Origin of the sequence: Clavibacter quasicaliforniensis (assembly GCF_051201715.1) — a bacterium.
Classification (GTDB): domain Bacteria; phylum Actinomycetota; class Actinomycetes; order Actinomycetales; family Microbacteriaceae; genus Clavibacter; species Clavibacter seminis.
Genome location: NZ_CP139624.1, coordinates 1302815 through 1358423, shown reverse-complemented (window position 1 = coordinate 1358423; position 55609 = coordinate 1302815). Strand labels below are relative to the sequence as shown.

General features: G+C 74.0%; 56 protein-coding genes and 1 tRNA gene (2 of these 57 cut by a window edge). 31 read left to right on the top strand and 26 right to left on the bottom strand.

From position 1 onward, the window contains the following. Nucleotides 1-712: the 3' end of an alpha-mannosidase gene (locus tag NL142_RS06535; protein WP_435081405.1), read on the top strand. Its footprint begins 2315 nt before the window's first position; only the last 712 of its 3027 coding nucleotides appear in the window; its start codon lies off the left edge, out of view; the stop codon is at nucleotides 710-712. 31 nt (nucleotides 713-743) lie between these two features. Here NL142_RS06535 and NL142_RS06530 read toward each other — a convergent pair whose 3' ends face one another. Beyond that, nucleotides 744-1385, bottom strand: coding sequence for a DinB family protein (locus NL142_RS06530; RefSeq protein ID WP_194682855.1), 642 nt, complete (start codon nucleotides 1383-1385; stop codon nucleotides 744-746). Nucleotides 1386-1682: 297 nt separating this feature from the next. Here NL142_RS06530 and NL142_RS06525 point away from each other — a divergent pair, with 297 nt between their 5' ends. From NL142_RS06525 to NL142_RS06515, 3 genes are all read left to right on the top strand, one after another. After that, nucleotides 1683-2294 (top strand): hypothetical protein, encoded by a 612-nt coding sequence (locus NL142_RS06525; RefSeq protein WP_435081404.1) that lies wholly within the window; start codon nucleotides 1683-1685, stop codon nucleotides 2292-2294. Between the two features lie 49 nt (nucleotides 2295-2343). Further along, on the top strand, nucleotides 2344-3387 hold the full coding sequence (locus tag NL142_RS06520) for an NAD(P)-dependent alcohol dehydrogenase (protein ID WP_194682857.1): 1044 nt from the start codon (nucleotides 2344-2346) through the stop codon (nucleotides 3385-3387). Between the two features lie 317 nt (nucleotides 3388-3704). Next, nucleotides 3705-4808: a fatty acid desaturase family protein gene (locus tag NL142_RS06515; RefSeq protein WP_194682858.1), complete on the top strand. Its 1104-nt coding sequence runs from the start codon at nucleotides 3705-3707 to the stop codon at nucleotides 4806-4808. A gap of 113 nt (nucleotides 4809-4921) precedes the next feature. Here NL142_RS06515 and NL142_RS06510 read toward each other — a convergent pair whose 3' ends face one another. From NL142_RS06510 to NL142_RS06495, 4 genes are all read right to left on the bottom strand, one after another. After that, nucleotides 4922-6100 carry an AAA family ATPase gene (locus NL142_RS06510; RefSeq protein WP_043587473.1) on the bottom strand — a complete coding sequence of 393 codons (1179 nt, stop codon included), beginning with the start codon at nucleotides 6098-6100 and terminating at the stop codon, nucleotides 4922-4924. A gap of 55 nt (nucleotides 6101-6155) precedes the next feature. Next, on the bottom strand, nucleotides 6156-7172 hold the full coding sequence (locus NL142_RS06505; protein ID WP_194682859.1) for a diacylglycerol/lipid kinase family protein: 1017 nt from the start codon (nucleotides 7170-7172) through the stop codon (nucleotides 6156-6158). Nucleotides 7173-7298: 126 nt separating this feature from the next. Next, the gene (locus NL142_RS06500) at nucleotides 7299-9128 is read right to left on the bottom strand and encodes a BCCT family transporter (RefSeq protein WP_435081403.1); all 1830 of its coding nucleotides are present in this window, start codon (nucleotides 9126-9128) and stop codon (nucleotides 7299-7301) included. Nucleotides 9129-9264: 136 nt separating this feature from the next. Next, complete coding sequence (locus NL142_RS06495; RefSeq protein ID WP_435081402.1) at nucleotides 9265-10911, bottom strand: sensor histidine kinase; 1647 nt, start codon at nucleotides 10909-10911, stop codon at nucleotides 9265-9267. Nucleotides 10912-11268: 357 nt separating this feature from the next. Between NL142_RS06495 and NL142_RS06490 the strand changes: the two genes are divergently transcribed. The 4 genes from NL142_RS06490 to NL142_RS06475 all read left to right on the top strand — a co-directional run bounded on the left by NL142_RS06490 (nucleotide 11269) and on the right by NL142_RS06475 (nucleotide 14256). Next, nucleotides 11269-11814, top strand: a complete 546-nt coding sequence (locus NL142_RS06490; RefSeq protein WP_012037936.1) for an alternate-type signal peptide domain-containing protein — start codon at nucleotides 11269-11271, stop codon at nucleotides 11812-11814. Nucleotides 11815-11936: 122 nt separating this feature from the next. Beyond that, on the top strand, nucleotides 11937-12527 hold the full coding sequence (locus NL142_RS06485) for a TasA family protein (protein ID WP_194682862.1): 591 nt from the start codon (nucleotides 11937-11939) through the stop codon (nucleotides 12525-12527). Further along, on the top strand, nucleotides 12524-13426 hold the full coding sequence (locus NL142_RS06480) for a hypothetical protein (protein WP_435081401.1): 903 nt from the start codon (nucleotides 12524-12526) through the stop codon (nucleotides 13424-13426). The genes NL142_RS06485 and NL142_RS06480 overlap by 4 nt, the downstream gene beginning before the upstream one ends. 29 nt (nucleotides 13427-13455) lie before the next feature. Next, a complete protein-coding gene (locus NL142_RS06475) occupies nucleotides 13456-14256 on the top strand; it encodes a signal peptidase I (protein ID WP_435081400.1) in 801 nt (266 codons plus the stop codon). Between the two features lie 85 nt (nucleotides 14257-14341). On the opposite strand, the gene mmsB is transcribed toward NL142_RS06475, so the two are convergent. From mmsB to NL142_RS06460, 3 genes are all read right to left on the bottom strand, one after another. Next, nucleotides 14342-15550, bottom strand: a complete 1209-nt coding sequence (gene mmsB, locus NL142_RS06470; protein WP_043587491.1) for a multiple monosaccharide ABC transporter permease — start codon at nucleotides 15548-15550, stop codon at nucleotides 14342-14344. Then, nucleotides 15547-17091: a multiple monosaccharide ABC transporter ATP-binding protein gene (gene mmsA / locus NL142_RS06465; protein WP_194682865.1), complete on the bottom strand. Its 1545-nt coding sequence runs from the start codon at nucleotides 17089-17091 to the stop codon at nucleotides 15547-15549. The genes mmsB and mmsA overlap by 4 nt, the downstream gene beginning before the upstream one ends. 111 nt (nucleotides 17092-17202) lie before the next feature. Further along, a complete protein-coding gene (locus NL142_RS06460; RefSeq protein ID WP_194682866.1) occupies nucleotides 17203-18345 on the bottom strand; it encodes a substrate-binding domain-containing protein in 1143 nt (380 codons plus the stop codon). Between the two features lie 368 nt (nucleotides 18346-18713). On the opposite strand from NL142_RS06460, the gene NL142_RS06455 reads away from it, so the two are divergent. Continuing rightward, complete coding sequence (locus NL142_RS06455; RefSeq protein WP_435081399.1) at nucleotides 18714-19397, top strand: DUF4232 domain-containing protein; 684 nt, start codon at nucleotides 18714-18716, stop codon at nucleotides 19395-19397. Nucleotides 19398-19417: 20 nt separating this feature from the next. Here the strand turns inward: NL142_RS06455 and NL142_RS06450 are convergent, their stop codons facing one another. Genes NL142_RS06450 through NL142_RS06435 form a run of 4 tightly spaced genes read right to left on the bottom strand, consistent with a single transcriptional unit; the run spans nucleotide 19418 to nucleotide 23174 of the window. Further along, nucleotides 19418-20092 (bottom strand): response regulator transcription factor, encoded by a 675-nt coding sequence (locus tag NL142_RS06450; RefSeq protein ID WP_194682868.1) that lies wholly within the window; start codon nucleotides 20090-20092, stop codon nucleotides 19418-19420. After that, a complete protein-coding gene (locus tag NL142_RS06445; RefSeq protein WP_234424515.1) occupies nucleotides 20089-21357 on the bottom strand; it encodes a sensor histidine kinase in 1269 nt (422 codons plus the stop codon). Before NL142_RS06445 ends, NL142_RS06450 begins: the two co-directional genes overlap by 4 nt. Nucleotides 21358-21396: 39 nt before the next feature. Then, the gene (locus tag NL142_RS06440; protein ID WP_435081398.1) at nucleotides 21397-22260 is read right to left on the bottom strand and encodes an ABC transporter permease; all 864 of its coding nucleotides are present in this window, start codon (nucleotides 22258-22260) and stop codon (nucleotides 21397-21399) included. Continuing rightward, nucleotides 22257-23174, bottom strand: coding sequence for an ABC transporter ATP-binding protein (locus NL142_RS06435; protein WP_435081397.1), 918 nt, complete (start codon nucleotides 23172-23174; stop codon nucleotides 22257-22259). Before NL142_RS06435 ends, NL142_RS06440 begins: the two co-directional genes overlap by 4 nt. 129 nt (nucleotides 23175-23303) lie before the next feature. Between NL142_RS06435 and NL142_RS06430 the strand changes: the two genes are divergently transcribed. Continuing rightward, nucleotides 23304-24542 (top strand): DUF418 domain-containing protein, encoded by a 1239-nt coding sequence (locus tag NL142_RS06430; RefSeq protein ID WP_435081396.1) that lies wholly within the window; start codon nucleotides 23304-23306, stop codon nucleotides 24540-24542. Here NL142_RS06430 and NL142_RS06425 read toward each other — a convergent pair. Further along, entirely contained in the window at nucleotides 24529-25659 is a 1131-nt protein-coding gene (locus NL142_RS06425) for an SDR family oxidoreductase (RefSeq protein ID WP_435081395.1), read from the bottom strand. The two genes, NL142_RS06430 and NL142_RS06425, sit on opposite strands and share 14 nt — an antisense overlap. A 66-nt stretch (nucleotides 25660-25725) precedes the next feature. Then, nucleotides 25726-25995, bottom strand: a complete 270-nt coding sequence (locus NL142_RS06420) for a hypothetical protein (RefSeq protein ID WP_435081394.1) — start codon at nucleotides 25993-25995, stop codon at nucleotides 25726-25728. Nucleotides 25996-26100: 105 nt separating this feature from the next. On the opposite strand from NL142_RS06420, the gene NL142_RS06415 reads away from it, so the two are divergent. Further along, entirely contained in the window at nucleotides 26101-26541 is a 441-nt protein-coding gene (locus NL142_RS06415; protein WP_435081393.1) for an iron chaperone, read from the top strand. Between the two features lie 22 nt (nucleotides 26542-26563). On the opposite strand, the gene NL142_RS06410 is transcribed toward NL142_RS06415, so the two are convergent. After that, nucleotides 26564-26917: a VOC family protein gene (locus NL142_RS06410; RefSeq protein ID WP_435081392.1), complete on the bottom strand. Its 354-nt coding sequence runs from the start codon at nucleotides 26915-26917 to the stop codon at nucleotides 26564-26566. A gap of 138 nt (nucleotides 26918-27055) precedes the next feature. Between NL142_RS06410 and NL142_RS06405 the strand changes: the two genes are divergently transcribed. The 7 genes from NL142_RS06405 (at nucleotide 27056) to NL142_RS06375 (ending at nucleotide 32943) form a co-directional block, all read left to right on the top strand. Next, nucleotides 27056-27805, top strand: a complete 750-nt coding sequence (locus NL142_RS06405; RefSeq protein WP_435081391.1) for an alpha/beta fold hydrolase — start codon at nucleotides 27056-27058, stop codon at nucleotides 27803-27805. Then, complete coding sequence (locus tag NL142_RS06400) at nucleotides 27802-28272, top strand: MarR family winged helix-turn-helix transcriptional regulator (RefSeq protein WP_435081390.1); 471 nt, start codon at nucleotides 27802-27804, stop codon at nucleotides 28270-28272. Before NL142_RS06405 ends, NL142_RS06400 begins: the two co-directional genes overlap by 4 nt. A gap of 99 nt (nucleotides 28273-28371) precedes the next feature. After that, complete coding sequence (locus NL142_RS06395) at nucleotides 28372-29175, top strand: Ltp family lipoprotein (protein ID WP_435081389.1); 804 nt, start codon at nucleotides 28372-28374, stop codon at nucleotides 29173-29175. Nucleotides 29176-29302: 127 nt separating this feature from the next. Continuing rightward, nucleotides 29303-30298 (top strand): ring-cleaving dioxygenase, encoded by a 996-nt coding sequence (locus tag NL142_RS06390; RefSeq protein ID WP_435081388.1) that lies wholly within the window; start codon nucleotides 29303-29305, stop codon nucleotides 30296-30298. Further along, nucleotides 30295-30918, top strand: a complete 624-nt coding sequence (locus NL142_RS06385) for an alpha/beta hydrolase (protein WP_435081387.1) — start codon at nucleotides 30295-30297, stop codon at nucleotides 30916-30918. Before NL142_RS06390 ends, NL142_RS06385 begins: the two co-directional genes overlap by 4 nt. Before the next feature lie 158 nt (nucleotides 30919-31076). Beyond that, nucleotides 31077-31289 (top strand): hypothetical protein, encoded by a 213-nt coding sequence (locus NL142_RS06380; RefSeq protein WP_435081385.1) that lies wholly within the window; start codon nucleotides 31077-31079, stop codon nucleotides 31287-31289. 139 nt (nucleotides 31290-31428) lie between these two features. Next, nucleotides 31429-32943, top strand: a complete 1515-nt coding sequence (locus tag NL142_RS06375) for a PASTA domain-containing protein (protein ID WP_435081384.1) — start codon at nucleotides 31429-31431, stop codon at nucleotides 32941-32943. On the opposite strand, the gene NL142_RS06370 is transcribed toward NL142_RS06375, so the two are convergent. Continuing rightward, entirely contained in the window at nucleotides 32940-33569 is a 630-nt protein-coding gene (locus NL142_RS06370; protein WP_435081383.1) for a helix-turn-helix domain-containing protein, read from the bottom strand. The two genes, NL142_RS06375 and NL142_RS06370, sit on opposite strands and share 4 nt — an antisense overlap. Nucleotides 33570-33616: 47 nt before the next feature. Here NL142_RS06370 and NL142_RS06365 point away from each other — a divergent pair, with 47 nt between their 5' ends. Together NL142_RS06365 and NL142_RS06360 are read left to right on the top strand one after the other, a co-directional pair. Then, complete coding sequence (locus NL142_RS06365) at nucleotides 33617-34486, top strand: class I SAM-dependent methyltransferase (protein ID WP_435081382.1); 870 nt, start codon at nucleotides 33617-33619, stop codon at nucleotides 34484-34486. 60 nt (nucleotides 34487-34546) lie between these two features. Next, on the top strand, nucleotides 34547-36307 hold the full coding sequence (locus NL142_RS06360) for a DEAD/DEAH box helicase (protein ID WP_435081381.1): 1761 nt from the start codon (nucleotides 34547-34549) through the stop codon (nucleotides 36305-36307). A gap of 350 nt (nucleotides 36308-36657) precedes the next feature. Here NL142_RS06360 and NL142_RS06355 read toward each other — a convergent pair whose 3' ends face one another. Continuing rightward, a complete protein-coding gene (locus tag NL142_RS06355; protein ID WP_435081379.1) occupies nucleotides 36658-37335 on the bottom strand; it encodes a hypothetical protein in 678 nt (225 codons plus the stop codon). A gap of 171 nt (nucleotides 37336-37506) precedes the next feature. Here NL142_RS06355 and NL142_RS06350 point away from each other — a divergent pair, with 171 nt between their 5' ends. Both NL142_RS06350 and NL142_RS06345 read left to right on the top strand, forming a co-directional pair. After that, the gene (locus tag NL142_RS06350; RefSeq protein WP_435081378.1) at nucleotides 37507-38073 is read left to right on the top strand and encodes a GNAT family N-acetyltransferase; all 567 of its coding nucleotides are present in this window, start codon (nucleotides 37507-37509) and stop codon (nucleotides 38071-38073) included. Beyond that, entirely contained in the window at nucleotides 38070-38921 is an 852-nt protein-coding gene (locus NL142_RS06345; RefSeq protein ID WP_435081377.1) for an alpha/beta fold hydrolase, read from the top strand. The genes NL142_RS06350 and NL142_RS06345 overlap by 4 nt, the downstream gene beginning before the upstream one ends. A 10-nt stretch (nucleotides 38922-38931) precedes the next feature. Here the strand turns inward: NL142_RS06345 and NL142_RS06340 are convergent, their stop codons facing one another. Then, entirely contained in the window at nucleotides 38932-40248 is a 1317-nt protein-coding gene (locus NL142_RS06340; protein ID WP_435081376.1) for a carboxylesterase family protein, read from the bottom strand. Nucleotides 40249-40325: 77 nt separating this feature from the next. On the opposite strand from NL142_RS06340, the gene NL142_RS06335 reads away from it, so the two are divergent. Beyond that, nucleotides 40326-40952: a TetR/AcrR family transcriptional regulator gene (locus NL142_RS06335; RefSeq protein WP_435081375.1), complete on the top strand. Its 627-nt coding sequence runs from the start codon at nucleotides 40326-40328 to the stop codon at nucleotides 40950-40952. A gap of 206 nt (nucleotides 40953-41158) precedes the next feature. On the opposite strand, the gene NL142_RS06330 is transcribed toward NL142_RS06335, so the two are convergent. After that, entirely contained in the window at nucleotides 41159-41596 is a 438-nt protein-coding gene (locus tag NL142_RS06330) for an arsenate-mycothiol transferase ArsC (protein ID WP_435081374.1), read from the bottom strand. 109 nt (nucleotides 41597-41705) lie between these two features. On the opposite strand from NL142_RS06330, the gene cmtR reads away from it, so the two are divergent. Both cmtR and NL142_RS06320 read left to right on the top strand, forming a co-directional pair. Then, nucleotides 41706-42059: a Cd(II)/Pb(II)-sensing metalloregulatory transcriptional regulator CmtR gene (gene cmtR, locus NL142_RS06325; RefSeq protein WP_435081373.1), complete on the top strand. Its 354-nt coding sequence runs from the start codon at nucleotides 41706-41708 to the stop codon at nucleotides 42057-42059. Beyond that, nucleotides 42056-42754, top strand: coding sequence for a cation efflux transmembrane domain-containing protein (locus NL142_RS06320; protein WP_435081372.1), 699 nt, complete (start codon nucleotides 42056-42058; stop codon nucleotides 42752-42754). Before cmtR ends, NL142_RS06320 begins: the two co-directional genes overlap by 4 nt. Nucleotides 42755-42811: 57 nt before the next feature. Here NL142_RS06320 and NL142_RS06315 read toward each other — a convergent pair whose 3' ends face one another. Continuing rightward, complete coding sequence (locus NL142_RS06315) at nucleotides 42812-46270, bottom strand: sialate O-acetylesterase (RefSeq protein WP_435081371.1); 3459 nt, start codon at nucleotides 46268-46270, stop codon at nucleotides 42812-42814. Nucleotides 46271-46584: 314 nt separating this feature from the next. On the opposite strand from NL142_RS06315, the gene NL142_RS06310 reads away from it, so the two are divergent. Continuing rightward, nucleotides 46585-47106 (top strand): DUF3817 domain-containing protein, encoded by a 522-nt coding sequence (locus NL142_RS06310; protein ID WP_435081370.1) that lies wholly within the window; start codon nucleotides 46585-46587, stop codon nucleotides 47104-47106. Between the two features lie 10 nt (nucleotides 47107-47116). On the opposite strand, the gene NL142_RS06305 is transcribed toward NL142_RS06310, so the two are convergent. The 4 genes from NL142_RS06305 to NL142_RS06290 form a co-directional block, all read right to left on the bottom strand. After that, on the bottom strand, nucleotides 47117-47779 hold the full coding sequence (locus NL142_RS06305) for a YitT family protein (protein ID WP_435081369.1): 663 nt from the start codon (nucleotides 47777-47779) through the stop codon (nucleotides 47117-47119). A 143-nt stretch (nucleotides 47780-47922) separates the two neighbouring features. After that, nucleotides 47923-48444: a hypothetical protein gene (locus NL142_RS06300; RefSeq protein ID WP_435081368.1), complete on the bottom strand. Its 522-nt coding sequence runs from the start codon at nucleotides 48442-48444 to the stop codon at nucleotides 47923-47925. Between the two features lie 55 nt (nucleotides 48445-48499). Next, nucleotides 48500-49087 carry a hypothetical protein gene (locus NL142_RS06295; RefSeq protein WP_435081367.1) on the bottom strand — a complete coding sequence of 196 codons (588 nt, stop codon included), beginning with the start codon at nucleotides 49085-49087 and terminating at the stop codon, nucleotides 48500-48502. 153 nt (nucleotides 49088-49240) lie between these two features. Then, nucleotides 49241-50140: a siderophore-interacting protein gene (locus NL142_RS06290; RefSeq protein WP_435081366.1), complete on the bottom strand. Its 900-nt coding sequence runs from the start codon at nucleotides 50138-50140 to the stop codon at nucleotides 49241-49243. Between the two features lie 103 nt (nucleotides 50141-50243). Between NL142_RS06290 and lipB the strand changes: the two genes are divergently transcribed. From lipB to NL142_RS06265, 5 genes are all read left to right on the top strand, one after another. Beyond that, nucleotides 50244-50945, top strand: a complete 702-nt coding sequence (gene lipB, locus NL142_RS06285) for a lipoyl(octanoyl) transferase LipB (RefSeq protein WP_194682901.1) — start codon at nucleotides 50244-50246, stop codon at nucleotides 50943-50945. Then, on the top strand, nucleotides 50942-51937 hold the full coding sequence (gene lipA, locus NL142_RS06280; RefSeq protein ID WP_435081365.1) for a lipoyl synthase: 996 nt from the start codon (nucleotides 50942-50944) through the stop codon (nucleotides 51935-51937). Before lipB ends, lipA begins: the two co-directional genes overlap by 4 nt. 128 nt (nucleotides 51938-52065) lie before the next feature. Continuing rightward, the gene (locus NL142_RS06275; RefSeq protein WP_435081364.1) at nucleotides 52066-52638 is read left to right on the top strand and encodes a PadR family transcriptional regulator; all 573 of its coding nucleotides are present in this window, start codon (nucleotides 52066-52068) and stop codon (nucleotides 52636-52638) included. Then, on the top strand, nucleotides 52635-54356 hold the full coding sequence (locus tag NL142_RS06270; protein ID WP_435081363.1) for an ABC1 kinase family protein: 1722 nt from the start codon (nucleotides 52635-52637) through the stop codon (nucleotides 54354-54356). Before NL142_RS06275 ends, NL142_RS06270 begins: the two co-directional genes overlap by 4 nt. Nucleotides 54357-54474: 118 nt before the next feature. Beyond that, entirely contained in the window at nucleotides 54475-55140 is a 666-nt protein-coding gene (locus NL142_RS06265; protein ID WP_435081362.1) for a peroxiredoxin-like family protein, read from the top strand. Nucleotides 55141-55217: 77 nt separating this feature from the next. Here NL142_RS06265 and NL142_RS06260 read toward each other — a convergent pair. Further along, nucleotides 55218-55291, bottom strand: a tRNA-Met gene (locus NL142_RS06260). A 157-nt stretch (nucleotides 55292-55448) separates the two neighbouring features. Next, nucleotides 55449-55609, bottom strand: partial view of a UPF0182 family membrane protein gene (locus tag NL142_RS06255; RefSeq protein WP_435081361.1) — the 3' end only. 2791 nt of this gene lie beyond the right edge of the window; the window shows 161 of its 2952 coding nt (coding positions 2792-2952); its start codon lies beyond the right edge, outside the window — the gene reads right to left on this strand; its stop codon occupies nucleotides 55449-55451.

The following is a 55609-nucleotide window of genomic DNA, read 5'->3' as shown; positions in this document are numbered from 1 at the left end:
CGACTGGCACGAGCGCCAGAAGCTCCTCAAGCTCGCGTTCCCGCTCGACGTGCACGCCGACCGCGCCGCGTCCGAGGTCCAGTTCGGCCACGTGCAGCGGGTGACGCACGCGAACACGTCGTGGGAGACCGCGCGCTTCGAGACGGTGGCGCACCGCTGGGTGCACGTGGGCGAGCCGGGCTTCGGTGTCGCCGTGGCGAACGACGCGACGTACGGGCACGACGTGACGCGGATCCCCCGCCCCGACGGCGGCAGCGCGACCCTCGTGCGCCAGTCGCTGCTCCGAGCGCCCGTGTTCCCCGACCCGCACGCCGACCAGGGCCGGCACGTGCTGCGCTCCGCGGTCCGGGTCGCGCCCGACGTGCTCGACGCCGCCGACGCGGGCTACCGGCTCAACCTGCCGGTGCGCGAGGTCGCCGGCGACCACGGCGTCGACCCGCTCGTCGCCTCATCGAACGCGGCCGTCGTGATCGAGGCCGTCAAGCTCGCCGAGGACCGCTCGGGCGACCTGGTCGTGCGGCTCTACGAGGCGCGCGGCGGTCGCGAGCGCGCGGTCGTGCGAGTGGACCCGGCGGCCGGCCTCGGCGACGCCGTCCGCACGGACCTGCTGGAGCGACCCCTCGAGGGTGCAGTCCCGGAGCCGTCCGCCGACGGCGTCGAGCTGACCCTGCGGCCGTTCGAGATCGCGACCCTGCGGTTCGCGCACCGCTAGACGCGATGCGCGCGCGGCGGGGCGCGACCGGTCAGTCGACCGGTGGCAGCCCCGCCGCGACGCGCGCGACCCGCGCGGTCTCGGCGTGCTCGGCCCGCCAGAACGCGGCGTCGCCCTCGGGCAGGTTGCCGCTGTCCGGGCGGAGTCCCGCGGCTCCGTCCACGAGCTCGCGGAGGACGTCGGCGTGCCCCGCGTGCCGGTTGAGCTCGGCGATGAGGTGCACGGCGATCCGCTGCACGGTCACGTGCCCTGCCTCCCCCGGCCACCAGGGCACGCGGCCGACGGCGTCGAGAGGCAGCGCCCGGAGCGTGGCCTCGGAGTGCGCGCCGACCCGCTCGGAGAGGCCAACGATGTCGGCCCGAGACTCCTCCGCGGTGGCGCGCATGTCGGCGTTCGGCGGCGCGTCCTCCTCCATCCACGGCAGCTGCTCGGGGAACGGCCGGCCGAAGACGAACCCGAGGTAGCCCGCCTCCACGCCCGCCGCGTGCTTCACGAGCCCGAGCAGGTTGGATCCCGTCGGCACGAGCGGCCGGCGCACGTCGTGCTCGCCGAGGCCGTCGAGCTTCCAGACGAGCGCCTCCCGTGCGAGCCGGAGGTGGCGGATGAGGTCGTCGCGCACGGCGTCGTCGCCGGGATCGGACGGGGTCGCGGAGGAGGGCTGCGCTGCGGTCATGCCGCGAGCATCCCAGCCACCTCCGACGCCCGTCCAGCGCCGAGGGTCGATCCCCCGCGTCGATCGCGCGCCCCGGACCGGGGGCGCGCGACGGTCCGGGCCTGGCCCGTCCTCCCGGGAGGATGGACGGGGGCGAGTCGACCGGCCCCGGACCGGGAGGCCCGCATGACCGCTGACGACACGAGCGCCGCAGACGCTGCCGCCATCGACGCCGACGGTCCCGCCGACCCGGGCCACGGCAGGCGCGCGCTGGCCCGCATCGGCTAAGGTGCCCTGGTCGCCTGGATCGCCGACGTCGTGACCCCGCGTCGCCGTCTCGTGGCGCTCGGCGTCGCGCTGGTCGCGGGCGTCGCCATGACGCTGCTGATCGAGCCCGTGCTCGCTCGCGCGGACGGCCCCGAGACCGCGCTCCCGGGAGCGATCGTCCTCGGAGCGGTGGTGGGCGCCGCCGCCGCCGCGATCCCGGTGTCGATCGGGCTCGCGCGCGCGATCCGCCGCCACCCGACGGTCGCCGGGACGCACCCGGCCTGGCGGGACGCGGCCCTCCTCGACGCGGCCGTGGACCCGCGCGGCCGGGTAGCCCTCGCCCCCGGGACAGCGGGTCGCGTGGCCACGGAGTCCCGCCGGGCGATCGCGCAGGCGGCCGCGCCCGTGCCCGGGGCGCTCGTCCTCAGCGTCATGGCGCTCGTCGGGCTCCCCGCCTACGCCCTCGCCGGAGATCCCGGCACCTTGCTGTGGTTCGCGCCGATCTACCTGCTCATGTCCGCGTCGACGCTCTCGACCCAGTCCCTCGCCGCCGGCCGCATGGCCCTCCTCCGCGACGCCGCCGACGCGGAGCTCGCCCTCCCCGAGCCCGAGCGCACCGTCGCGCCGCCCGTCGTGCCGCCGCACGGCAGCCGCCTGCCCTGACGAACTCCACGCCCAGGGGGTTCCCCCACCCGGGTAATACGGTGGACGCATGAAGGCGCTCCAGTACACCCGCATCGGTTCCCACCCCGAGGTCGTCGAGATCGACGTGCCCGTCCCCGGGCCCGGTCAGGTCCTCCTCCGCGTCACCGCCGCCGGCGTGTGCCACTCGGACGAGTACGTGATGGGCCTCTCGGAGGAGGAGTACCGCGCCGCCGGCTACCCGCTCCCCCTGACGCTCGGCCACGAGGGCGCGGGCGTCGTCGAGGAGCTGGGCGCGGGCGTCGAGCACCTCGCCGTCGGAGACGCCGTCGCGGTATACGGCCCCTGGGGCTGCGGCCGCTGCCACGCGTGCGCCGAGGGCCGGGAGAACTACTGCGAGAACGCGGCGGCCGAGGGGATCCAGCCTCCCGGGCTCGGCGCGCCCGGCGCCATGGCCGAGTACATGATCGTCGACGACCCGCGCCACCTCGTCCCCCTCGGCGACCTCGACCCCGTGGCCAACGTCTCGCTCACCGACGCCGGCCTCACCCCGTACCACGCGATCAAGACGTCGCTGCCGAAGCTCGGCGCGGGCACCTTCGCCGTCGTCATCGGCACGGGAGGGCTCGGCCACGTCGGGATCCAGATCCTCCGCGCCCTCAGCGGCGCCACCGTCATCGCCCTCGACGTCACCGAGGAGAAGCTCGAGCTCGCCCGCCACGTCGGCGCGCACCACACGGTGATCAGCGACCGGCACGCCGCCGACGGGATCCGCGCCATCACCGGCGGCCGCGGCGTGCAGGCCGTCTTCGACTTCGTCGGCGCGACCCCGACCATGGCGACGGCCCTCCAGGTGGTCGAGCCCGCCGGCGACGTGACGATCGTCGGCATCGGCGGCGGCACGGTCGAGGTCGGCTTCGGGACCATCGCGTTCGACGCGGCCGTGCGGATCCCCTACTGGGGCAGCCGCTCCGAGCTGATCGAGGTGCTCGACCTCGCGCGCTCCGGCCAGGTGACCGTCGAGACGCAGCGGTACGCGCTGGAGGACGGCCCGGACGCCTACGCCGCGCTCGCCGCGGGCACCGTCCGCGGGCGCGCGGTGATCGTGCCGTAGCCAGCCGGCGCATCGCCGGATCCGGGCCGTCGCCGGAGTCCATGCCGCGACGGGAATGCGTCCGTGGCGCTCCTCCAGCGGTCGGGGACCGAACCGCGGGACGGGCGGCGACGAACATTACACGCGACCGACGAGCCGCGACGCACCGACGGTTTCTCAGCCCACGGCGCCTGGCGACATGGCAGGGTAAGGACTCGGTCGCCCCTGATCCACGGCAGCCGGAGCGTCATGCGGATCACGGCGCTGCATCCCCTTGGTCCCGTGAGACGGACCGCTCCCCCTGGCCGCGAGGCCCCGACCTTCGAGTGAGCAGGCACATGACAGACACCGACACCTCCGCCCCTCCCCGCATCGTGCTGACCAAGCCCAAGCGCGGCGGTGGGTCCAATCCCACCACCGCGTACTCGGGTCTCCTCAACACCGTCCGCGAAGCCGGGCTGCTGGAGCGCCGCGTCGGGTTCTACGTGCTAATGTTCGCCGGCATCACCGCGGCGCTGGTCGGCCTCGGCATCGGCTTCTTCGCGCTGGGCGACAGCTGGTTCCAGCTCCTCATCGCCGCAGGCCTCGGCATCATCTTCACCCAGTTCGCCTTCCTCGCCCACGAGGCCTCGCACCGCCAGGTGTTCGAGTCCGGCAAGGCCAACGACATCGCGGGCCGCACGCTCGCCAACCTCTTCGTCGGCATCAGCTACTCCTGGTGGATGACCAAGCACTCGCGCCACCACGCCAACCCGAACGTCATGGGCAAGGACCCGGACATCGAGCGCGACGTCATCTCCTTCACGCAGGAGGATGCCGCCCGCGCGAAGGGCCTCTACGGCTGGTTCACGCGCCACCAGGGCTACGCGTTCTTCCCCATCCTCATGTTCGAGGGCCTCAACCTGCACGTGCACGGCTTCCGCACGGTCTTCGGACGCGGCAAGGTCGACAAGCGCTGGCTCGAGATCTCGATGCTCTCCACGCGCATCATCGCGTACCTCGCCGTCGTCTTCTTCTTCCTGCCCCTCGGCATGGCGTTCGCGTTCGTCGGCGTGCAGCTCGCCGTGTTCGGCGTCTACATGGGCGCCTCGTTCGCCCCGAACCACAAGGGAATGCCCGTGCTGCCGAAGGACTCGAAGGTCGACTTCCTCCGCCGACAGGTCCTCACCAGCCGCAACATCAAGAGCACCTGGCTCACCGACATCTACATGGGCGGCCTCAACTACCAGATCGAGCACCACCTCTTCCCGAACATGCCCCGGCCCGCGCTGAAGAAGGCCCAGGTCATCGCGAAGGAGTACTGCGCGACGCACAACATCCCGTACACCGAGACCACGCTGCTGGCCTCCTACGGCATCGTCATCGCCTACCTCAACCGCGTCGGCCTCTCCGCCGGCGGCGACCCGTTCGACTGCCCCGCATCGGCGGCCTTCGGACGCTGATCCCGGCCGCAGATCGCGGCACCTCGCACCACCCGACGCCTCCCGCTCGCACAGCCCACACGGGCCGCGACCGGGAGGCGTCGTCGTCCGAGCCGCTTCTGACGCGCAGCCCGCTAGCGCTTCCCCCAGTCCCAGGACGGCGTGCTGAGCAGCCCCTGTCCGCGGAGCACGGTCTGCCCCTGCACCTTCTCGAGCACCAGCTCGCCCACCTCGGCATGATCCGCGATGGCCGACGCCAGCCCCGCGGCGTGCGTCACCACCACGATCTGGATGTGGGCGGACGCGCGGGCGATGAGCTCGCCGAGCGCCGGGAGCAGGTCCGCGTGGAGGCTGGTCTCCGGCTCGTTGAGCACCATCAGCTCGGGCGTCTCCGTCGTGAGCAGCGCCGTCGCGAGCATGAGCAGCCGCAGGGTGCCGTCGGAGAGCTCCGCGGCGTCGAGCACGCGCAGCACCCCCGGCTGCTCGAGCCCGAGGGAGAACACCCCGTCCCGGGAGGTGATGACGATGCGGGAGCCCGGGAACGCCCGATCCACGATGGCGTCGAGGTCGTCGCCTCGCCCCCACTCGCGGATGGTCTCCACCGCGGCCGCCAGGTCGGCGCCGTCGCTCGCGAGGACCGGGGTGCGGGTGCCGACACGGGGTCGGCGAGCGGGCGCGTCGAGGTCCGTGCGGAGGTGGTCGTAGAAGCGCCAGCCGCGCATGCGCTGACGCAGGATCATCGCCTCGGGACTCGTGACGGCGTCCGCGACCTCGCTGAGGACGCTGCGGTGCTCCGGGATGAAGGCAGGCACGCGCTGCCACGCATCGGATCCATCGCGCACGCGGACGTCCTTCCACCTGCGCTCGAGGACGAGCGACCTGGGCCGCGCCATGGGCCCGGAGAAGATGAGCTCCCGCTTGATCTCGGGATCGCGTTCGAACTTCGACCGCGGCACCGCGTCCGGGTCGCGCTGCGGGATGCCGAGGTCCACCAGGTAGCCGAGCTCGTCGGACGCGAAGCCGAGGCGGAGCGCGATGGGCCCGCGCCGCATGGTGCCCTGCACCGGATGCTCTCCCTGCAGCACGGAGCGCGCGATGGTCTCGGGGCCCGCCCACAGGACGGCGTCGAGGCCGCCTTCGCGCGCCAGGGCCCCGACCGCGCCGCCCTCCGCCATGTCGGAGATGAGGCGCATGGCCCGGTAGAGGTTGGACTTGCCGCTGCCGTTCGCCCCCGTGACCACGTCGAGCCCCGTGAGCGGCAGGACGAGGTCGCGGACGGAGCGGTAGCCGGAGACGGCGAGGGTGCGGATCATGCGGCGACCCTCCCACGGACCGCCGACAGGCGCGTCCGCGTCCGGGCGACGCGGGTCAGGAGTCCTGCGGCACCCGCACGGTCAGCCCGCCGGGGAGCACCTGGATCTTGAAGCCGATCGCGCGCCCGAAGGGATCGCCGTCGAGCTCGATGTCCTCCTCCTTCTCGAGGCGCACCACGACCTCCTCGGCGGTGCGGTACTCGAGCGCCCGCACCTCCTTCTCGGGGCCCATGAGGCGGCGGCCCGCGGCGGTGCGGCGGACGACGCCGTTCTCCCACGCGACCTTGACCCAGATCTGGATCCAGCCGAACAGGCCCTCGGGGCGCATGAGCACGACGTCGAGGATGCCGTCGTCGACCGCGGCGTCCGGCAGGAGCAGGATGTTGGCGGGCAGCGACCCGCAGTTGCCGACGATGAGCGTGTGCGCGCGACGGCGGTGGACGCTGCGGCCGTCGAGGCGGTAGCGCAGGCGGAGCTGGTCCCTGTCGCGGAGCGCCTTGAAGATCGCGTCGACGTAGGCCAGCCAGCCGACCCGCTTCTTCAGCTCCGAGTCGGTGTTGGCGAGCATCTTCGCGTCGATGCCGACGCCCGCCATCACGACGAACACGTGCTTGTCGCGGGACTCGTCCTCGCGGAGGATCTCGATCGACGCGAGGTCGACCGTGCGGTCGTGCCCGGAGAAGGCGGCCTCGAGGGAGTGCTCGACGTCGTTGAGGGTGAGCTTGAGGTTGCGGGCCAGCAGGTTGCCGGTGCCGGAGGGCAGGAGGCCGAGCGAGACGCCGGATCCGGACATGCCCTCGGCGACCGCGCGGACCGTGCCGTCGCCGCCGGCCGCGATGACCATGTCGACGTCGTGCGACAGGGCCTCCTCCGCGGCGCCCCTGCCCGGGTCGTCCTCGCTGGTCTCGAACCAGAGGGTCTCCTGCCAGCCGGCGGTGCCCGCCGCCTGCGCGACCTTCCTCTTGAGGGACGCGAGATCGACCTTGATGGGGTTGTAGACGACGGCGGCACGGCGGAGCGATCCGCCGGTGGACGCGGGAGAGGGTGCGGAGGCGGGGGTGGAGGTCGTCATCGTTGCCACCCTACCGACGCGCGCGGCCCGCGAGGGGTGCGGGCGCCCCCGCGTGCGCCGGGCGGACGGGACGAAGAAGCCGACCCGCGCACAGGGCGCGGATCGGCTTCGTCGTGGTGGCCGGCGTCAGGAGCGCCGGGCCTCGTCCTCGTCGCCGAGGGGCTCGCGGACCTCCGCGTCGTCCGGGTCGACGGGGTCGACCGAGAGCTGGAAGTGGTCGCCGTGCTGCTCGACGCCGTTGACCACGGCGTCGCGCATCATCTCGACCGCGACCTGGCGGCGCACGATGAGCGGATCCGTGCGCAGCTCCTTCCAGAGCGCGTAGCAGGCCACGAGCATCACGATCACGAACGGCAGCGAGGCCACGACCGTGAGGTTCTGCAGACCGGTGAGGGCCTCCGTGCCTCCCCCGCCGATGGCGAGCATGATCGCGGCGACCGCGCCCATGACGACGCCCCAGAAGATGACGACCTTGCGGCTCGGGTGGAGCGCGCCGCGCTGGGACAGCGTGCCCATCACGATCGACGCCGAGTCGGCTCCCGACACGAAGAAGATGGCGACGAGCACCATCACGAGGACGGTGCTGACGCTGGCCAGCGGGTAGTGGTTGAGCAGCTGGAACAGCGTGTTGTCGCTGACCACGGCGCCGTCGACGGTCATGTCGCCGTCGGTCTGCTGCGCGTGGATGGCGGATCCGCCGAAGATCGAGAACCAGATGAGGGCCACGATGCTGGGCGCGAGGAGCACGCCGACGACGAACTCGCGGATGGTGCGACCGCGGCTGATGCGCGCGATGAACATGCCGACGAACGGCGTCCACGAGATCCACCAGGCCCAGTAGAAGACGGTCCAGCTGGACAGCCAGGCGCTCATCTCGTCGCCGCCGGTCGCCGCGGTGCGCGACGCCATCTCGGTCATGTCGCCGAGGTAGGCGCCGAGCGTGGCGGGGATGAGGTTCAGGATGAGGAGCGTCGGGCCGACGACGAACACGAACACGGCCAGCACGACGGCCAGCACCATGTTGATGTTCGACAGCCACTGGATGCCCCGGGCGATGCCCGAGACGGCCGAGAAGATGAAGGCGATCGTGAGCACGACGATGATGCCGATGAGCAGCGGGGCCGTGGCCTCGTCCACCCAGCCGTTGAACTCCAGGCCCGCGCCGATCTGCGTCGCGCCGATGCCGAGCGAGGCCGCCGAGCCGAAGAGCGTGGCGAAGATCGCGAGCATGTCGATCACGCGACCCGCCCAGCCCTCGGTGCGCTTGGTGCCGAGCAGCGGCTGGAAGATGGAGGAGAAGAGCTGCTTGCGCCCCTTGCGGAACGTGCCGTATCCGATCGCGATGCCGGCGACCGCGTAGATCGCCCACGGGTGCAGGCCCCAGTGGAACATCGCGGTGGCCATGGCGGTGCGGATCGCCGCCTCCGACTCCGGCTGCGTGGTGCCGGGCGGCGGGGTGACGAAGAAGCTGAGCGGCTCGGCCGCGCCGAAGAACATCAGGCCGATGCCCATGCCCGCGCTGAACATCATGGCGATCCACGACACCGTCTTGAACTGCGGCTTCTCGTCGTCGGCGCCCAGCTTGATGCGCCCGTAGCGGCTCGCGGCCAGCCAGATCACGAAGATCACGAAGAAGCTCGCGGCCAGCACGAACAGCCAGCCGGTCTGGTTGATGACCCAGCTCTGCGCGGTGCCGGAGATCGTCGCGAGGCCGTCGGTGCTCACGATGCCCCAGACGACGAAGCCGACCGCGAGGACGGCCGTGACGCCGAAGACGAGGCGGTCGATCTTCGGGTGCTCGGGCTCGTAGAGGTCGACGGACCCGGTGAACCTGGCCTCGAGGAGGCGGTGGTCGGAGTGGTCGCGGCGGGGTGGCCGGGACCCGTCGGGGCCCGATCTGCGCTTCGGGACGAGACGGTCGAGCAGGCGTTCTGCGGACGTGCGCGTGGAGGTCATGGAGGGGATGGGCTCCTGTGGGCTCGAGTGCATGGGCATCGCCCGCAGGGGTCCCGCGAGCGACCGGCCGAGTCTAGGCGGCGGTCGCGGGATCTGCCGATTCGCCCGTCGGCCTTGCCATCGGCTATGAGGAGGGCTAAGCGCCCGTCGCGTCGTCGCCCCGCGGGAGGGTCACGACCACGCGGGTTCCGTGGCCGAGGCGGCTCGCGATGCGCACGCGTCCGCCGTGCGCCGTGACGGTCCTCTCGGCGATGGAGAGACCCAGGCCGATCCCGGGGACGGCACCGTCCCGGGCCGACTGCGCGCGGAAGAAGCGGTCGAACACGTGCTGCTGGTCCTCCTCGCTGAGCCCGACGCCCGTGTCGACCACCGAGATCACGGCGTCGTCCCCCTCGGTGACGACGGCCACGTCGATCCGGCCGGACGGGGTGAAGAGGAGCGCGTTCGAGACGAGCGCCTCGACGACCTGCGTCAGCCGATCCGCGTCGCCGTCCAGCGCGATCCCGGGCTCGAGCCTGGCCTCGAGCACCAGGCCGCGCTCGGCGGCCCGCGCGGCGGCCGGCCGCACGGCGGCGTCGACGAGCGCCGTCAGGTCGACCGGTCCGCGACGCAGGGCGGGCGCGTGGTCGGCGCCCTCGAGCAGCGAGCCGATGATGCTCGACAGCTGCGCCACGTTCCGCTGGATGACGGCGAGCTCCTCCTGGATGCCCAGCTCGGCGGGGTCGTGCAGCTCGTCTAGGAGGTCGAGGTAGCCGACGATGCTGGTGAGCGGCGTCCGCAGCTCGTGCGACACGGTCGCCAGGAACTCGTCGCGCACCTGGACGGCCTGGGCGAGGTCGGTGACGTCGTAGGCGCCGAGCACGGTGCCCGCCAGCTGGCCGGGCCGGCGGCCGATCGGCCGCACGGAGAGCACGAGGGCGCGCTGGTTGCCGGGCTCCCCCACCCAGTAGACGGGCCCGTGCACCTTGTCGGCGTACACCGCCTCCATCAGGACCCTGCCCTCGCGCGCGACGGGCGTGACGCGGTCGGAACCGTAGACGGACGTCGCCATGCCGGTCTCGTGGTCGTAGCCCGCGATGTCGAGGAGCGTGCGGACCGCCGCGTTGCGGATCACGGGCCGGTCGTCGGCGTCGAAGAAGACGATGCCCACGTCGACGGCGTCCGCGACGTCGCGGATGGTCGCCGTCTGCTCGCGCGACTCCGCGAGGAGCCGGGCCTGGGCCGCCGTCGCCTCGGCGAGCTCGCGCTGGTCCCGGCGCTGCGTGGCCGCGGCCTGCGCCGCCGCGCCGACCAGCAGGGCGGTGAGGAGGAGGCCGCCGACGAGGTCGGCCCACCCGGAGCTCGTCTCGGGGAACCCGCCCTCGCGGAGCACGGGGAACACGGTGATGGCGAGCGCGCCCGCGACGGCGACGGGGACGCCGCCCGAGGGGAAGCCGAACACGAGCCAGAGGAGCGGGAAGATCACGAGCAGCGCCGCGGCGGGGAGGGTGGCGATCGTCGCATCGCGGATGAAGGCCACCGCGAGCAGGTCGAGCGCCGGCACCGCGATGAGAACGGCGGACGGGATCCGGGTGTTCGCGACCACGACGGCGAGCACCGAGCCGACCAGCACCATGGCGACGGCGACGGCGAACCAGGCGTCGAGCTCGATGACCGGCTCGACCACGGCGACGATGACCGCGACGACCGCGCAGCTGAGGAGGAACGGGATCTGAGCGCGCGTGGACCCGCGCCGGCGCCGCGCGTCCGCGGACGACCGGGCCGCGAGGACGGGAGAGGTCATGCGCGTCCCTCCTCGGTCCGCCGTCTGTGGACGCCGTGGCCCGAGCCTAGACCGAGGGACCCGCGCAGCCCGCGACCGCGCCGCCGTGCGGATCCGGCCGGACCGTCCGCGGACAGCCCGCGCGGCCTTGAGCCGAAGCCGGGGCGGGCTTGCGGGAAAGCTCGGGGGGACTTGCGGATTGCCAGCGGGTGGCTTGAGACCGCTCCGTCAGAGTGATGCATGTCGAAGGAACACCGGTACGACATCGCAGGGGCGCCGCCGAGGCGCCGACGCAGGACCGGAGACGACCGGCGGGACACCCACCCGCCGCCTCCCCATGAGCATGCGCGGCACACCGCGCGAAGAACAGGAAACCCCATGAACAAGATCGTCTCCGGTGCCGTCGCAGGTGCCGCCGGTATCGTCCTCCTCCTCGGCGGCGCCGGCAGCTTCGCGCTGTGGAACGCCAACGCCACGGTCGCCGCCTCCAGCGTCTCCTCCGGCAACCTCGCCCTCGCCGCCGACACCGCGGGCGTCTGGACCGACATCACCAACGGCGGCAGCAAGGTCATCGACCCCGCCACCTACCGCATCGTCCCGGGCAACGTCCTCCAGTACACGAGCGCCCTGACCGTCACGGCGACCGGCGACTCGCTCGCCGCCGACCTCACCTACAACCCCGTCTCCATCACGGGCGACGCGGCGCTCAAGGCCGCCATCACCACCAAGCTCGACGTCACCTCGACCGACGCCAGCATCACCCCCGCCAGCGCCGCGAACACCTTCACGGTCAAGCCCTCCACGTCCGCCTCCAAGGTGAACGTCGTCCTCACGGTGACCTTCCCCTCCGCCGCGACGACCGGCCAGAACGGCACGCTCTCCTTCGACAAGCTCGCCTTCACGCTCACCCAGCGCGCGATCTAGTCGCCCTGTCTCCCCTCCCCGCGGTGACGTCGCCCGCGGGGAGGGGGCCACACCCGTCTTCCCGACGGGCCGCACCGAAGAACCACCACCACCCGCATCACCCGCACAGGACGAAGGACGACATGGCCACGGAGAAGCGCCCCGCACGCGGCCGCCGCTCCGCACGTCCCGCCCGCCGCAGCCCCCTCCGCGCCGCCTGGCTCACCACCGGCCTCCTCACCGCGGTGGTCGTCGCCTCCCTCGCTGCGACGGGCGGCAGCTACGCCCTCTGGAACGGCGCCGCCAGCACGAAGCCCGCGAGCGTCACCAGCGGGACGAGCGGTCTCGTCGTCACCCAGCAGTCCGCCCTCGACTCGTCGAAGCTCCTCCCGGGGCAGAGCGCACTCGGCACCTTCACCGCGAAGAACACCGGGACGATAGCCTTGGACGTGGCCATCTCGACCCGAGGCACCTCCTCGAACAGCGCCTTCCCGGGCGAGCTCTCGCTGCGCCTCGGCTCCGTCGCGACGGCGGCCGACTGCGTCCACGGCGCCACGACGTACTCCGGCCGTCCGGGCCAGGTGCACACCCCCGACGGCTTCGTCCGCATCCAGCCCGGCGCCTCGGCGGTCGTCTGCACCGAGGTCCTGCTCGACACGGACGCGCCGCAGAGCGTGCAGGGATCCACCGCGCAACTCGCCTTCGCCCTCGTCGGCACGCAGGTGCAGCCGTGAGCCGCACCCGGCGACCCTGGGGCCGAGCGCACGCCGCGCTCCTGGTGGGCGCCACCGTCCTCCTCGTCGGGATCGGCGCCACCGCCGGCCACGCGCTCTGGGCGTCGTCGACGTCCACCAGCGCGAACGTCCAGAGCGCCACCGTCGCCGTGACGGAGGGCGGCTTCGACCGCCTCGCGGGCGAGCTCACCTCGCAGAGCCCCAGCCGCACCGCGACGGTCCTCGTCACGAACACGGGATCCACCCGCGACTCGTGGACCGGCACGATGACGGCGCCCACCTCCTCGACGAACGACCAGTACTTCGCCCGCAACGTGCGCGTCGTCGCGTGGGCGGCGAGCGGCTCGAGCTGCACGGCCAGCACCCCCGTCGGCTCGGGTGCCGCCACCGCCAACTGGGTGGTCCCGCCCACGCTGTCCGGGACGCTGTCCCCGGGCGCCTCGGCCACCTGGTGCGTGCGCACCACCGCGACCGCGTTCCCCCAGGGCGCGGCCTCCGTCACGGCCACGCTCACGACGGTGCTGGGATCCGGCAGCTGGACCGGTCGCGACACCGCGACCGCGAAGCAGACCACTCCGGCGCCCGCCGTCACGGGCGGCTTCAGCTGCCAGAACACCGACGGCAACTGGTACGTCTTCGTCGCCTGGGACACCTCGGTCGCGTCCTCCGACTCGAACTACGGCGTCATGGTCAACGGCACGCGCATCGCCACGTCGCAGGGCTCCTACGGCAAGGCCGCCATCACGCGTGACCAGGTGCCGTCGACGCTCGCGGCCGACGGCACGGTGCCCGTCTCCGTCGACCTCCTCGACGGCAACGGCGCGAAGGTCCGTCAGGTCGCCAACGGCACCGTCGTCGCCTTCCAGCAGAGCGGCGCGCGCGCCTTCCGCTGCTCTTGACCCCGATCACCCGACCCGGACTCCAGACCATGCCCCGCCTGCTCCCCCGCCTCCGCGCACGGCAAGCCGACGCCCTCGGGCGCCCCGCGGACGACCTCGCCCCCGTCGAGCTCGAGGCAGGCACCCGGCCCCGCGGCGGCGTCCGGCAGCTCGCCCGCTCCGCGGCCGTGGGCCTCAGCGTCGGGATCCTGCTGCTCGTCATCGCGCTCGCGGCCGTGCTGCTCGTGGTGCCGAAGGTCTCGGGATCCGTGCCGCTGACGATCCTCACGCAGTCGATGGAGCCGACGCTCCCGCCCGGCACGCTCATCGTGGTGCGACCCGTGGATCCCGACGACCTGCAGATCGGCGACGTCGCGACCTACCAGATCCGCTCGGGCGACCCCGCGGTCATCACGCACCGGATCACCGCCATCGCGTCCGCCTCGGACGGCACACGCTCCTTCACCTTCAAGGGCGACAACAACGCCTCCCCCGACTCGCTGCCCGTGACGCCGGGACAGATCCAGGGCGAGGTCTGGTACTCGGTGCCGCTCGTCGGCTGGGCGAACCAGGCCGTCAACGGGCAGGCGCGCAGCTGGATCATCCCCGCCGCCGCGGTCGCGCTCCTCGCCTACGCGGCCGTCACGATCATCACGGGCGCCGTGCAGACCCGTCGGCGGCGCACCGCATCGGCCGCCGCGGACGTCGTGGCGGAGGGCGACCACGTGCACTCCGACGCGATGGCTGCGGGCGTCGCCGAGGCGGCCCGCGTGGATCCGTCGCACCCGGGCGTCGGCGCGGCCGAGACGACACCGGCGGCCGTCCGACCCAGGGGACGCCACCGCGGCTGATCGCCGGAGCCGCGCTCCACGACGGACGGCCCGGCCGCTCCCCGCGTGAGGGAGCGGCCGGGCCGTCGTCGTGCCGCGTCGCGGGTCAGCGCCCGGAGCGGCGCTTGCTGTAGACGTCGAAGGCGACCGCGAGGAGCAGCACCAGGCCCTTGATGACCTGCTGCCACGCCGCGTCCACCGACAGGATCGACAGGCCCTGGTTGAGCACGCCCATCACGAGGCCGCCGATGACCGCGCCGACCACCGTGCCGACACCGCCCTGCACGGCAGCGCCGCCGATGAACACCGCGGCGATGGCATCGAGCTCGAAGCTCTGGCCGGCCGAGGCCACCGCGGATCCGGCGCGCGCCGTGCTGACGACGCCCGCGAGCCCCGCGAGCAGGCCCATGTTCACGAAGATGAAGAAGTTGACCCAGCGGGTCTTGACGCCCGACATCATCGCGGCGAACAGGTTGCCGCCCATCGCGTACACGTGCCGGCCGAACACCGTGCGCGTGAGGAGGAACGAGTAGAGCAGCACGAGCGTCGCCAGGATGATCAGGATGATCGGCGTCCCGCGGTTGTACGCCAGCAGGTAGCAGAGGTACATGATCGCGAAGACGGCGATGGCGGTGCGGATCCAGAACGAGACGCCCCGCTCGCGCGGCAGCTCGAGCTTCCGGAGCGTCGCGCGGGTGCGCAGCTGCTGCACCACGAGCGCGACCGACACGAGCGCGCCGATCCCGAGCGTGAGGAGGTCGGGGGCGCCGGTGGTCGGCAGGTTGCCGGATCCGATGGAGTTGAACTCGGCCGGGAGCCCGGAGATCGTGCCGCCCGTGAGGAGCACGAGCGCGACGCCGCGGAACACGAGCATGCCCGCGAGCGTGACGATGAACGCCGGTATGCCGACGAACGCCACCCAGAAGCCCTGCCACGCGCCGATGAGCGCGCCGACCACGAGCGACAGCACGACCGCGGTCCCCCACGGCAGCCCCCACTCGTTCATGCTGAGCGCGGCCACGGCGCCGACCGTCGCGACGACCGAGCCGACCGACAGGTCGATGTGCCCCGCGATGATCACGATCACCATGCCCATCGCGAGGATCAGCACGTAGGCGTTCTGCTGGATGAGGTTGGCGACGTTGCCCGGGTAGAGCAGGCGCCCCTCGGTGAGGATCTGGAACAGCAGGATGATGACGGCCAACGCCGCGAGGATCCCGTACTGGCGGAGGTCGATGCGGCGGCGCTTGCGCGTCTTCACGCCGTCGGGCGCGGGCGCGTTCGGCGATGTGGCCTGCTCGGCGGTGACGGTCACTGGTCGACTCCTGACTTCCGGCTGGCGGTCATGTGCCGCATCAGCTCCTCCTGTGTCGCGTCGGCCCGGGAGACCTCCGCGGTGAGCCGCCCCTCGGCGATCGTGTAGATCCGGTCCGAGAGGCCGATGAGCTCGGGCAGCTCGGAGGAGATGACGATGACCGCCTTCCCCTCGGCCGCGAGCTGGTTGATGATGCTGTAGATCTCGTACTTCGCCCCCACGTCGATGCCGCGGGTGGGCTCGTCGAGGATGAGGACGTCGGGACCCGAGTAGATCCACTTGCTGAGCACGACCTTCTGCTGGTTGCCGCCGGACAGCTTGCCGACGACCCCCGAGACGTCGGGCGTCTTGATGTTCATCCTCTTGCGATAGTCGTCGGCGACCGCGTACTCGCGGTGCCGGTCGATCACGCCGAGCCGGACGAGCTTCGAGAGCGCGGCGGCCGAGACGTTCACCGTGATGCTGCCGATGAGGTTGAGCCCGTAGCGCTTCCGGTCCTCCGTCGCGTAGGCGATGCCGTTCTTGATGGCCTCGCTCACGGTGCGGGTGCGGATCTCCTTGCCGTCCTTGAAGATCCGGCCGGTGATGCCGGTGCCGTACGAGCGCCCGAAGATGCTCATCGCGAGCTCGGTACGGCCCGCTCCCATGAGGCCGGCGAACCCGACGACCTCGCCCGCGCGGACGGTGAAGGACGCATCGTCGACGACCACGCGGTCGACGTCGACGGGGTGGTGCACGGTCCAGCCCTCGACGCGGAGCTTCTCCTCGCCGATGTGCGGATCCCGCGGCGGGAACTGCGCGTCGAGCGGTCGGCCGACCATCGCGCGGATGATGCGCGTCTCGATCTCGTCGGAGTCGGTGACGGGGAACGTCTCGATCGTCTTCCCGTCGCGGATGACGGTGACGTCGTCCGCGATGGCCCGGATCTCGTTGAGCTTGTGGCTGATGATGATGCTCGTGATGCCGTCGTCGCGCAGCAGGCGGATGAGGCCCAGCAGGTGCGCGGAGTCGTCGTCGTTGAGCGCGGCGGTCGGCTCGTCGAGGATCAGGAGCTTCACCTCCTTGGAGAGCGCCTTCGCGATCTCCACGAGCTGCTGCTTGCCGACGCCGAGCTCGAGCACGCGCGTCGCCGGGTTCTCGTCGAGCCCGACGCGCCTCAGCAGCTTGACGGCCTCGAGGTTCGTCCTGTTCCAGTCGATGACGCCGCCGCGCGACATCTCGTTGCCGAGGAAGATGTTCTCCGCGATGGAGAGGTAGGGGCTGAGCGCGAGCTCCTGGTGGATGATGACCACCCCGTCGCGCTCGCTGTCGTTGATGGATCCGTAGCGGACCTCGCGGCCGTCGATGGTGATCGTGCCCTCGTAGGAGCCGTGCGGGTACACGCCGCTGAGCACCTTCATCAGCGTCGACTTGCCCGCGCCGTTCTCGCCGCAGATGGCGTGCACCTCGCCGCGGCGGACGGTGACGTCCACGCCGTCGAGGGCGCGCACGCCCGTGAACTCCTTGACGATGCCGGTCATCTGCAGGATGACGTCGTCCATTGCTGCTCCTGGTTCCCGTTCGGGTCGGTGGCGCGCGCCGGGTCGGCGCGCGCCGGGGGGGGGGGCGGGGGGGGGGGGGGGGCCCCCCCCCCCCCCCCCCCCCGGGTCGGGCTACAGGCCGACGTCGGACGCCTTGAGGAAGCCGGAGTCGATGAGCACGGACTGCACGTCGTCCTTGACGACCACCTGCGGGTCGAGGAGGAAGGACGGGACGACCTTCTTGCCGTTGTCGTACGACTTGGTGTCGTTGACGGTGACCTCGTCGCCCGCGACGATCTCGCCGATCATCTTCTGGACCTGGTCGCCGAGCGCCCGGGTGTCCTTCCAGACGGTCATGGACTGCTTGTCCGCGAGGATCGCCTGCACGTTCGCCTTGTCGGCGTCCTGGCCGGTGATGACGGGCCAGTCGGCGCCGGGCGCGTAGCCGGCGCTCGCGAGCGACGCCTCGATGCCAAGCGCGAGGCTGTCGTTGGGCGAGAGGACGACCTGGACCTTCTGGCCGCCCGTGTAGAACGACTGCAGGCGGTTGTCCATCTCGGCCTGCGCGTCGTCGGATCCCCAGCCGAGGATGCCGATGGCCTGCCAGTCGGCGCTCGTTGCCGGCGACTTGCCCGAGGGCACGGTCAGCTTGCCGCTCTCGACGTAGGGCTGGAGGACGTCCCACGCGCCGCCGAAGAAGAAGCCGGCGTTGTTGTCGTCGGGGCTGCCGGCGAAGGGCTCCATCGTGATGGGGCCGGTCGCGGTGTCCAGCTTCAGCTGGTCCTTGATGAACTCGCCCTGGAGCTGGCCGACCTTGTAGTTGTCGAAGGTGGCGTAGTAGTCGACGGCCTCGGTGCCGTTGATGAGGCGGTCGTAGGCGATGACCGTGACGCCCTGGCTCTTCGCGTCCTCGAGGGCCGGGCCGAGCGTCTTGCCGTCGACGGCCGCGACCACGAGGATCTTGGCGCCGCCGGCGACCTGGTTCTGGATCTGGCTGATCTGCGCGTCGGTCTTGTTGTCGGCGTACTGGAGGTCGACGGTGCAGTCGTCGCCCTCGAGCTTGGTCTTGAGGCCCTCGCCGTCGTTGATCCAGCGCTCGAGGCTGCGGGTCGGCATCGAGATGCCGACGTTGCACTCGGTGCCCGCCGCGGCGTCGCCGCCGTCGCCGGAGCCGGTGTTCGTGGCGCCCTGCGGCGCGCACGCGGTCATGCCGACGGCGACGCCGGCGAGGAGGAGGAGGGAGCTGATCTTTCGTGCGTTACGTCCGGATGCCATGGCGGCGGGTCCTCTCGGGTGGCCCGTCCGGGTCGTGCGGGCATCCGGCGGTCGCGTCGTCGCGATGGCCGAGTGCTCCGACGCGTCCTCGGGTCGGGTGCTGGTGCGGTGAGTGCTGGTGGTGGTGCGGGTTCCGTGCGGGGCGACCCCCGGCGGAGCGGCCGGGTCACGGCGATCCGTGCGTTTGTCGTCGGTCAGAACTTATCCATTTCCTCGGCCGCCGATACGGCTTCCGGGAGACGTTATCCAAGCGTTACCGCGGGTCGCCCTCGGACGGGGGCGGCCAGGCGGAGGGCGGCAGGCGCGCGTCCGGCTCGCGGAGCGGACAGCCGCTCGCGTCCCGGCAGGACGTGGCGTAGACCGGGGTGATGACGACGTCCCGCCTCCCCACCCGGCTCCCCCTCCTGCTCGCCCCGCTGACCCTCGCCGCCGCCCTCGCGCTGGCCAGCTGCACCGGGTCGCCTGGTGGATCCCCGTCCACGCCGCCGCCCGCCGACCTGCCCGCCAGCGTCGCCCCCACGGCCACCACCGCGACGCCGTCGGCCTCCCCCACGGCCGCCGCGTCCGACGGCGCGACCGGCGACCCGGCCGCCTCCGGGGACACCGCGCGCTGCGCGGTCGACGCGCTCACCGGATCGATCGCCCCGGCGTCCGGCCCCGGCGGCGACCCGGGCGAGGGCGAGGGCATGAACCAGCAGCGCGTGACCATCGTGCTCACGAACGCCTCCGCCTCGCCATGCACGCTGCAGGGCTGGCCGGGCGTCTCCTTCGTCGGCGACGGGAACGGGACCCAGCTCGGGCTCCCCGCGACGCTGGACCGGGGCACGGATCACCCCACCGTCACGCTGCAGCCGGGAGCCTCGGCTCAGGCGCCGCTGCACTACACGGACGGGCAGGTCTACCCCGACGCCGAGTGCGGCCTGACCCCCGCGGACGGGCTGCGCGTCTACGCGCCCGGATCCACCGCGTCGCTCTTCGTCGCGTGGCCGGAGCCCGCCTGCTCGACGACGGACCACGCGCTGCTCGAGGTCGGCGGGTTCGTGCCGTCCTGATCCCTCGGGTTCCGCAGGCGTCAGCGCAGGGTCGTGCGCGCGGCCGGCGGCAGCAGGCCGAGCTCCATGGCGAGGGTGACCGCGCGGGTCCGGTCGCCGACGCCGAGCTTCTCGAACACGTGCAGCAGGTGGGTCTTCACGGTCGCGGGGGTCACGTGCAGCTCCAGGGCGATGCGCGCGTTGGTGCGGCCGGCGGCCACCAGCGCGAGCACCTCGGTCTCGCGCGGGCTGAGGGTCGGCGTCGGGCCGGCGGCCTCGACGGCGGGGCGCGCCACCTGTCGGACCAGCGCGGCGGCGATCGCGGGTGCGAGGGCGACCTCGCCGCGGGCCACCGCGCGCACGCCGGCGAGGATCTCCTCCTCGGGCGCCGCCTTCAGGAGGTAGCCGCTCGCGCCCGCCTCGATGGCGGTGAGGATGCTCGCGTCGGTCTCGTAGGTCGTGAGGACGAGGACGCGGACGTCGGGCGCCTCCTCGCGGATCCGCGCGGTCGCGCCGACGCCGTCGAGCCCGGGCATGCGGAGGTCCATGAGGACGACGTCGGGGCGCTCGGCGAGGGCCAGCGCGACCGCCGCCTCGCCGTCGGCCGCCTGGCCGACCACGTCGATGTCATCGGCGGAGGCGAGGAGCGCGGCGAGCCCGCCGCGGACGACGGGGTGGTCGTCGACGACGGCGACGCGGATGGGCGCGGGCGTCATGCGCGGGCCCGCGCGGTGGTCGGAACAGGCGCAGATTCGGGCGTCGGGTCGGGGTCGCGCGGATCGACACGGGCCGCAGCGGGTGCCGCGTGCGCGGGGATGCGCGCCGTGAGCCGCGTGCCGTCGGGGCCGCTGGTCAGTTCGAGACTCCCGCCGGCCGCGTCGAGCCGGCGGCGCATGCCGTCGAGGCCGTACCCGCCGGATGCGCGGGCCGGGTCGAACCCGCGGCCGTCGTCGCGGATCGCGAGCACGACGTCGGCGCCGTCGCGGTACAGGACCAGCTCGACCGCCGCGGCGGCCGCGTGACGGCGGACGTTCGCGAGGCCCTCCTGCGCGCAGCGGAGGAGGACGACCTCGGCGTCGCGGTCGACGGATCCGACGCCCGCGTCCGCGCGCACCTCGACCGGGATGCCGGCCTCGCGTGCCAGGCGCGCGCCCAGCCGCGCGAGCGCGGCGCCCAGGCCGTCCGTGAGCTCCATGGGCGCCGTGGCCGCGACGATCGCGCGGGTCTGCGTCAGCGCATCCCGCGCGCCCTCCTCGAGCTCGGCGAGGGTGGTCCCCGTCGCGTCCGTCTCGCCGCCGCGGAGCTCCCGCCGGCCGCGCTGGGCGAGCATCACGAGGCCCGTGAGGTCCTGCGCGACGGTGTCGTGGATGTCCGCCGACAGCCGCTCCCGCTCGCGGGCGGCTCCCGCCTCGCGGCCGAGCTCCTCGACCTGCGCCTGGGCCGCGCGGAGCCCCTCCAGCAGGTGCAGGCGTTCGTGGCTGAGGTCGGCGATGCGCGTGATCCAGAGCCCGAGCGCGATGCTCCCGCCGAGGCTCAGCCCCTGCGACACCGCCATGGTCGGGATCGCGCCGGGCAGGTCGCCGAAGCTGATCACGAACCCCACGGCGACGGATCCGGTGAGCGCGAGGGTCCCGATCACCGCATCGCGCACGCGGTCCAGCAGCAGCCAGACGAGCGGGCACAGCACGCACTGCACGATCGCGAACGACGAAAGGCTCGCGACGCCCCAGGTGGCCGCCGGGATGACGAGCGCGAGGAAGACGAGCGCGGACGGCAGCGGTGGCACGGGCTCGGCCTTGGCCGCCGTCGCCGCCGCGGAGGCCTCGAGCGCGCGGCGGCCTACCAGCAGGTAGAGGGCGGACATCGCCGCGATCGCCGCCCACGCGCCCCAGCCCGCGTCGCGCCCGGCGCCGATCGTCAGCGCGACCAGCAGCACCATGGTCACCGCGTAGCCGGCGTGGACGGTGCGGGTCGGGATCATCCCCTGAGCCTGCCATCCCGCTCCGAGGTCGCGCACCGCTCAGGAGTCCCGACGGATCCAGCGGAAGGTGGCGGCCGCGGCGATCGTGCCGCCGACCAGCCAGATCGCGAGGACGACCGCGACGCCCGCGAGATCCCACGTGCCGCCGCGCTCGACGGCCGCGAGCGCGTCCGGCAGGAACACGGCGCGCATGCCCTGAGCCATCCACTTGAGCGGCAGGAAAGCCGCGACGTCCTGCAGCCAGGTGGGCAGCATCGTGAACGTCAGGTACACGCCGCTGATGAACTGCAGCACGAGCACGATCGGCGTGATGACCGCCGTGGCCGAGGCGCCGGAGCGCGGGATGCGGCTGAGCGCGATCCCGAGCACGGCCGACGACGTGATACCGAGCGCGTACACCCACGCGAACGTGGCCCAGCGGCCGGCGTCGGTCGGCAGCTCCACGCCGAACGCGAACCGCGCGACGAGCAGCAGCACGACCATCTGGAGCAGCGAGGTCACGATCACCTGCCCGCCCTTGCCGATGAAGTACGAGAGCACGGGCAGCGGGGATCCGGCGAGCCGCTTGAGCGTGCCGTCGCTGCGCTCCATCGCGATGTCGACCGCGAGGTTCTGCACGCCCGAGAGGAGGATGCCCGCCGCGATCATGCCCGGCAGGTAGTAGGCCGCGGCGCTGACACCGCCGGATCCGTCGGGCGCGGTGCCGAGGTTGCCGGACGACCCGAAGGCCACCGAGAAGATCGACAGCATGATGACCGGGAAGAGGAACGTGAAGATGATCGTGTCGGTCTGCCGGAAGTAGCGGCGCACCTCGTAGCGGACGCGGTGGATCCCGAGCGGCAGGACGCCGGGCAGGGCGAGGGGACGGTCGGCGACGGAGCGCGCCGGGCTGACGGCGGTCATGCCGTCACCTCCTCGGTGGTCGCCGGGACGGCGGAGGGGGTCGGGGCGCCGTGTGCCCCCGCCTCCGCGAGCAGCCCGAGGTACACGTCCTCGAGGCTCGGCCGGACGATGCGGAGGTCGCGCGGCTCGCCGCCGGGCGTCGCCTGCGACAGGCGCGACACGAACGCGCCGGGCGTGCGGGTGCGCTCGTCGTGGGATCCGTCGTCGTCGCGCCAGAGCACCCGCGGGATCCGCGCCTCCTCTCCCCCGATCTCGTCGAGCCGGCCGATCGCGACCAGGCGCCCGCCCGCGATCACCGCGGCCCGGTCGCCGAGCTGCGCCGCCTCGTCGAGGTAGTGCGTGGTGAGGAGGATGGTCGTGCCCTCCGCCTTGAGCTCGCGGATGAGGTCCCAGAACCGGTGCCGGGCCTCGGGGTCGAAGCCCGTGGTCGGCTCGTCGAGGAAGAGCAGCTCGGGGCGTCCGATGATCCCGAGGGCCACGTCGACGCGGCGGCGCTGGCCGCCGGAGAGAGCGCGCAGCAGCGTGCCCGCCTTCTCGGTCAGGCCCACGGCCTCGATGGTGGCGTCGACGTCGCGCGGCCGGGGGTACATCGCGGCGAAGTGCGCGACCTGCTCGCGGACCGTCATCGCGCCGCTCTCGGAGCTCGACTGGAGCACCATGCCGATGCGGGCGCGCCAGGCGCGGTCGCCGGTCGCGGGGTCGACGCCGAGCACGGACGCGGATCCGCCCGTGCGGAGCCGGTACCCCTCGAGGATCTCGATGGTCGTCGACTTGCCCGCGCCGTTGGGCCCGAGGAGGGCGAACGTCTCGCCGCGGTGGATGTCGAAGGAGACGCCCCGGAGGGCGGTGGTCGTGCCGTAGGTCTTCTCGAGGTCCCGCACGCTGACGTGCTCCTCGACGGCTGCTGTGGTCATGGGTCCAGCCTCGCGCGCGCCGGGCGGGAGCGGAACGGCCGAGCGGTCGATCCGCGGCATCGGCCGATCGGTGGATGCACGCGTCGGCGCGCGGTGGCGTGCCGATCACCGCACGGGCAGGCTGGACGGGTGACCCCGCTCCCCGGATCCCCCGCGCCCGTCGCCCACGCCGGCCCGACGCCCGCGGCGGAGCGCAGCCTCGCGCCCGACCTGCTCCGCGGGATCGCCCTCCTCGGCATCGCGCTCGCCAACTCCATCTACTTCATCGCCGGCCGCCCGACGGGCCCGCTCGGCCGCCCGACGGACGGCACGCCGCTCGACCACGTCGCCGACGTGCTCGTGGGCACGCTCGTCGACAACCGCGCGTTCCCGCTGTTCACGATGCTCTTCGCCTACGGCTTCGCGGTGATCCTGCGCCGCCAGGCGGCAGCGGGCGTCGACGGGCCGCGCGCCCGCGGGCTGCTCCTCCGCCGGAGCCTGTGGCTCATGGTGTTCGGCGCCCTGCACGTGGTGCTGCTGTTCGAGGGCGACATCCTGCTGTCGTACGGGATCCTCGGACTCGCACTGGCGGCGATGTACCGGGCGAGCGACCGCGTCTTCCGCGTGCTCGTGTGGGCGCCCGCGATCGTGTTCCTCGTCGTCGCCGGGGCGGACGGCCTGGCGGGGGACGACGGATCCGGCTCCCTGTTCGGCGGCGACGGCACCTTCATCGACGACCTCGCCAGCCGCGCGGTCACGCTCGCGGCGTTGCTCGTCGCGACGCCCGTGACGGTCGGGGCGCTCGTGCCGCTGGCCGCGATCGGGATGCTGCTCGGCCGTCGCCGCGTGCTGGAGGACCCGGCCGCGCACGTCCCGCGGCTGCGCGGGCTGGCACTCGTCGGCCTGCCCCTCAGCGTGCTCGGCGCGCTGCCGCTCGTGCTCGCGACGGTGGGCGCGATCGACGCGGATCCCGTGGCGCTGTACCTGCTCGGCGTGCTGCACGGCGCGACCGGGGTGGGCGGCGCGCTCGGGCTGCTCGGCCTCGTGGGCTGGGCTGTCGCGGCGCGAGCTCGGCGCGTGGATCCCGCGCCCGGACCGGTGCTGCGCGCGCTCGTCGCCGTGGGCCGCCGCTCGATGACGTGCTACCTGCTCCAGTCGGTGCTGTTCGCGATCCTGCTGGAGCCGTGGTCGCTCGGACTCGGCGTCGGCGCGGGGACCGCCCGCATCGCGCTGATCGCGATCGGCGTGTGGCTCGTCACGGTCGCGGTGGCCGTGGCGCTGGAGCGCGCCGACCGGGCGGGTCCCGCGGAGTGGGCGATCCGCCGCCTCGCGTACGGGCGCCCGGCCTCGGGACCGGGCGCGCCCGCGCAGCCCGTCAGCGCGGGATGAGCCCCTCGGCGCGGTAACGCTCGAACAGCCCGAGGAAGCTGTCCAGCGTGCGGTGGTGCGTGTGGAACCCGGCGAGCCGGCTCTTGCTGATGTCGGTGACGACCTCGATGTCGCGGCCGAGGTCGGCGTCGGTGTGCCACCACGACGCGATGCGGTTCACATCCGACTCCGCGAGCCCGGCCTCGCGCGCGATGCGTGCCCACTCGTCCTCGTAGCCGGCCATCTGCTGCTCGAGCGGACGCGGCGCCTCCTCGAAGCCGACGGGCTCGACGCCGAAGTACGCGGCGAGGCGCGGCCACATCCAGCGCCAGCGGAAGACGTCGCCGTTGACGACGTTGAACGCCTCGTCCCAGCCGGCCTCGGCGGTGGACGCCCAGATCATCTGGTCGGCGAGGACGGTCGCGTCGGTGACGTCGGTGAGACCGGACCACTGGGTCTCGCTGCCCGGGAAGACGAACGGCAGGCCGAGGTCGCGGCAGATGGATCCGTACACCGCGAGGGTCAGCCCCATGTTCATCTGGTTGCCGACCGCGTGCCCGATGACGGTGTGCGAGCGGTGCACCGACCACGAGAAGCCCTGGCGCGCGGCGGCGGCGAAGAGCTCGTCCTCCTGCGCGTAGTAGAAGTTCGGGGCCTCGAGGCGCTCCTCCTCCTCGTGGAAGGGGGTGTCGGGCATGTTGCCCTGCCCGTAGGCCTCGAACGGGCCGAGGTAGTGCTTGAGGCCGGTGACGAGGGCGGCGTGCTCGACGGGCGCGCCGTCGAGGGCAGCCAGCAGGTCGCGCACCATGCCGCCGTTGACGTCGATGTTCTCCTGCTCGGTCGCCTGGCGCGACCACGCCGTGAAGAACACGTGGCTCGGCTGCTCGCCGGCGAGCGCGCGGCGGAGGTCGTCGGCGGAGCGGAGGTCGGCGCTGATCCAACGGACGCCCGGGCGGTCGGCGCCGGCGCGGCGGCTGAGGGCGAGCACGTCCCAGCCCTCGGCGGTGAGCTGGTCCACCAGCGCGGATCCGCTGATGCCGGTCGCGCCGACGACGAGGGCCGTGCGGCCGGATCCGTCGGAGCGCGGGGACGCGGCGGGGGCGGGCGTGCGGGCGGGGGTCACTCGGTTCTCGGTCATCCCCTGCCCCAACGGCGAGGAGCCGCCCGGGCATTCCGGGCGGCTCCTCGCGGGCGTGTCGGCGGATCAGGCGGGGTGCGGCCCGTCCACCTCAGCATCGGCCTCGCCGTCGACGCCGTCGCGGCCGGTGGATGCGGCCTGCGTCGCCGCCGGGTCGGCGGGCTCCTCGGCGAGGCCGGCATCCCGGGTGCGGCGGTCGAGGTCGGCGGCCATGGCCTCGGATCCGCTGTTCCGGTGGTCGTAGGCGACCTGCTCGGCGAGCCCGGCGCGCTTCTCGTCCGCGGTCGCCTCGCCGGCGCCGTCCATGATGGGCTGGTCCTGCTCGTGGGTGCTCATGGTCCGACGGTACGCCGTCCGGCCGGGGTGCGGATCCGCTGGGCGCTTGTCGGCTCCCCCGCCGCCTGTCACGCTCCAGTCACACCACCACGCGAGGGAGCGGACATGACGGACAGCGGATTCTCCAAGGACGAGCGCGACGCGATGAAGCAGCGCGCGAAGGAGCTGCGCGAGGAGGCGAAGCTGCAGAAGGCCGCCGACAAGCAGGCCGCAGCGCTGCAGGGCGTGCTCGACGCGTTCGCCGCGATGCCGCCCGAGGAGCGCGCGATCGCGGAGTGGCTGCACGGCATCGTGCTCGAGCACGCGCCCGACCTCGCGCCGAAGACCTGGTACGGCTTCCCGGCCTACGCGGACGCCGATGGCAAGCCGGTCGTGTTCTTCCAGCCGGGCTCGAAGTTCGGCACCCGGTACTCGACGCTCGGCTTCCAGGATCCGGCGCGCCTCGACGAGGGCACCATGTGGCCGACGTCCTACGCGCTGACCGCGGTGGATCCCGCGAACGAGGAGCGCGTGGCGGAGCTGGTGCGGCGGGCCGTCGGGGGCTGAGCGGGCCGCGACGGGCGTGCCGTCAGCTCGGCTCCCACAGCTCGATCCGGGAGCCCTCGGGATCCGTCACCCAGGAGAAGCGTCCGACGCCGGGCATGTCCTCGATGCCCGGCGCGACCTCGGCGCCCGCGGCGGCGAGGCGCGCGACGAGGCCGTCCAGGTCGCTCACGCGGAGGTCCAGCATCAGCCGCTGCTCCGACTCCCCCGACGGCTGCGCCGAGCGCGCCATGGCCGCCACGACGGTGGGGCCCGCCTCCTGCTGCCACACGCCCTCAGCGTCGAGGTCGAGCCCGAGGACGTCCCGGTACCACGCGGCGAGCGCGACGGGGTCGTACGCGCGGAAGAGCAGACCGCCGATGCCGAGGATGCGTCCCATGCGCTCATGCTGGCCCGCGCCGATCCGCGGCGGAAGGCCACGCGCACGTGCTCCCCGATCCGTCCCCCGGGCGAGGACGGAGCCCGGCTCGACCGCCCCGCGATCCATCCGTAGACTCATGCCATCTCATCTATCGACGTGTCATCGGTTCTCCCCGCTCTCGTCGGCGTGCCCTGCTTCTCGGGAGCGCCGTGGGACTTCGGTCCCCTGCGGGCGCTGGCCGCGTACCCGCTCCGCACCCTCGCCCTGCCCGACGACGCGCGCTCGGTCGAGGAGGCGGCCGACGCCGTCGAGGACTTGGTGCGCGACCTCCCGCGGTACGTGCTCGTGGGCGACTCCTTCGGCGCGGTCGTGAGCCTGGCGCTGGCGCTCCGTCGCCCGGCGGGACTCGCCGGGCTCGTGCTCTCGGGCGGCTTCGCGGCGGATCCGACGCCCGCGTGGAAGACGCGAGCCGCCTCCCTCGCCCGGCACGTGCCGCGCGCCGTCTACGAGCAGGGGATCCTCCGCTTCCACGCGGCGCAGCTCGCCTCGCGGTTCGACGCGGACGCCCCCACCCCGCTGACGCGCCGCGAATACCGGGAGCTGTTCCGCGTCCACACGCCCGCCGACGCCTACGCGAACCGGGTCGGCGCGGTCGTCGGGTTCGACGTCCGCGCGCGTCTGCACCGGGTCGACGTGCCGACGCTGCTCCTCACGCCGGAGGACGACCAGCTCGTCGGCCCGGCCGCGGCCGCCGCGCTCCGCGACGGGCTGCCGCACGCCCGCGAGCTGGTGATCCCCGGCACGGGCCACATGCTCCGCTTCACGCATCCCGACGAGTACGCGGATGCCGTGGACGGGTTCGTGCGGACCGAGGTCGGGATCAGCATGGCGGCGGGCGCCGCGTGAGCCCGGCCGAGGAGCTCCGCTACCTGATCCTCGGGGCGCAGCGCGAGGGCGCGCGGGCGTACGCGGCCGCCCTCGCGCCGACCGGGCTGACTCCCGCGCAGGCGGAGGCGGTCGTCGTGCTCGCCGAGGCGCCCGGGATCAGCCTGGTCGGCCTCGGCGCCCGGCTCGTCTGCGAGGCCGGGTCCCCGAGCCGACTCGTCGACGCGCTCGTGCGGCAGGGCCTCGTGCACCGCGACCCGGATCCGCGCAGCCGCCGCAGCGTCGTCCTCCGCCTGACCACGGAGGGGTCGCGCCGGGTGGCGCGCGTGCGCGCCGCCGAGGCCGCGGTGCACGAGGCGATCACGGACTCGCTCGACGACGACGCGATGCAGGGCGCGATCACGGCCCTCCGCCGCCTCCTCGACCGGCGGCCGACCCTCGACGCCCTCACGCTGCGGCGCGAGGATCGCGCGTCCGCGCGCCGCTGACGCGCACCCGCGAAGTGGGGGTGCGCCGCCCGCGTAATGGGGGTGCGGAAGGCGGCCGATCGAACCGGAGGGAGCCGTCCGCGCTGCGAGGCTTCCCGCATGACCGCACCCGAGCAGCCGGGATACCCGTCCCCGGACCCGCACCAGCCCCCGCCTCCCAGCCCCTACGGGCCGCCCGCCCCCGCCGGCACGGCCACCATGCCGCCACCCCCGCCGCCCTACGGCGTGCGTCCGAAGGGCCTCGCGATCGCCGCGCTGGTCGTCGGCATCGTCGCCTTCGTCACGGGTCTCGCCCCCTTCTTCGGGCTGATCGCGGGAGCCGCGGCCGTGGTGCTCGGGATCCTCGCCCTCCGTCGCGCGCAGAGCAAGGGCATGGCGATCACCGGCCTGTCCCTCGGCGCCGTCGGGGCCGTCACCTCGTTGATCGTCACCCTCGTGTTCGCCGCCGCGCTCGGCACCGCGGGCAGCTCCACGGGCACAGCCGAGGTCATGCAGTCGTCCGCCGAGGCCGAGGCGCTGCCGACCGCCGCTCCCGAGACGACGGCGCCGTCCGTCGACGAGACGATGGCGCCCGCCGAGCCCGCGGCGCCCGCCGTCCCGGCAGAGAGCGCCACCGCGCTCATCAAGGCCGAGACCTACGCGAACGGCCTCGACATGAGCAAGGCCGCCCTGTACGACCAGCTCACGAGCGAGTACGGCGAGCAGTTCACGCCGGAGGCCGCGCAGTACGCGGTCGACAACGTGCAGGCCGACTGGAACGCGAACGCGCTCGGCAAGGCGAAGACCTACCGGGAGATGGCGGCGATGTCGCCCGCCGCGATCCGGGATCAGCTCACGAGCGAGTACGGCGAGAGGTTCACCGCCGAGGAGGCGGACTACGCCATCGCCCACCTCGACGACTGACGCATGAGCTCGGAGGAGGGGAGGCGGCGCCGGCGCTGCCTCCCCTCCTGCGTCTCGCGGGAATGATCCGCCGGCCCATGCGTTTGCATGGACATGGCCCGACCGGGCCGCGCGGAAGGAGCGCCTCATGACCGCCAGCACCCAGGGACTGCACCACGTCACCGCCATCGGCGGCGACCCGCAGCGGAACGTCGACTTCTACGTGCGCGCGATGGGCCTCCGGCTCGTCAAGCGCACCGTCAACTTCGACAGCCCCGGCAGCTACCACCTCTACTACGGCGACACCGAGGGCCGACCCGGATCCCTCCTCACCTTCTTCCCGTGGAAGGGCGTGCCCGCGGGCCGCGTCGGCGCGGGCCAGTCCACGACGACCGCGTTCTCCGTCCCCGCGGGCAGCCTCGGCTGGTGGGCCTCGTACCTGAGCGAGGTCGGCGTCGCCTCGTCGATCTCGTCGCAGGGATCCGAGGAGGAGCGCCTCTCGCTCCGCGACCCCGACGGGCTGCAGATCGACCTCGTGGCCTCCTCCGTCGTCGACCCGCGCGCGCCGTGGGACTCGGCCGACGTCCCCGCCGAGCACGCGATCCGCGGCCAGCACTCCTCCGTGCTCACCGTGCGGGATCCCGCGGGCACCGCATCCGTCCTCACCGACGACCTCGGGCTCCGGCTCATGGACGAGCGCGACGGCCGCTTCCGCTTCGCCGCGGGCGACGGCGGGCCCGGCGCGATCGTCGACCTCGTCGCCGACCCGGGCGCGCAGCAGGGCCTCACCGCGGGCGGCACCGTGCACCACGTGGCGTTCCGCGTGCCCGGACGCGTCGAGCAGCAGGCGTGGCGCGACGAGCTGGTGGATCGTGGGCACCAGGTGACGCAGATCCTCGACCGGCAGTACTTCACCTCCATCTACTTCCGCGAGCCCGGCGGTGTCCTGTTCGAGATCGCGACGGACACCCCCGGCTTCGACATCGACGAGCCTCTGCTCGAGCTCGGCCGGCGCCTCCGCCTCCCGCCGTGGCTCGAGCCCAGCCGCGCGGACATCGAGGCCGCGGTGCCGCCGCTGCGCCTGCCCGACGAGGAGGCCGTGCCGGCCGATGAGCCCGTGCCGGCCGACGGATCCGCCGCGTGAGCGCGCTCCTCGACGCGACGCCGCACGTGTTCCAGCCGGGCGCCGACAGCGGCCCCGTGATCCTCGGCCTCCACGGCACGGGCGCCGACGAACGCCAGGGCCTCGAGCTCGCGCGGCTCCTCGCGCCCGGGCAGCCGGTGCTCGCGCCGCGCGGGAGCGTGCGCGAGGGATCCGCCGCCCGCTGGTTCCGCCGCCACGCCGAGGGCGTCTTCGACGTCGACGACGTGGTCGCGCGCGCGGCCGAGCTCGCCGACCTGGTCGCCGAGGCGCGCGCCGCCTACGCTCTCGACGGGCGCGCGATCCTCGCCGTCGGCTTCTCGAACGGCGCGAACATGGCGCTGGCGACCACGCTGCTGCACCCGTCCGCGCTGCCCGAGACGATCGCCTTCTCGGCGCGCTGGCCGCTCGGGGAACGGGAGCCGGCCGCCGATCTGTCGGGCACGCGGATCACGCTGCTCAACGGCGACGCCGACCAGATGGCGCCGCTCGTCGACGTGGAGCGGACCGTGCGCGAGGCCGTCGCCCGCGGCGGCGACGTCTCCTCGCACGTGCGACCGGGCGGGCACGGGCTCGACGCGCGCGACCTCGACGCGGCCCGCGCGCGGATCCGCACCGGCTGATCGCCGGAGCGCCCCTCCGACCGTCCCGCCGGCCCGCCCCGCGTCTCCCCCCTCGGGACGAGGCGCGCGGGCCGCCAGGAGGACGCGCGCGCAGGGCGGGTCCGCGAGCCTGGGTGCACCGCCCGCCCGGGCGGTGAGATCAGGAGGATCCCGTGCCCGTGTCCGTCTCCCCCACCACCGCCCGTGCCACCGCCCCGATCGCGTCCGCCGCGAGCGCGCCGCTCGCCGGGGATCCCGTCTGCGTCGCCTTCGCCGGCGGCGCCGAGGGCTTCCGCCACGCTGGCACCCGCAGCCTCGGGGTCGACCTCGCGCCGCTCCTCGCCGCGGCGCGCGCCACCGCCCCGGTGGCCGACGCGCCGTTCGCCGCCTGACTGCTCGTGCCGCGCCCCTGATTGGGGGTGTCGGAGGCCGCCCGACGACGCGCCCGGGCTACCCGGTCGGCCCGAGCGCCGCCTAATCTGGGCGGAAGAGCAGTTCCCCCACCTGGGGAACGCTCTCCTGAGGAGCACCATGTCGTCGACCCCGCCGCCCGCGTCCCCGACGTCGGTCACCCCGTCGTCCGACGAGCCCGGCTGGTTCGGCGACGGCGAGGGCAACCAGCGCTTCTGGGACGGCACCCGCTGGACGGAGCTCGTCTCCGGCCGTCGCGTGTTCCCGGGCCGCGCGTCGTCGACGCCCGAGCCCAAGCTGATCACCGAGTCGCCGCTGCCCGAGGGCTACGCGCCCGGGTCCGCGCCGCTCGCGCCGCCCGTCGGATCCGCCGTCGACGCCTCGGTGGATGCCGGGCCCGCGGGCGCTCCGCTCGCGCCGCCCACGGGTGCGCCCGTCGCGCGGCCCGCGGGTGCGCCCGTCGCGCCGCCCGCGGGGTACCCGATGGCGCCGCCGACCGGTGCGCCCGTCGGCCCTCCCGCAGGTCTGCCCGTGGCCCCGCCGGCCGGTGCGCCCCTCGGCGCCCCGGCTCCGCGCACCTCCTCCGTGGCTGGCAGCTTCGCGCCGCCGCGTCCGGCCACGAGCGCCGCGTCCGCCCCGACCCCGCGCGCCGCCGGCACGGCGCCCGCGCTGCGCGGCCGCAGCACCTGGCCGTGGGCCGCGCTCGCGGTCGCCGCGGTGCTCGTGGTCGCCGCAGCCGTCATCGCCGGGATCCCCGGACTCCTCATCGCGCTCGGCGTCGTGGCCCTGGTCGCGGGGCTCATCCCCCTGATCCGCAGCGGCGCCGCCTGGATCCCCGGCGTCCGCACGCGCGCCGCCGGCGGCGTCGCGGCCGGCCTCGCCCTCGTCCTCATCGCGGGCGGCGCGGTCGCCTCCACCCTCCCGACGGCGAGCGACGACGTCGCCGACCCCGACACCATCGAGATCTCCGACTCCCGCCCGGTACCGGACGCGACGGACCCCGCCAACCCGCTCCCGATCTCCGCGGACGGCCTGGTCGAGATGGTCGACGTGACCCGCATGACCGGGGCCGACGCCGGCGACACGCTCGCCGCGTCCGGCTTCGGCATCGCGTTCGCGGGCGCGGGCGGCGGCGCGTTCGTCCGCCAGGACGTCGGCATCGTCGCGAGCCAGGACCCCGCGGCCGGCACGCGCGTCGCGCCCGGCACCGTCGTGACCCTCACGCTCGCCACCGCGGCTCCCGAGCGCATCGCACTGCCGGTCGTGCCGAAGGCGCCGAACATCCCGTCGCGTCCCGGCACGCGGCCGGGCACGGGGACGTTCAACCCGGGCACCGGCGGCGGCGGCAACAGCGGCGGCGGCGGCTCGGATCCCGGGACGTCGAACCCCGGCACCGGCGGCGGCTCGCCCTCGAACCCGGACCCGACGACGCCGGCGGACCCCGATCCCCAGCCCCAGCCGACGACGGACCCGCCCACGGTGCCGACGCCCGACCCGACGACGCCCACACCCGTGGATCCCGAGCCGTCGCCCGAGCCCCCGGTCGAGAGCCCGGAGCCCACGACGCCGCCCGCGCCGCCGGAGCCCGAGACGCCGGTCGAGCCGGTGCCCGAGACGCCGCCGGCCGAGGGCTAGCCCTCCGTCGGGTCGTCTCCCGCGTGCGCCTCGTGCGCGGCGGGAGCTGGCCCTGTCGCCCGCAGGTGCGCCCGCTGGCCGTCGCGGTCGAGGATCGTCAGGATCTCGACGACGCCGCGGTGCGCGCCGATGGCGTGCGGCACCATGGTCGAGAACTCGGCCGCGTCGCCGGCCTCCACGAGGATCGTCCGCTCCCCCAGCTGGAGCCTGGCCGTGCCCGAGAGCACCGTGAACCAGTCGCGTCCCGGGTGCACGCCGAGCTGGTCCACCGGGACGGGCCGCGTCGGCGTCATGCGCATCTTCGCGACGAACGGGCCCGATCCGCTGCCCCCGCCGCGCGAGAGGATCCACGTCGTGCGCCCCGCCTGCGCGTCCTCCTGCGGGCGGATCACGACGTCGGCGTCGTCGCCCGACTCCATGAGCGCGTCGAGCGACGTCTCGAGGGCCTGCGCGATCGGCACGAGCTGGTCGAGCGCGATGCGCCGGTGACCGGTCTCGATGCGGCTGAGCGTCGACGGGCTGAGGAAGCACCGGGCCGCGAGCGCGTCGAGCGACCAGCCGCGGGCCTCGCGGAGGCTCCTGATGCGCTGGCGGACGAGGGCGTCGAGATCAGGCTCTTGCGTCATGGGCAAGATCGTATGCGCGTACGGCAGGAGTGCGCCAGCCTGGATCCATGACGCACCCGCACCCGCACCATGCCGCCGGCCACGGACCCGCCGACCCCTCGCTCGCCCGCATGCTCGACCTCGACGCCCGGATCCTGCACGGCCACCAGCGCGAGCTGACCGCCTGGGTCCGCCGCCTCGCCCGCGACACCGCCGGCCGCGTGGTCGTCGACCTGGGCGCCGGGACCGGCACCGGGACGGTGGCGCTCGCGCGGCGCTTCGACCGGGCCGAGGTGCACGCCGTCGACGCGAGCGCCGCCATGCTCGACCGGGTCGCCGAGCGCGCCGTCGTCGACGGGCTCGCCGACCGGATCCGCACCGTGCACGCCGACCTCGACGCGGGCTGGCCCGCGCTGCCGCCCGCCGACCTGGTGTGGGCGTCGCTCATGCTGCACGAGGTCGCCGACCCGGCGCGGCTGCTCGCGCGCATCCACGACGGCCTCGCGCCGGGCGGGATCCTCGCCGTCGTCGAGATGGACGGCCCGCCGCGCTTCCTGCCCGACCGCCTCGATCCCGCGCTCGGCCGCTCGGGCCTCGCCGACCGCTTCGACGACGCCGTCACGCACGGCGGCACGGGCGGCCCGTCGCATCCGGACTGGGCGCCGTGGCTGCGCGACGCGGGCCTCGTCGACGTCGCGACGCGCACCTTCCCCATCGACCCCGACCCCGCGGATCCGATCGCCGCCGCCGCGACCCTCCCCTACGCCCGCGCCTGGCTGGCCCGCGTCCGCGACAGCGCTGCCGACCGCCTCGACGCCGACGACCGCGCCGCCCTCGACGCGCTCCTCGACGACGACGGCCCGCACGCACTGGCCAGGATCCCCGGCCTCGGTCTCCGCGGCACCCGCACGGCCTACGTCGGGCGCCGGCCGCGCTGACCGCCCGCCGATCCGCGCGGGGTGGGGCCCGAGGCACCCCCGACCCCCTACCGTTGAGGCATGAGCACTGACGACACCGCATCCACCCCCGACGCGGACGCCGCCCCCCGCACGACCTTCAGCGACCTCGGTCTCTCCGACCAGGTGCTCAAGGCACTCAAGGACGTGGGCTACGAGACGCCCTCCGCGATCCAGGCGGCCACGATCCCCTCCCTCCTCTCCGGCCGCGACGTCCTCGGCGTCGCCCAGACCGGCACCGGCAAGACGGCCGCGTTCGCGCTGCCGATCCTCTCCAACCTCGACGTCTCCCAGAAGACCCCGCAGGCCCTCGTGCTCGCGCCCACCCGCGAGCTCGCGCTCCAGGTGTGCGAGGCGTTCGAGCGCTACGCGTCCGGCATGCGCGGCGTGCACGTGCTGCCCGTGTACGGGGGCCAGGGCTACGGCGTGCAGCTGTCCGCGCTCCGCCGCGGCGTGCACGTGGTCGTCGGCACCCCCGGCCGGATCATGGACCACCTCGACAAGGGCACCCTCGACCTCTCGCAGCTGAAGTTCTTGGTGCTCGACGAGGCCGACGAGATGCTCAAGATGGGCTTCGCGGAGGACGTGGAGACGATCCTCGCGGACACCCCGAAGTCGAAGCAGATCGCGCTGTTCTCGGCCACGATGCCCGCGCAGATCCGCCGCATCTCGGGCAAGTACCTGCAGGACCCCGAGGAGATCACGGTCAAGAACAAGACCACGACCTCCGCGAACACCACTCAGCGTTACCTGATGGTGTCGTACCCGCAGAAGGTCGACGCCCTCACGCGCATCCTCGAGACCGAGAACTTCGAGGGCATGATCGTGTTCGTCCGCACGAAGAACGAGACGGAGACGCTCGCCGAGAAGCTCCGCGCCCGCGGGTACGCGGCCGCCGCCATCTCGGGCGACGTCGCGCAGGCGCAGCGCGAGCGCACGGTCGACCAGCTGAAGTCGGGCAAGCTCGACATCCTCGTGGCCACCGACGTCGCGGCCCGCGGGTTGGACGTCGACCGGATCAGCCACGTCGTCAACTACGACATCCCCATCGACACCGAGTCGTACGTCCACCGCATCGGCCGCACGGGCCGGGCCGGACGCAGCGGCGCGGCGATCAGCTTCGTCACGCCGCGCGAGCGCCGCCTCCTCACTGCCATCGAGAAGGCCACGCGCCAGCCGCTCACCGAGATGCGCATGCCGAGCGCCGAGGACGTCAACGTGACGCGCCTCTCCCGCTTCGACGACGCGATCACCGCGGCCCTCGCCGACCGCGAGCGCCTGGACGCGTTCCGCGACATCGTGGGCCACTACGTGAACCACCACGACGTCGTCGAGTCCGACGTGGCCGCCGCCCTCGCCATCGTGGCGCAGGGCGACACCCCGCTCCTCCTCTCGGCCGACGACCTCCGTCCGCCCCGCGTGGAGCGCGAGCGCCGCGACGACCGCCCGGGCCGCGACGGCGACGACCGCGGCGAGCGTCGCGCCCGTCCTGCGCGCGGCAGCGGCAACATGGCGACGTACCGCATCGACGTCGGCCGCCGCCACCGCGTGGAGCCCCGCCAGATCGTCGGCGCGCTCGCCAACGAGGGCGGCTTCAGCCGCGAGGACTTCGGCCACATCGACATCCGCCCCGACTTCTCGCTCGTCGAGCTGCCGGCGGGTCTGCCGCAGGACCGGATCGACAAGCTCGCGAGCACGGTCATCAACGGCCGCCCGATCGACATCCGCCCCGACCGCGGCGGCCCCCGTGCCGCCGAGCGCGGTGCGGCCCCGGAGCGTCGCGGGCGGAAGCCGCGCGACTGATCCGCTGATCGCCCCGACGGCCCGTCCCTTCTCCTGAGGGGGCGGGCCGTCGTGCGTCGTGCCGCACTCAAGCCCGGCGGCGGCGCGCTCTCAGCGGCGAGGCCGCCCGCGAACCTGTCTCCCGAGGACGTAGGCCATCCCGATTCCCGTAGCCGCGATGCAGAGACTCCAGCCACGGACATCGTCGAGGCCCGAGGTCGCGAACACGATCAGACCGGCTATCACCAGGCCGGAGGTGAGGACGAGTGTCACAACGAAGAGGAGTCGGTGACGGGCCGTCACTCAGACCACGCTCCTAACATAGCAAGCCCGTCTGAGAATCGACCCTTGAATGTATTCATGCGACGTATTCACTGACCTGCGCACCACGGCGCACCATTCCACCCTTGATCGAGGATCACCCCGTTTCCGTCTGCGGCACAGTATGCGATCGCTCCACCGCCGATGGCCAGGACTCCGGCTATCAGAGCACCCGCGATGCCTCCGACACCTGTTTCTGAGGTGATGATCGCGGCGATGGTTGCGATGCCTGCACCCGCGGCCAGCGCCCCGATCAGGCGATTGGTGTCGCAGGAATTCAGCTTGAGCTGATGCCCGAACCATTGGGTGGAGTAATTGGTTTCGCCCGTGCAATTCGAATCGAGCATGACGCGCGCGATAGCACCGACCTCCGATTCACCCAGAGTGATCCCTGACACCGTGCCACCGCCCGCGACGATGCCGATCGCCACTTCGCGGACGATGGAGGGGAGCGCGCCACGCTCGAGCGCCACGCCGGCGTCGAAGTGCACCGCTCCGTGCGTTGAAGTGATGGTGTCCTGGAGATCGCGGATCTTCTCTATGGCGACGTTGCCCGCAGCGATCTCGGATGTGGAGAGACGCGGTCCGTAGCGACGTTCTGCAACGGAGTGCGAGGCGGCCATTGCCGGACTCGCGACGAATGTGCCCGCCACGACGGCGAGCGAGGCGGCCATCGCGATGAGCCGCCGATTTACCTTCATGAATAAACTCTTTTCCTGGGTAAACATCCCCGTGAATGTGGATGATGCGGCAGACCTTCCTCTCCGCATGAGCCCTTGTCAAGGATCCGGCACATTCGTTACACCACCTCATCATGTGGTATGCGCGTGTTCAATCGGCCTGCATAAATACCCCTCGCACGAGGAATTCGAACGCCCGCCCTCCGCTAGCGTGGCCCGATGGATCCCATCACCCTCCGCACCGCGCGCCTCGTCCTCCGCCCGCCCGCGCTCGACGACGTCGACGCGATCACAGCCGCGTGCCAGGACCCGGCGATCCAGCGCTACGTGCCCGTCCCCGTGCCGTACGCGCGCGAGGACGCGGTCTCCTACGTCACCGGCTTCTGCCCCGACGGCTGGGCCTCGGGCGAGCGCCTCACCTGGGCCGTGCTCGAAGGCGACGGGCTCGTGGGCACCGTGGGGCTCCACGCCATCGCGGACGGCGCCGCCGAGATCGGGTACTGGCTGGCACCCGGGGCGCGCGGCCGCGGGATCATGCACGAGGCCGCGGCGGCGGTCGTCGACCACGGGTTCGACGCGGCGACGGGGCTCGGCCTCGCGCGGATCGGCTGGCGCGCATATGCCGGGAACACCGGATCCGCCGCCATCGCCCGTGCGCTCGGCTTCCGCTTCGAGGGGATCGCCCGACTCGGCGCGATGGGCCGCGCCGGCCGCGAGGACGACTGGCTCGCCGGCCTCCTCGCGACCGACGACCGCACGCCGGAGCCGTGGCCGGTGCTCGCGTGAGGGACGGCCTCCTCGGGCGCGACGTCACGGTCACCACCGTCGATGGCCGCGGCCTCCGAGCGATGGTCGCGGGTGACGGCGACGACCTCGTGGTCCTCGAGGCCGGACTCGGCGGCAGCGGGCTCACCTGGGGGCTCGTGCACGGGATCCTCGCGCGCACCCACCGCGTCGTCGCCTACGACCGCGCGGGGCTCGGCGGCAGCGACATGGATCCCGCGCCGCGCGACCTCGACCGGCTCGCCGACGACCTCGAGGCCGTCGTCGCCGCGTTCCCGCATCGCCGACTGGTGCTCGCCGGGCACAGCTGGGGCGGGCCGATCGTGCGCGTGGCGGCAGCGCGGCGGATCGCCCGCGGGCTCGCGACCGCGGGCATCGTGCTGGTGGATCCGAGCGACGAGCGTGCACGCGCCTACGCCTCCCCCGCCGCGCGCATCGGCTTCGCCACGCAGGCGGCCCTACTCGTCCCGCTCGCGCCGCTCGGGCTCCTGCGGCGGCTGCACCGGATCGCGCTGGCCCGCCTGCCGGAGCCCCTCCTCGGGGCGGCCGCCGATGCCGCCGGCTCGGTGCGGGCGGCCCGCGCCACGGCCGCGGAGCAGCGGCACCTGCTGCCGGGACTCGCGGGGCTCGTCGGATCCACCTCCCCGCTCCCTGGCATCCCCGTGCGCATGATCTCGGGCACGGCATCGGGGCGACTCACCCGCGGCCAGCGGCGCGACCTCGTGCGCGCGCACCGCGCGTCGGCGGCGGCCTTCGATCAGGGCGCGTGGATCCCCGCGCCGCACTCCGAGCACATGGTGCCCGTGACGGATCCGGACGTGGTCGCCACCGCCATCCACCACCTGCTCTGAGGTCGGGAGCTCAGCCGCGCACGCGCCGCAGCTCGAGCGCGCCCGGGATCAGCTGCCGCGTCGGGATCCGTCCGCGCGCGAAGTCGCCCCACACCTGCCGCACGCGGCGGGCGTCGCGCTGGACGCCGTCCCAGTCGGCGCCGCCGAGGAGCCCCGCTCCGCGCCACGCCTCCTCGTCGCCGAAGAGGAGCGGCAGGTCCACGGTGTGCGCGGCGCCGAACGGGCTGCCAGGCGCCGACCAGCGGATGACGTAGCGGTGGGCCGTGCCGCCGGCGCGCGCGTGGCGGCGGGCGAAGCGGCGGGCCGGGATCCCGTAGACGATGCCCGTCACAGCGGCGACGGCCGCACGACGCACGAGCGGGCCCACCACCGGCAGCCGCGTGAGGCGCGCGAGCCACGGGATCCCCGGCAGGAACAGCCGCGCCTCCTCGGCCGTGTTGCCGATGAGCACGTCCACGCCGGGCGCGGCCTCATCCCACGCCCCATCGATCCCGGACTCGGGCGGCAGCGGCGGGTGCCCGTACTGCGTGCCGAAGGGCATCGCCCCGAGCAGGCCGAACGGCGCCGCGGCGCGCTCGACCGCCGCCTGGCGCGCGAGCACCTCCGCCACGGGCATCTCGGCAGTGAGCCCGCGGGACGCGCGCGCCATCGCGGCGGCCATGCGCCGCCTGCCCCGGGCGATGCCGAGCGGCGCGCTCTGGACGATCGCCCGGCGGAACAGGCCCGCGGCCTCGGGCACGGCCATGAGGTGCGCGACCGCATCACCGCCCGCCGACTGCCCGAACGCGGTGACGCGGCCAGGGTCCCCGCCGAACGCCCGGATGTTGCGCGCCACCCAGCGCAGCGCCGCCAGCTGGTCGAGGAGGCCGAGGTTCGCCGGCCGGTCGCGGCCGTCGCCGAGGTAGCCGAGGAGGCCGAGCCGGTAGGTGACCGTGACGACCACCACGCGCTGCTCCGCGACGAGGGGCGCCGGATCCATGATGGGCACGTCCCCCGCGCCCGAGACGTACGAGCCGCCGTGGATCCAGACCATGACGGGCAGCGCGTCGTCGGGCTGCACATCGAGCGGCATGGTGACGGAGACGCGCAGGCAGTCCTCGTCGACGGCGAGCCCCGCGAAGCTGCCGAGCACGGCGTCGAGCTCCTCCATGGGCGACTGCGGGCATGCGGGCGACCAGGCCGTCGCGTCGCGCGGCGCCGTCCAGTCGGGGTGCGGGACAGGCGCCGCGAAGCGGGCGGCGGTCGCGTACGGGATGCCGGTCGCGCGGACGACGTCGCCGTCCGCCCAGCCGAAGACGGGGCCGCAGGGCGGCGAGAAGGCGCTCATCAGATCGACGCTACCGTTCGGGAGGCGTTCGTCGGGAGGCCCGCGGCCACGACGGATGCCGGTGCTAGCGTGACGCCATGCCGCGCCTGATCGACCACGCCCGCCGCGAGGACGAGCTCGCCGAGGCGGTCTGGCGGGTCATCCGGCGCGACGGCGCGAGCGGCGTCTCGGTCCGCACGGTCGCCGCCGAGGCGGGCCTCTCGACCGGATCCCTGCGCCACAGCTTCCCCAGCCGCATCGACCTCGTCGCCCACGCCACCGCGCTCGTCGCCCGGCGCATCGACGGCCGCATCCGGAGCCGCCGCGCCGATCCGGACGCGCGACGGCGGGCCGTGCGGATCCTCGCCGAGCACCTGCCGCTGGACGACGCTCGCCGGGCCGAGGCCGAGGTCACGGCCGCGCTCCTCGCCGACGCTGCCTCGCACCCGCGGCTGCGCGAGGTGCGCGCCGCCTCCCATGCGGCCGCGCGCGAGACGTGCCTCGAGCAGCTCGCGCAGCTGCGCGCGGCGGGCATGCTGAGGCCCGACGCGGATCCCGAGGCCGAGGCCGACCACCTGCAGGCGCTGCTCGCGGGTCTCGCGCTGCAGCTGCTCGTCGAGGAGCCGGATCCGGCCCGCAGCGCCCGCGCGCTCGGCGTGCTCGAGCGGCACGTGGACGCGCTCGTCGCCCGCCGCGTCGACCGGCCGGCGCACGTCGACGCATAGCCCGCGACGACCGGCCGGCGCACGTCGACGCATAGCCCGCGACGACCGGCCAGCGCACGTCGACGCACAGCCCGCGACGACCGGCCAGCGCACGTCGACGCACAGCCCGCGACGACCGGCAAGCGCACGTCGACGCACAGCCCGCGACGACCGGCAAGCGCACGTCGACGCACAGCCCGCGACGACCGGCACGCGCGTGCCAGCGCCTAGCGCGACGCCGGGTCGCCCGCGACGCCGCCGAGCCGGCCACGCAGCTCCTCGACGCGCGCGCGGATGTCGTCGCGCACGAGCCGCATCCGCTCCATGCCGTCGATGCCGCGCTCGGACGGCTCGTCCGTGATCCACGTCTCGACCGCGACGTCCTGGTCGCCGTCGACGTGGGCCTCCGCCCCGAGCACGACCACGAGGTCGGCGGCGCGGACCATGTCGTCGGTCAGCGGCTTCGGGCGCTCGCCCGCGACGTCGATGCCCAGCTCGGCGAGCGACTCCACGGCGAGGGCGTTGAGCGAGGATCCCGGATCCGTCCCCGCCGACGTGACGGCGACGGCATCGCCCGCCGCGTGCCGCATGAGCGCGGCCGCGAGCTGGGACTTGCCGCCGTTGCGGGCGCAGACGAAGACGACGTGCGGGATGCGCTCGGCCATGGATCCTCCGGTCGGGACGTCGCCCGCTGCTGGGGCGTCCTCCCGATCCTGGCAGACCGTCGCCGCCCCGCCCTCGACATCGGTACAGCCCTCGCTGTACCGTCATCGCATGCCCACCCTCGCTCCCCGCCTCGACGTCATGACCCGGCTCGGCCGGGCGCTCGCGGATCCCACCCGGGCGCGGATCCTCATGGAGCTGCTCGACGGCCCCGCCTACCCCGCTCTCCTCGCCGAGACCCTCGGCCTCACGCGGCAGAACGTCTCCAACCACCTGGCGTGCCTGCGCGGCTGCGGCATCGTGCGCACGGTGTCCGAGGGGCGCAGCACGCGCTACGAGATCCAGGATCCGAGCATCGCCCGCGGCCTGGGCGCGCTCGTGGAGGTCGTGCTCGCGGTGGACGACGACCGGGCGTGCGCGGATCCGGCGCTCTGCGCCCCCGGCTGCTGCGAGGCGGGCGCGTGAGCGGCCTCGCCTCCGCGCCGGGGCTCACGGTCGCGCGCCGTGACGTCCTGCGCCGCCGCATCCGCTGGATCGTCGCGGGCACCATCGCGTGGAACACGGTCGAGGCAGTGGTCGCCCTCACGGCGGGCGCCGTCGCGTCGTCGACCGCGCTCGTCGCGTTCGGGCTCGACTCGATCGTGGAGGTGCTCGCGGCATCCGCCGTCGCCTGGCAGTTCTCCGCGCCGGATCCGGAGCGTCGAGAGCGCACGGCCCTCCGGCTGATCGCGGTGTCGTTCCTCGGGCTCGCCGCCTACGTGAGCGTGGACGCCGTCCTCGCGCTGGCGGGCGGATCCGAGGCGCGCCCGAGCACCACGGGCATCGTCCTCGCGGCGCTGAGCCTCGCCGTGATGCCGGCCCTCAGCCTGCTCGAGCGCCGCACCGGCACCGAGCTCGGCTCCGCGAGCGCGGTCGCCGACTCCCGGCAGACCCTCGTGTGCGCGTGGCTGTCGGCCGCGCTCCTCGTCGGGCTGCTGCTCGACGCCGGGCTCGGCTGGTGGTGGGCCGATCCCGTCGCAGGGCTCGCGATCGCCGCGTTCGCCGTCCGCGAGGGCGTCGAGGCGTGGCGCGGGGACGCGTGCACCGTTCCCGTCGGCGCGCTCACGGGCGAGCGGGCTGTCGACGCCGATGCCGACGCGCACCGTGACGCCTGCTGCTGACGCCCGAGTCCATCGGACGGCGCGCGGCCGGGCATCGCGCCCGGCCGCGCGCCTCCGCTACTTCGACAGCTGCACAGCGCCCGTGGCCCGCTGGTAGGCGGCGAAGTACTTGTCGCCCATGGCCCGGGCGCCGGCCGCCGTGTAGTGGATCGAGTCCTCGGCCCTGCTGTAGCCGGAGGCTCCCGGGATGTACGACACGTTCGCCCGCAGCGCGGGCATGCCCTGCTGCGCGGTGTCGATGGCCTGGCGCAGCGTCGACACGTTCAGCCACTCGGGCACCATGCCGCCGATGAGGAACGGCACCGCGCCGTAGCGCGTGTTCAGCCGGTCGACGAGGTCGAGCAGCATCGACTGGTAGCCGGACGCGGTGGTGCGGGTCGCGTCGGACTCGCCCTGGGCCCAGACGACCGCGACGAGCCGGTTGTCGGGATCCTGCGCGAGCGCGGCGTCGATCTGCCCGAGCGCGCGCGTGAACAGGTTGATGCGCGAGCGCGTGTCCGCCGGGTTCCAGGCGTAGGTGCCGTCGCCCGTCATCGAGGTGGACGCCATCGCCGCGGGGACGAGCAGCACCTTCCGGCCCGGGCGGGCGTCGGCGAGCATGTGCCGACCGAGCTCCATCCCGGGGCCGACGGCCTGCACGCCGCCGGAGGTGGTCCAGGTGGTCACGTGACTCAGCGAGTCCTTGGCGGGCACGATCTGCCCGGCCTTGGCACCGCTGCCGGCGAGCTGGTCGAGCCCGGGCACGCTGACGTCGATGGACGGATCCCAACCGGTGCCGACGCCCTGCGCGTTCGACTGGCCGAGGATCACGACGACGTCGTAGCCCTCGCCGGTCGACGCGATCTGGCGCGGCACGGACGTGCGGGACGTCGGCGCGTAGCCGTCGGCCCGTCCGGTGACGGTGACGGTGATCTGCGATCCGGCGTCGCGCGGAGCGGGCACGTAGGTCGACGCGGTGCGACCGGGGACGACGACGCCGTTGCGCTTCCACACGTAGGAGAGCGCGGTGGCCTCGGGGGTCCACGCGGGCGTCTCCGCCGTGAGGGTGGATCCGACGCTCCCGTCACCCGTGATCGTCGGGGTCGGCGCGTCCGTGAACGGCTGGTCGTCGGGCGACGGCGCGGGCTCGGCGGGCGGCACGTCGAGGGCGTCGACCACCACGGCGGTCGGCTCGCTCGTCACGCTCGTGGCCTTGTAGCCGGAGCGCGTGCCGGTGACCGTCACGGTGATCCGCGACCCGGCGTCCGCGCGGCGCACGGTGTACGTCGCGTCGGTCGCGCCGAGCACGGTGACGCCGTCGCGGGCCCACGCGTAGGTGTAGGCGGTGGCCTCCGGAGTCCACGCGGGCGTCTCGACCCGCAGGGGGCTGCTGGCGACGGGCGATCCCTGGATCACGGGCGTCGTCGTCGCCTCGAACGGCACGGACGGCGCGGGCGGCGGCGGCGTGACGGGCGTCGCGACGACGGCGACGCCGGGGCTCGTCACGGTCTGCGTGACGTACCCGGTCTTCGTGCCGGTGACGGCGACCGAGATGCTCGTGCCGATGTCGCCCGCGACGACCCGGTAGCTCGCGCCGGTCTGGTCGGGGATCGCGACGCCGTCGCGCAGCCATGCGTAGGAGAAGGACGGCCACGGCGACCACGTGCCGGACTTCGCGTTGAGCGTGTAGTCCACGCGGCCGAGACCGGTGATGGACGGGGTGCCGACGGTCTCGAACGCGACGTCGGGGGCGGGCGTCGGGTCCGGCGTGGGCACGGTGGGTTCCGGCGTCGACTCGGGCAGGGGCACGAGGAGGCCGTCGCTCGCGAGGGACTGCGTGACGTACCCGGTCTCCGTGCCGGTGACGATCACGGCGACGGTGGTGCCCTGGTCGCCCTCCTGCACACGGTAGGTGACGGCGGTCTGGCCGTCGATGGCGACGCCGTCGCGGGTCCACTGGTAGGAGAAGGTCGGCCAGGGCTTCCAGACCCCGGCGCGCGCGGACAGCGTGAAGCCGACGCGGGCGGTGCCGGCGATGGTCGGGGTGGCGGCGGCCGAGAACGGCGCGTCCTCGGTCGGGGCGGTGGGCTCCGGGGTCGGGACGGGCGTCGTCGCGGTGGGCGTCGGCGTCGGCGTGCCCGGAGTCGCGGTCGGCGTGGGCGTCGGCGTGCCGGGCGTCGCGGTGGGCGTCGGGGTCGGCGCGGGCGTCGTCGGGGCCGGGGTGGGCGTCGGCGTGCTCGCGGCCGGGACCTGGAGCTCCGCGCTCGTGAGGGACTGCGTCGTGTAGCCCGTCTTCGTGCCCGTCACGGTGACGCTGATGCGGGATCCCGCGTCACCGGCCTGCACCCGGTACGTCACGCCGGTCTGGCCGGCGATCACGACCCCGTCGCGGAGCCACGCGTAGGAGAACGTGGGCCACGGGGTCCACACCCCGGCGCGCGCGGACAGCGTGAAGCCGACCCAGGCGGTGCCCGCGATGGTCGGCGTCGCGGCGGCGGTGAACGGCGCGGCGGCCGGCGTCGTCGGCGCGGGCGTCGGAGCGGTGGTGGGGGCGACGGTCGGCGTCGGGGTCGGGGTCGGGGTCGGGGCCTGCGTCGGGGCGACCGTCGGCGTCGGCGTCGGGTCGACCGTCGGGATCGGGGTCGGGGTCGGCGCCTGCGTCGGCGCGACCGTCGGCGCCGTCGTCGGCGCGGCGGTCGGCGCGGCCGTCGGCGCCGCGGTCGGGGTCGGAGTGGCGGTCGGCGTCGCGCCCGGCACGCTCATCGCGTCGCTCGTCCGGGTCGTCGTCGAGTACCCGGTCTTGGTGCCGGTGACCGTCACGGCGAGCGCCGTGCCGCGATCCGCCTCGGTGACGCGGTAGGTGACGCCGCTCTGGCCGGCGATCAGCACGCCGTCGCGGGTCCACGAGTAGGAGAAGGTCGGCCACGGGGTCCAGGTGCCGGCGCGCGCGGTGAGCGTGAAGCCGACCTGCGGGGATCCGGAGATGGTGGGCGTCGGGGCGGCGGTGAACGGCGCGACGACGGGCGTCGGGACGGTCGCGGTCGGCGCGCTCGTCTGCGTGGTGGTGTCGTAGCCGGAGCGGCTGCCGGTGACGGCGACCGTGATGACGGATCCCGCGTCGGCGGCGCGCACCGTGTACGCGGTGCTCGTCTGCCCGCTCACGGGCACGCCGTCGACGAGCCACGCGTACGTGATCGTCGTGGCCGCCGGGGTCCAGCGTGCGGTGGTGGCGAGCAGGCGCTGCCCGATGACGGCCTTGCCGGTGATGACGGGCGCGGGCGTCGCGGTGAACGGCGCCGCGGCCGCGGTGGCCTGCAGCAGCCGCATCATCGACGCGGTGGTAGGCGCGCCGTCGGTCGTGGCCGGCGACACGACGCTCGTGCCGGGCGCGACGACGCGCGCCGACGATGCCGCGGCACGCGCCGTCGCGGCCTCGGCCGGAGCCGCGGTCGGCTCGACGGCGACGAGCAGCGTCACCCCGAGGCTGAGCCCCGTGATGGCGGCGATGAGACGTGCGCGTGCGGATGCGCTGCGCATCCCCCGTGTCGAGGCACGGCGGACGGCAGAGTGGTGCTCCCCCAATTGATCCCCCCAGATCGTCGAGGCGAATTCCACCTCATGTGGAAATGGTTGCACATCGCCGCGGTGATGCGTGACACGTGTCCGGTGAGGACCTCGCGCACGCCCCGCTCACAGGGGATGCACATGCTCCTCGCATGGATGTGCAGACCGCGCGCTGCTCGCCCGTGCCGGTCCGCGTCCCAGCTCCCGCCCGACGCGGCCCCGTACCCTGGCCCCGACCTGCCCCGCCCGTCGGATCCCCGGAGGATCCCCCTGCCCCGGAAGGCCCCATGACGAACGCCCCGCATCCCGACGCCGCCCCGCACCCCGAGCCCGGGGCCCGCCCTGCGGGGTCGCCCGGCTCCCCCGCCGCAGGAGTCGGCTCCGCGTCGGCCACCGGCTTCGCCGCGCTCGTCCGCGGCACGCGCGACCGCTCCGACCGCCCGTCGCGCCTCGGCCGCCTGTTCGCCGTCGTCGCGATCGTCGAGGCGATCACGTGGACCGGCCTCCTCGTGGGCATGTTCCTCAAGTACGTGACGGAGACGACCGAGCTCGGCGTATTCGTCTTCGGCCGCCTGCACGGGGCGGCGTTCGTGCTCTACGTGATCGTCACGGCCGTCGCCGCCATCCGCCTCCGGTGGGGGTGGAAGCCCGCGCTGCTCGCGGGCGTCGCGGCGATCCCGCCGCTCGCGACGCTGCCGCTCGAGGTCGGCCTGCGTCGCCGCGGGTACCTGCGGCAGCCGGCTGACGCGGTCGACGGACGGGCGCACGCGGCGGCGGCGGCGTCGGGCAGCGCCGCATCGCGCGGCTGAGCGCCGCGGATCAGATCCCGGTGTAGCGCCCCGGCCGGTGGTTGAGCGCGAGCACCAGGTTGAGCAGCACCGCGCCGAGCGCCGACCACACGACGCCCTCGAGCGGCACGACCGTGAGGCCGAGCAGGATCACGATCACGTCGAGGATCATCTGCGCGTATCCGGCGGGGAAGCCGAACCGCTCCTGCACGATGAGCGCGACGATGTTGAACCCGCCGAGGCTGGATCCGTGGCGGAAGACCACCAGCAGCCCGATCCCCACGAGCAGGTTCCCCGCCAGCACGCCGTAGACCGGCTGCAGCTCGAGCCCGGTGACCATGGCGGGGTGCAGCGTCGAGAACAGCGACACGAGCGCGACCGAGATGACCGTGCGGATCGTGAACCGCCACCCCTTCTTCCACACCGCGAGCGCGAAGAACGGCGCGTTGACCACGAAGAACAGCACCCCGAACGGCAGCACGCCCGTGTAGCTCAGCAGCAGCGCGAGACCCGCGGTGCCGCCCGTGACGGCGCCGGCGTCGCGCAGCAGGAACAGCCCGAACGAGGCGACGAAGGTGCCCGTGAGGATCCCGAGCACGTCCTCGATGACGGAGTGCGGGATCCCCGCGGTGGTCGGCTCGTCGGGCGAGGGGGCGATCGGCGTGGGCAGGGGCTCGGACGCGGAAGCGGTCATGGCGGTCTCCGGGGTGGGGGGACGGGATCCGCGCGGGCGGTCGTGCCGCATCACGCGCAGGGAACAGCATGGCGGATCCGCGGGGCGCCGGAGGACGCGGCGCGGGCACGCGCTCCCGGCTCCGCGGCCCGGACGCTGCGGTCTCAGCCGAACGGCTCCTCGAAGGGCCCCACGTCGAAGAACGCCACGGGCCCCTTCCTCCGGCAACCCGAGATCGAGCCGAACGACAGGCGCTGCCACCCCGTCAGGCGCTCCCACCTGCGGTCGGACTGCCGGACGAACCACGCCCTCGCCTCCTCCCATGCTTCGGGGGACGCGTCCCAGCGGACGTCGAGCGCGGTGGTGACGACGTCGATGAGGCCGCCCTCGGGGCCGGGCAGGAACCCCGACTCGGGCATGGTCACCATCCAGTCGTCCTCGCCGCCGTACCGCAGCTCCTCGGGGAGCACCAGGCGGTAGGCGTCGGGACCGAGCTCGTCGTCCCCGTACATGGTCCGGGCCATCACCCACGGGTGCGGGTAGCCCGGCAGCCGGATGCGCCCGGCGATCCCGGCCGGCAGCCAGTCCTCGTACGGCGGGACCGCGGCATTGCGGAGGAAGGAGCGTGGGGCGTAGGGCTCCGCTTCGACGTGGATGCGGGGGCGGCGTCGCCACGGGAGGATCACGCGAGTCGCCCCGCGTCGTGCGCGACCGGGCACCAGCGGCATGCCACCCCGGCCGTCACCCCTCCGCCCGCGCCCGTGCGGCGGCGAGCCGCTCGGAGCGCGAGGGATCGCGCAGGGGCTCGCCGTCGTCGTCCACGAGCTGCCCGGGCGCCGCGCAGGCGTCGAGCGGGGCGATGCGGCGGGCCAGAGGCGGGCCGGTCTCCGAGCGACCGATCACCGGGATCCGGAGCCGCGACGCCGCGATGCGCGCACCGCGGGCGAGCAGGCGGCGGCGGGTGCTGCGGCGGACGGTGTCGACGACGTCGACGGCCACCTGCACCGCGTCCGTCTGCCACTGCATGGACAGTGCCAGCGGGAAGGAGAGCAGGTGCTCGCGCACGTCGGCGAAGTCGCGCAGGCCGCGGAAGCCTCCGAGCAGCTCTCGCGGGATCTCCCGCATGCGGTACGCGGACTGGTCCGGCCACTCCCGACGGCAGGAGGCGGCGTTCCGGACGGCGGTCTCGAGCGCGGTCACGGCGTCCGACAGCTCGTCGAGCTCGTCGGGCTCCGCGGTCCAGAGGGCCCAGCGGGCCCGCCACGGCAGGAGGCGGAACGACCCGCTCACCCACATGGACGACACGGTGCCGTCGTCGTCGATCCACATGGTGCGCTCTTCCGGGTCAGCGACATGCGCTGTCGTCGAGCGGGCCGGCCTCGGGCGGAGGGCGCCTCGGGAGGCACGACCTCGGTGAGCATAGGGACCACGCGGCGCACGGTGGGCGCCGCGTGCACAGGCGGCTCCTCCTCCGGGACGCCCTCAGTCCGCGAAGATCGCCCCGACCGGCTCGCGCTTCTCGGCCTGGAAGCGGTCCTCCGCGCGGCCGATCGCCCAGTAGGCGGAGAGCGAGAGGGCACGGCGATCGATGCCCCAGCCGTCCTGCAGCAGCGCGCGGATCTCCTTCATCGCGCCGCGCTCGCCGTGCGCGAAGACCTCGACCTCGCCGTCCGGCCGCTCGATGGCGCGCACCGCGTCGACGAGGAACGCGCCGGGCACGGCGTCGGGCGTGCGCGAGCGGTGGATCCAGCGCAGCTCCACGCCCGCCGGGTGCGCGAGCGGGAGCTCGTCGGCGGGCCCGTCCACCTCGACGACCGCCACCCCGCGCGCGTCAGCCGGCATCGCGGCGAGCGCCGCGGCGATCGCGGGCACGGCCGAGTCGTCCCCGATCAGCAGCCGCGCGACCGCGGGATCGTCGGTCGGCCGGAACAGGCCGCCGGGACCGCTCGCCGCGATCAGGTCCCCGGGCTGCGCGGTCGCCGCCCACGGACCTGCGAGTCCCTCGTCGCCGTGCACCACGAAGTCGATCGCGCAGGTGCCCGCGGCCGGATCCGCGTGGCGCAGCGTGTAGGTCCGCACGGCGGGCAGCGCCTCGGGCGGCAGCGTCTCGCGCAGGGCGGGGAGGTCGAACGGCGGCACGACGCCGGATCCCGGCTGCGGCAACATGAGCTTCACGTAGGCGTCGGTCGCGGCGAGCCGCTCGGGGACGGCCTGCTCGAGCAGCGCCCGCGTCCCCTCCCCGCCGAGGTGCACGCGGACGAGGTGCGGGCTGAGGCGCTCCGTGCGGATCACCTCGAGGACGTGCTGCGCGCGCGGAGCGCGGACGGGACGGTCGGCGGCGGGAGGGGCGGGCAGGGCGGCGGGTGCGGCGGAGTCGGTCATCGAGGATCCATCCTCCGCTCCCCCGCGTCCCCGGGCAACGTCCCGTCGCGTCGCGCGCCGCCCGGGCCGCGGGGCCCGCTGGCCGTGCGCCTACACTGGCCGCGTGGTCGACATCGTCGTCACGGGGCTAAGCGCCAACTCCGTGCCGTACATCGAGGCCCTCGAGCGTCAGCGTGCCCTGCATGCCGACGTCGTCGCGGGCCGGGCGCAGGACACCGTCATCCTCCTCGAGCACCCCGGCGTGTACACCGCGGGGAGACGCACAGAGCCGGAGGACAGGCCGCGCGACGGCACGCCGGTCATCGACGTCGACCGGGGCGGCCGCATCACCTGGCACGGACCGGGCCAGCTCGTCGGCTACCCGATCGTCCGGCTGCCCGAGCCCCTCGACGTCGTGGCCCACGTGCGCCGCCTCGAGGACGCGCTCATCGCCCTCCTCGCCGACCTCGACGTCGCGTCGTACCGCGTCGACGGCCGCTCCGGCGTCTGGATCCGCGGCGCAGCGCCCGACGGGAGCCCCCGCGACGAGAAGGTCGCCGCCATCGGCGTGCGCGTCGCCGAGCGCGTCACGATGCACGGCTTCGCCCTCAACTGCAGCAACGCGTTCGACGCCTACGACCGCATCGTCCCGTGCGGCATCCGCGACGCCGGCGTCACCTCGATCAGCCGCGCCATCGGCCGCACGGTCACGCCCGCCGACGTCGTCCCCCTCCTCCGCCCGCACCTCGTGCGCGCCCTCTCCTCGAACGGATCCGCCATGCCCTCGACCTCTCCCCTCTCCGCCGTCGTCGGAGCCCGCGCATGACCGCCGCCGCCGCGCCGGACGGCCGCCGCATGCTCCGCCTCGAGGTCCGCAACGCCGAGACGCCCATCGAGCGGAAGCCCGGCTGGATCAAGACGACGGCCCGCATGGGGCCCGAGTACCGGGCCCTCCAGCAGCTCGTGAAGACCGAGGACCTGCACACCGTCTGCCAGGAGGCGGCCTGCCCCAACATCTACGAGTGCTGGGAGGACAGGGAGGCCACGTTCCTCATCGGCGGATCCCAGTGCACGCGCCGATGCGACTTCTGCCAGATCGACACCGGCAGGCCGGCCGACTACGACACCGACGAGCCCCGCCGCGTCGCCGAATCGGTCCGCCGCATGGGCCTGCGCTACGCGACCGTGACGGGAGTGGCGCGCGACGACCTGCCCGACGAGGGCGCGTGGCTGCACGCCGAGACCGTGCGGCGGATCCACGCGGACAACCCCGGCACGGGCGTGGAGATCCTCGCGACCGACTTCTCCGGGGACCCGGACCTGCTCGCCGAGGTCTTCTCCTCCCGTCCCGAGGTCTTCGCGCACAACGTGGAGACGGTGCCGCGCATCTTCAAGCGGATCCGCCCGGCGTTCCGATACGAGCGCTCGCTCGACGTGATCACGCAGGGGCGCGACGCGGGCCTCATCACCAAGTCGAACCTCATCCTCGGCATGGGCGAGACGCGCGAGGAGGTCTCGGAGGCGCTCGTCGACCTGCACGACGCGGGCTGCGACATCATCACGGTCACCCAGTACCTCCGCCCGACGCCCCGGCACCTGCCCGTCGACCGCTGGGTACGACCGGAGGAGTTCGTGGAGATCAAGGCGGAGGCGGAGGCGATCGGGTTCCTGGGTGTGCTCGCCGGCCCGCTCGTGCGCTCGTCGTACCGCGCGGGTCGCCTGTACGCGCAGTCGATGCGAGCGAAGGGCCGGGAGCTGCCTGAGGGTCTCGCGCACCTCGCGGATCCCGCGAACGGCTTCGCGCAGGCCGTCGGCTGACCCCGCCTGCCCCTCCCCGCCTCGCGGACCTGTCGGCTCGCTGACGAACGGGCCGCTCCCGGGTCCGCGGCCAGGTGCGCGGCCTATCGTCGGAGGCACCGCGCACGTCCCACAGCAAGGAGCTCGACATGGCCGCATCGTCCCCCACCTCAGGATCCGCGTTCGGCGACGCCGCCGACGGCGTGTGGCAGGCGATGGAGTCGCTCCGCGCGCGCTTCGAGAAGCGAGACGGCACCCCGGCCGGGCACGGCACCGGCCCGCACGACGTGCGCCACGCGGTCCTCGCGCTGCTCGCCGAGGAGCCCATTCACGGCTACCGCATCATCCACGAGATCGAGGAGCGCACCGCAGGCGCCTGGACCCCGAACGCCGGAGCCGTCTACCCGACGCTCCAGCTCCTCGCCGACGAGGGCCTCATCGCCGCGGAGACCACCGACGGCCGCAAGGTCTGGGCGCTCACGGAGGCCGGCCGCTCGGCGGTCGCGCGCGACGGCATCACCGCGCCGTGGGCCGACGCGTCCGGGCACGGCCACGACGCGCACGACCGCCACGACCGCTCCGCCCTCCCCAAGGCCGGCCTCTCGCTCGCGCAGGCCGCGGCGCAGGTGCAGCGCACGGGCACCCCGGCGCAGGTCGCCGAGGCCGTGACCGAGCTCGACGCGGCCCGCCGCCGCCTCTACGCGATCCTCGCCCGGGAGTGACCGCGGCCACGGCCGGCGCCGTCCCCGGGGCGGAACCCGAGGCCGACGCCCCGGAGACGCGCGCCCGCTACCGCCGCATCCTCCGCTTCGCCGCGTGGAACCTCGCGGTCACGTGGTGGTACGAGCTCTTCCTCCCCCGGGTCGGCCTCCGCCGCATCGCCGACCGCACGCGCACCCGGCGCATGAAGCTCTTCGCCCGCCGATTCCGCGTGCTCGCGGTCGAGCTCGGCGGCCTCATGATCAAGGTCGGCCAGTTCATGTCGTCGCGCCTCGACGTGCTGCCGCCCGAGATCACCGCGGAGCTCGAGGATCTGCAGGACGAGGTGCCCGCGGTCCCGTTCCCCGAGATCCGCGCGCTCGCGGAGCGCGAGCTGGGCATGCCCCTCGCCGACGCCTTCGCGTGGGTCGACGAGACGCCCGTCGCGGCCGCGTCCCTCGGCCAGGCGCACCGCGCGATCCTCGGCCCGCTCGACTCCGCCGACACCGGCCTCACGGGCGCCGTCATCAAGGTGCAGCGGCCCGGCATCGACGACATCGTCCGGATCGACCTCGCCGCGCTCCGCCGCATCGGCGGCTGGCTCACGCACGTGCGGCTCGTGTCGGACCGAGTCGACGCGCCCGCCCTCGTCGAGGAGTTCGCCGAGACGAGCCTCGAGGAGATCGACTACCTGCACGAGGCCCGCAGCTCCGCGCGCTTCCAGGAGATGTTCGCCGACGACGACCGCGTGGCCGTGCCCGAGATCGTCTGGGAGCGCAGCACCCGCCGCGTGCTCACGCTCGAGGACGTCACGGCCATCAAGATCACCGACCACGCGGGGCTCCTCGCGGCCGGCATCGATCCCGTCGAGGTCGCGCCCGTGTTCGCCGCCGTGATGTTCGACCAGCTCTTCGCCGACGGCTTCTTCCACGCGGATCCGCACCCCGGCAACGTCTTCGTCACGCCCGTCACGGATGGCTCCGTCGAGCAGGGCTGGACCCTCACCTTCATCGACTTCGGGATGATGGGCGAAGTGCCGCCGAGCACCCGCAGGGGCCTGCGCAAGATGCTCATCGCCGCAGCCTCGCGCGACGGCAAGGGCCTCGTGGACGCGGCCCGCGACATCGGCGTGCTGCTGCCGTCCGCGGACACCACGCAGCTCGAGCTCGCCATGACGCGACTCTTCGCGCGCTTCGGCGGCCTGGGCTTCGCGGAGCTGCGCGAGGTGGACCCGCGGGAGTTCCGCGCCTTCGCGAACGAGTTCCAGGAGGTCGTGCGCACCCTGCCGTTCCAGCTGCCCGACGACTTCCTGCTCATCATCCGCGCCATGTCGCTCACCTCGGGCGTGTGCAGCGCGCTGGATCCCGCGTTCAACCTCTGGGACTCCGTCGAGCCGTACGCGCAGCGCCTCATCCGCGAGGAGCGCGGCAACGTCGTGCGCGACCTCGGCACGCGCGTCTCGGACACCGCGGGCACGCTCGCCCGCCTCCCCGGCCGGCTCGACGCGCTGCTCACCCGCATCGACGACGGCGCCCTGCCCATCAGCGATCCCACGCTCGAGCGCCGCGTCGGCGCCCTCGAGCGCACCCTCCGCCGCGCGGTCTCCGCCCTCGTGTTCGGCGGCCTCCTCGCGGGCGGCGTGCTCCTCCGCCCCGACGACGAGGTGCTCGGCACCGTGCTGCTCGTCGTCTCCGTCATCCCCCTCGCGCAGGCGCTCCTCCCGGGCCGCCGCCTCCGCTGACCACCGCGTGGCCTGTCCGCTCGATGTCGGTCGTGACGCCGTGTGACGGCGCTCGCGGGGACCTCCGTGCCGGCCCGCCTACGGTGGCCGCACCGACCCGACGGACCGAGGAGACACCATGACCGACACGACCATCCAGGCGCAGATCGCCGACTTCGACCGCGGCTTCGCCGAGCAGATCGGCCCGGACCTCTCCGCCGTCTTCGCCGCGGAGCAGCGGACTCTCCGGGAGGGCGGCGTCCCGTCCGGCGCGGTCTCCCCGGGCGACGCGCTCCCCGCCGCGACCCTCGTGGATCTCGACGGCGCGGAGGTCGACCTGCACGCGGCCCTCGGCTCAGGACCCGCGGTGGTCGTGCTGTACCGCGGCGCCTGGTGCCCGTACTGCAACCTGACCCTCCGCCAGTACCAGGCAGAGCTGCTGCCCGCCCTGCGCGAGCGCGGCGCGACCCTCGTCGCCGTCAGCCCGCAGACGCCGGAGGGCAGCGCGCGGGCCGTGGCGGGCGGCGAGCTCGACTTCGCCGTGCTGTCGGATCCGTCCAACGCGTTCGTCCGCGCGCTCGGCCTCCTGACCGAGCCGACCCCCGAGGCTCGAGCGGCCCACGCGCAGCTCGGGTTCGACGTCGCGGACAGCAACGCGGACGGCACCGGCGACATCCCGTTCCCCACCGTGATCGTGGTGGACGCCGAACGACGCGTGACCTTCGCCGACGTGCACGTGGACTACACGACGCGCACCGAGGTGCCGGAGATCCTCGCCGCGGTCGACGCCCTCCTCGCGCGCTAACGGCGCTTCGGGACGCGTCAGCTGGCGTCCTGGGAAAGCAGAAGGCCCGGTCTCCATGAGACCGGGCCTTCATCTTGTTGCGGGGGCAGGATTTGAACCTACGACCTCTGGGTTATGAGCCCAGCGAGCTACCGAACTGCTCCACCCCGCGCTACGAGGAATACATTACCAGACCTCCGCGGTGCTCATGACCACGTGCGCGGCACCGACCGCACCCGGCCGGCCGCGGGCCGCTGCCGATACGAGGACGGCCCCGGCGGCACCCGCATCGCGGGGCCGTCGGGGCCGTCCTGGTGAGCAGCCGGTCGCTACTTCTGCTGGCTCAGCTCGTACGCGCGCTGCACGGCCTCGGTGAACCGCTGATCCGCCTGCGCGGCGGCGACGAGGTCGCCGGACGCGTACGCGGCCTGCCGCTCCTGCAGCGCCGTGTTGGCCGCGTCGAGCGCCGCCTGCACGTCCTGCGCGGGAG

Bases quoted from the DNA above. Each gene is read 5' to 3' on its own strand.
- NL142_RS06530 (WP_194682855.1), bottom strand. From the start codon at position 1,385: ATGACCGCAGCGCAGCCCTCCTCCGCGACCCCGTCCGATCCCGGCGAC.
- NL142_RS06520 (WP_194682857.1), top strand. From the start codon at position 2,344: ATGAAGGCGCTCCAGTACACCCGCATCGGTTCCCACCCCGAGGTCGTC.
- NL142_RS06515 (WP_194682858.1), top strand. From the start codon at position 3,705: ATGACAGACACCGACACCTCCGCCCCTCCCCGCATCGTGCTGACCAAG.
- NL142_RS06510 (WP_043587473.1), bottom strand. From the start codon at position 6,100: ATGATCCGCACCCTCGCCGTCTCCGGCTACCGCTCCGTCCGCGACCTC.
- NL142_RS06505 (WP_194682859.1), bottom strand. From the start codon at position 7,172: ATGACGACCTCCACCCCCGCCTCCGCACCCTCTCCCGCGTCCACCGGC.
- NL142_RS06500 (WP_435081403.1), bottom strand. From the start codon at position 9,128: ATGACCTCCACGCGCACGTCCGCAGAACGCCTGCTCGACCGTCTCGTC.
- NL142_RS06495 (WP_435081402.1), bottom strand. From the start codon at position 10,911: ATGACCTCTCCCGTCCTCGCGGCCCGGTCGTCCGCGGACGCGCGGCGC.
- NL142_RS06490 (WP_012037936.1), top strand. From the start codon at position 11,269: ATGAACAAGATCGTCTCCGGTGCCGTCGCAGGTGCCGCCGGTATCGTC.
- NL142_RS06485 (WP_194682862.1), top strand. From the start codon at position 11,937: ATGGCCACGGAGAAGCGCCCCGCACGCGGCCGCCGCTCCGCACGTCCC.
- NL142_RS06475 (WP_435081400.1), top strand. From the start codon at position 13,456: ATGCCCCGCCTGCTCCCCCGCCTCCGCGCACGGCAAGCCGACGCCCTC.
- mmsA (WP_194682865.1), bottom strand. From the start codon at position 17,091: ATGGACGACGTCATCCTGCAGATGACCGGCATCGTCAAGGAGTTCACG.
- NL142_RS06460 (WP_194682866.1), bottom strand. From the start codon at position 18,345: ATGGCATCCGGACGTAACGCACGAAAGATCAGCTCCCTCCTCCTCCTC.
- NL142_RS06455 (WP_435081399.1), top strand. From the start codon at position 18,714: ATGACGACGTCCCGCCTCCCCACCCGGCTCCCCCTCCTGCTCGCCCCG.
- NL142_RS06450 (WP_194682868.1), bottom strand. From the start codon at position 20,092: ATGACGCCCGCGCCCATCCGCGTCGCCGTCGTCGACGACCACCCCGTC.
- NL142_RS06445 (WP_234424515.1), bottom strand. From the start codon at position 21,357: ATGATCCCGACCCGCACCGTCCACGCCGGCTACGCGGTGACCATGGTG.
- NL142_RS06440 (WP_435081398.1), bottom strand. From the start codon at position 22,260: ATGACCGCCGTCAGCCCGGCGCGCTCCGTCGCCGACCGTCCCCTCGCC.
- NL142_RS06435 (WP_435081397.1), bottom strand. From the start codon at position 23,174: ATGACCACAGCAGCCGTCGAGGAGCACGTCAGCGTGCGGGACCTCGAG.
- NL142_RS06425 (WP_435081395.1), bottom strand. From the start codon at position 25,659: ATGACCGAGAACCGAGTGACCCCCGCCCGCACGCCCGCCCCCGCCGCG.
- NL142_RS06420 (WP_435081394.1), bottom strand. From the start codon at position 25,995: ATGAGCACCCACGAGCAGGACCAGCCCATCATGGACGGCGCCGGCGAG.
- NL142_RS06415 (WP_435081393.1), top strand. From the start codon at position 26,101: ATGACGGACAGCGGATTCTCCAAGGACGAGCGCGACGCGATGAAGCAG.
- NL142_RS06410 (WP_435081392.1), bottom strand. From the start codon at position 26,917: ATGGGACGCATCCTCGGCATCGGCGGTCTGCTCTTCCGCGCGTACGAC.
- NL142_RS06395 (WP_435081389.1), top strand. From the start codon at position 28,372: ATGACCGCACCCGAGCAGCCGGGATACCCGTCCCCGGACCCGCACCAG.
- NL142_RS06390 (WP_435081388.1), top strand. From the start codon at position 29,303: ATGACCGCCAGCACCCAGGGACTGCACCACGTCACCGCCATCGGCGGC.
- NL142_RS06375 (WP_435081384.1), top strand. From the start codon at position 31,429: ATGTCGTCGACCCCGCCGCCCGCGTCCCCGACGTCGGTCACCCCGTCG.
- NL142_RS06370 (WP_435081383.1), bottom strand. From the start codon at position 33,569: ATGACGCAAGAGCCTGATCTCGACGCCCTCGTCCGCCAGCGCATCAGG.
- NL142_RS06365 (WP_435081382.1), top strand. From the start codon at position 33,617: ATGACGCACCCGCACCCGCACCATGCCGCCGGCCACGGACCCGCCGAC.
- NL142_RS06360 (WP_435081381.1), top strand. From the start codon at position 34,547: ATGAGCACTGACGACACCGCATCCACCCCCGACGCGGACGCCGCCCCC.
- NL142_RS06355 (WP_435081379.1), bottom strand. From the start codon at position 37,335: ATGTTTACCCAGGAAAAGAGTTTATTCATGAAGGTAAATCGGCGGCTC.
- NL142_RS06350 (WP_435081378.1), top strand. From the start codon at position 37,507: ATGGATCCCATCACCCTCCGCACCGCGCGCCTCGTCCTCCGCCCGCCC.
- NL142_RS06340 (WP_435081376.1), bottom strand. From the start codon at position 40,248: ATGAGCGCCTTCTCGCCGCCCTGCGGCCCCGTCTTCGGCTGGGCGGAC.
- NL142_RS06335 (WP_435081375.1), top strand. From the start codon at position 40,326: ATGCCGCGCCTGATCGACCACGCCCGCCGCGAGGACGAGCTCGCCGAG.
- NL142_RS06330 (WP_435081374.1), bottom strand. From the start codon at position 41,596: ATGGCCGAGCGCATCCCGCACGTCGTCTTCGTCTGCGCCCGCAACGGC.
- cmtR (WP_435081373.1), top strand. From the start codon at position 41,706: ATGCCCACCCTCGCTCCCCGCCTCGACGTCATGACCCGGCTCGGCCGG.
- NL142_RS06315 (WP_435081371.1), bottom strand. From the start codon at position 46,270: ATGCGCAGCGCATCCGCACGCGCACGTCTCATCGCCGCCATCACGGGG.
- NL142_RS06310 (WP_435081370.1), top strand. From the start codon at position 46,585: ATGACGAACGCCCCGCATCCCGACGCCGCCCCGCACCCCGAGCCCGGG.
- NL142_RS06305 (WP_435081369.1), bottom strand. From the start codon at position 47,779: ATGACCGCTTCCGCGTCCGAGCCCCTGCCCACGCCGATCGCCCCCTCG.
- NL142_RS06295 (WP_435081367.1), bottom strand. From the start codon at position 49,087: ATGTGGATCGACGACGACGGCACCGTGTCGTCCATGTGGGTGAGCGGG.
- NL142_RS06290 (WP_435081366.1), bottom strand. From the start codon at position 50,140: ATGACCGACTCCGCCGCACCCGCCGCCCTGCCCGCCCCTCCCGCCGCC.
- lipA (WP_435081365.1), top strand. From the start codon at position 50,942: ATGACCGCCGCCGCCGCGCCGGACGGCCGCCGCATGCTCCGCCTCGAG.
- NL142_RS06275 (WP_435081364.1), top strand. From the start codon at position 52,066: ATGGCCGCATCGTCCCCCACCTCAGGATCCGCGTTCGGCGACGCCGCC.
- NL142_RS06265 (WP_435081362.1), top strand. From the start codon at position 54,475: ATGACCGACACGACCATCCAGGCGCAGATCGCCGACTTCGACCGCGGC.